Annotated in this window: 48 protein-coding genes and 2 tRNA genes (2 of these 50 running past the window's edge); 31 read left to right on the top strand and 19 right to left on the bottom strand. The window is 59.4% G+C overall.

The window, feature by feature from the left end; translation table 11 throughout:
* Positions 1–618 carry the 5' portion of a DNA repair protein RecN gene (recN, locus tag C4J85_RS23150; RefSeq protein ID WP_124410796.1) on the bottom strand. It extends 1,056 nt beyond the left edge of the window, so 618 of the gene's 1,674 nt are visible here — the first part of the coding sequence; the start codon lies at positions 616–618; the stop codon falls past the left edge of the window.
* 254 nt (positions 619–872) lie between these two features.
* On the opposite strand from recN, the gene grpE reads away from it, so the two are divergent.
* From grpE to C4J85_RS23110, 8 genes are all read left to right on the top strand, one after another.
* Positions 873–1,433 (top strand): nucleotide exchange factor GrpE, encoded by a 561-nt coding sequence (grpE, locus tag C4J85_RS23145; protein ID WP_057725007.1) that lies wholly within the window; start codon positions 873–875, stop codon positions 1,431–1,433.
* A 102-nt stretch (positions 1,434–1,535) separates the two neighbouring features.
* Positions 1,536–3,452: a molecular chaperone DnaK gene (dnaK, locus tag C4J85_RS23140; RefSeq protein WP_124368384.1), complete on the top strand. Its 1,917-nt coding sequence runs from the start codon at positions 1,536–1,538 to the stop codon at positions 3,450–3,452.
* Between the two features lie 318 nt (positions 3,453–3,770).
* Positions 3,771–4,895 carry a molecular chaperone DnaJ gene (dnaJ, locus tag C4J85_RS23135; RefSeq protein ID WP_124371893.1) on the top strand — a complete coding sequence of 375 codons (1,125 nt, stop codon included), beginning with the start codon at positions 3,771–3,773 and terminating at the stop codon, positions 4,893–4,895.
* 10 nt (positions 4,896–4,905) lie between these two features.
* Complete coding sequence (dapB, locus tag C4J85_RS23130; RefSeq protein WP_053137815.1) at positions 4,906–5,712, top strand: 4-hydroxy-tetrahydrodipicolinate reductase; 807 nt, start codon at positions 4,906–4,908, stop codon at positions 5,710–5,712.
* Positions 5,713–5,971: 259 nt separating this feature from the next.
* Positions 5,972–7,108 carry a glutamine-hydrolyzing carbamoyl-phosphate synthase small subunit gene (gene carA / locus C4J85_RS23125; RefSeq protein ID WP_124408192.1) on the top strand — a complete coding sequence of 379 codons (1,137 nt, stop codon included), beginning with the start codon at positions 5,972–5,974 and terminating at the stop codon, positions 7,106–7,108.
* 105 nt (positions 7,109–7,213) lie between these two features.
* Positions 7,214–10,435 carry a carbamoyl-phosphate synthase large subunit gene (carB, locus tag C4J85_RS23120; RefSeq protein ID WP_124371892.1) on the top strand — a complete coding sequence of 1,074 codons (3,222 nt, stop codon included), beginning with the start codon at positions 7,214–7,216 and terminating at the stop codon, positions 10,433–10,435.
* The gene (gene greA, locus C4J85_RS23115; protein WP_124364443.1) at positions 10,432–10,908 is read left to right on the top strand and encodes a transcription elongation factor GreA; all 477 of its coding nucleotides are present in this window, start codon (positions 10,432–10,434) and stop codon (positions 10,906–10,908) included. The genes carB and greA overlap by 4 nt, the downstream gene beginning before the upstream one ends.
* A 28-nt stretch (positions 10,909–10,936) precedes the next feature.
* On the top strand, positions 10,937–11,341 hold the full coding sequence (locus C4J85_RS23110; protein WP_124364442.1) for an MFS transporter: 405 nt from the start codon (positions 10,937–10,939) through the stop codon (positions 11,339–11,341).
* A 9-nt stretch (positions 11,342–11,350) separates the two neighbouring features.
* Here the strand turns inward: C4J85_RS23110 and C4J85_RS23105 are convergent, their stop codons facing one another.
* Entirely contained in the window at positions 11,351–11,659 is a 309-nt protein-coding gene (locus tag C4J85_RS23105; RefSeq protein WP_124364441.1) for a YhbY family RNA-binding protein, read from the bottom strand.
* A gap of 105 nt (positions 11,660–11,764) precedes the next feature.
* Between C4J85_RS23105 and rlmE the strand changes: the two genes are divergently transcribed.
* The 16 genes from rlmE to C4J85_RS23025 all read left to right on the top strand — a co-directional run bounded on the left by rlmE (position 11,765) and on the right by C4J85_RS23025 (position 27,978).
* A complete protein-coding gene (gene rlmE, locus C4J85_RS23100; protein WP_032862906.1) occupies positions 11,765–12,415 on the top strand; it encodes a 23S rRNA (uridine(2552)-2'-O)-methyltransferase RlmE in 651 nt (216 codons plus the stop codon).
* A gap of 200 nt (positions 12,416–12,615) precedes the next feature.
* Positions 12,616–14,526: an ATP-dependent zinc metalloprotease FtsH gene (ftsH, locus tag C4J85_RS23095; RefSeq protein WP_124364440.1), complete on the top strand. Its 1,911-nt coding sequence runs from the start codon at positions 12,616–12,618 to the stop codon at positions 14,524–14,526.
* Between the two features lie 8 nt (positions 14,527–14,534).
* Positions 14,535–15,386: a dihydropteroate synthase gene (gene folP / locus C4J85_RS23090; protein ID WP_124408190.1), complete on the top strand. Its 852-nt coding sequence runs from the start codon at positions 14,535–14,537 to the stop codon at positions 15,384–15,386.
* 16 nt (positions 15,387–15,402) lie between these two features.
* Positions 15,403–16,740: a phosphoglucosamine mutase gene (gene glmM, locus C4J85_RS23085; RefSeq protein ID WP_124368380.1), complete on the top strand. Its 1,338-nt coding sequence runs from the start codon at positions 15,403–15,405 to the stop codon at positions 16,738–16,740.
* A 66-nt stretch (positions 16,741–16,806) separates the two neighbouring features.
* Complete coding sequence (tpiA, locus tag C4J85_RS23080) at positions 16,807–17,562, top strand: triose-phosphate isomerase (protein ID WP_124410795.1); 756 nt, start codon at positions 16,807–16,809, stop codon at positions 17,560–17,562.
* A 4-nt stretch (positions 17,563–17,566) separates the two neighbouring features.
* The gene (secG, locus tag C4J85_RS23075) at positions 17,567–17,950 is read left to right on the top strand and encodes a preprotein translocase subunit SecG (protein ID WP_010206600.1); all 384 of its coding nucleotides are present in this window, start codon (positions 17,567–17,569) and stop codon (positions 17,948–17,950) included.
* Between the two features lie 21 nt (positions 17,951–17,971).
* Positions 17,972–18,057, top strand: a tRNA-Leu gene (locus C4J85_RS23070).
* A 96-nt stretch (positions 18,058–18,153) separates the two neighbouring features.
* Positions 18,154–18,230, top strand: a tRNA-Met gene (locus tag C4J85_RS23065).
* Positions 18,231–18,370: 140 nt separating this feature from the next.
* Positions 18,371–18,829 (top strand): ribosome maturation factor RimP, encoded by a 459-nt coding sequence (gene rimP, locus C4J85_RS23060; RefSeq protein WP_164484568.1) that lies wholly within the window; start codon positions 18,371–18,373, stop codon positions 18,827–18,829.
* A gap of 47 nt (positions 18,830–18,876) precedes the next feature.
* Positions 18,877–20,358, top strand: a complete 1,482-nt coding sequence (nusA, locus tag C4J85_RS23055; RefSeq protein ID WP_057725019.1) for a transcription termination factor NusA — start codon at positions 18,877–18,879, stop codon at positions 20,356–20,358.
* A 27-nt stretch (positions 20,359–20,385) separates the two neighbouring features.
* Positions 20,386–22,902, top strand: a complete 2,517-nt coding sequence (infB, locus tag C4J85_RS23050) for a translation initiation factor IF-2 (RefSeq protein ID WP_124364436.1) — start codon at positions 20,386–20,388, stop codon at positions 22,900–22,902.
* Between the two features lie 159 nt (positions 22,903–23,061).
* Complete coding sequence (rbfA, locus tag C4J85_RS23045; protein ID WP_003176137.1) at positions 23,062–23,457, top strand: 30S ribosome-binding factor RbfA; 396 nt, start codon at positions 23,062–23,064, stop codon at positions 23,455–23,457.
* Between the two features lie 3 nt (positions 23,458–23,460).
* A complete protein-coding gene (truB, locus tag C4J85_RS23040; protein WP_003176136.1) occupies positions 23,461–24,378 on the top strand; it encodes a tRNA pseudouridine(55) synthase TruB in 918 nt (305 codons plus the stop codon).
* Positions 24,379–24,492: 114 nt separating this feature from the next.
* Positions 24,493–24,762: a 30S ribosomal protein S15 gene (rpsO, locus tag C4J85_RS23035; protein ID WP_003176135.1), complete on the top strand. Its 270-nt coding sequence runs from the start codon at positions 24,493–24,495 to the stop codon at positions 24,760–24,762.
* Positions 24,763–24,956: 194 nt separating this feature from the next.
* Positions 24,957–27,062, top strand: a complete 2,106-nt coding sequence (pnp, locus tag C4J85_RS23030) for a polyribonucleotide nucleotidyltransferase (protein ID WP_124368378.1) — start codon at positions 24,957–24,959, stop codon at positions 27,060–27,062.
* A 295-nt stretch (positions 27,063–27,357) separates the two neighbouring features.
* Positions 27,358–27,978, top strand: coding sequence for a BON domain-containing protein (locus C4J85_RS23025; RefSeq protein WP_124368377.1), 621 nt, complete (start codon positions 27,358–27,360; stop codon positions 27,976–27,978).
* Between the two features lie 294 nt (positions 27,979–28,272).
* Here the strand turns inward: C4J85_RS23025 and C4J85_RS23020 are convergent, their stop codons facing one another.
* The 13 genes from C4J85_RS23020 to dksA all read right to left on the bottom strand — a co-directional run bounded on the left by C4J85_RS23020 (position 28,273) and on the right by dksA (position 46,934).
* Complete coding sequence (locus C4J85_RS23020) at positions 28,273–31,206, bottom strand: DUF748 domain-containing protein (protein WP_124410794.1); 2,934 nt, start codon at positions 31,204–31,206, stop codon at positions 28,273–28,275.
* 87 nt (positions 31,207–31,293) lie between these two features.
* Complete coding sequence (locus tag C4J85_RS23015; protein ID WP_124405304.1) at positions 31,294–32,310, bottom strand: class I SAM-dependent rRNA methyltransferase; 1,017 nt, start codon at positions 32,308–32,310, stop codon at positions 31,294–31,296.
* An 89-nt stretch (positions 32,311–32,399) separates the two neighbouring features.
* On the bottom strand, positions 32,400–34,337 hold the full coding sequence (gene acs, locus C4J85_RS23010) for an acetate--CoA ligase (protein ID WP_124410793.1): 1,938 nt from the start codon (positions 34,335–34,337) through the stop codon (positions 32,400–32,402).
* Positions 34,338–34,441: 104 nt separating this feature from the next.
* Positions 34,442–36,106 (bottom strand): glucose-6-phosphate isomerase, encoded by a 1,665-nt coding sequence (pgi, locus tag C4J85_RS23005; RefSeq protein ID WP_124410792.1) that lies wholly within the window; start codon positions 36,104–36,106, stop codon positions 34,442–34,444.
* Between the two features lie 228 nt (positions 36,107–36,334).
* A complete protein-coding gene (gene panC / locus C4J85_RS23000) occupies positions 36,335–37,186 on the bottom strand; it encodes a pantoate--beta-alanine ligase (RefSeq protein WP_124410791.1) in 852 nt (283 codons plus the stop codon).
* Entirely contained in the window at positions 37,183–37,983 is an 801-nt protein-coding gene (panB, locus tag C4J85_RS22995; protein ID WP_124368371.1) for a 3-methyl-2-oxobutanoate hydroxymethyltransferase, read from the bottom strand. The genes panC and panB overlap by 4 nt, the downstream gene beginning before the upstream one ends.
* 322 nt (positions 37,984–38,305) lie before the next feature.
* The gene (folK, locus tag C4J85_RS22990) at positions 38,306–38,788 is read right to left on the bottom strand and encodes a 2-amino-4-hydroxy-6-hydroxymethyldihydropteridine diphosphokinase (RefSeq protein WP_124368370.1); all 483 of its coding nucleotides are present in this window, start codon (positions 38,786–38,788) and stop codon (positions 38,306–38,308) included.
* Positions 38,789–38,790: 2 nt separating this feature from the next.
* Positions 38,791–40,194 carry a polynucleotide adenylyltransferase PcnB gene (locus C4J85_RS22985; protein ID WP_124368369.1) on the bottom strand — a complete coding sequence of 468 codons (1,404 nt, stop codon included), beginning with the start codon at positions 40,192–40,194 and terminating at the stop codon, positions 38,791–38,793.
* Between the two features lie 694 nt (positions 40,195–40,888).
* Positions 40,889–42,319, bottom strand: coding sequence for a sigma-54 dependent transcriptional regulator (locus C4J85_RS22980; protein WP_124364425.1), 1,431 nt, complete (start codon positions 42,317–42,319; stop codon positions 40,889–40,891).
* Between the two features lie 22 nt (positions 42,320–42,341).
* Positions 42,342–45,296, bottom strand: coding sequence for a sensor histidine kinase (locus tag C4J85_RS22975; RefSeq protein ID WP_164484567.1), 2,955 nt, complete (start codon positions 45,294–45,296; stop codon positions 42,342–42,344).
* A complete protein-coding gene (locus C4J85_RS22970; protein WP_003176118.1) occupies positions 45,280–45,456 on the bottom strand; it encodes a hypothetical protein in 177 nt (58 codons plus the stop codon). The genes C4J85_RS22975 and C4J85_RS22970 overlap by 17 nt, the downstream gene beginning before the upstream one ends.
* A gap of 62 nt (positions 45,457–45,518) precedes the next feature.
* Entirely contained in the window at positions 45,519–46,406 is an 888-nt protein-coding gene (gene gluQRS / locus C4J85_RS22965; protein WP_124410790.1) for a tRNA glutamyl-Q(34) synthetase GluQRS, read from the bottom strand.
* Between the two features lie 84 nt (positions 46,407–46,490).
* A complete protein-coding gene (gene dksA, locus C4J85_RS22960; protein ID WP_003194150.1) occupies positions 46,491–46,934 on the bottom strand; it encodes an RNA polymerase-binding protein DksA in 444 nt (147 codons plus the stop codon).
* 309 nt (positions 46,935–47,243) lie between these two features.
* Here dksA and C4J85_RS22955 point away from each other — a divergent pair, with 309 nt between their 5' ends.
* The gene (locus C4J85_RS22955) at positions 47,244–48,416 is read left to right on the top strand and encodes a pyridoxal phosphate-dependent aminotransferase (protein ID WP_124410789.1); all 1,173 of its coding nucleotides are present in this window, start codon (positions 47,244–47,246) and stop codon (positions 48,414–48,416) included.
* Positions 48,416–49,129, top strand: a complete 714-nt coding sequence (gene sfsA / locus C4J85_RS22950; RefSeq protein WP_124410788.1) for a DNA/RNA nuclease SfsA — start codon at positions 48,416–48,418, stop codon at positions 49,127–49,129. Before C4J85_RS22955 ends, sfsA begins: the two co-directional genes overlap by 1 nt.
* Here sfsA and C4J85_RS22945 read toward each other — a convergent pair.
* Positions 49,126–49,443: a Rieske 2Fe-2S domain-containing protein gene (locus tag C4J85_RS22945; RefSeq protein WP_124368364.1), complete on the bottom strand. Its 318-nt coding sequence runs from the start codon at positions 49,441–49,443 to the stop codon at positions 49,126–49,128. The genes sfsA and C4J85_RS22945 overlap by 4 nt on opposite strands.
* A gap of 155 nt (positions 49,444–49,598) precedes the next feature.
* Between C4J85_RS22945 and C4J85_RS22940 the strand changes: the two genes are divergently transcribed.
* Genes C4J85_RS22940 through C4J85_RS22930 form a run of 3 tightly spaced genes read left to right on the top strand, consistent with a single transcriptional unit; the run spans position 49,599 to position 52,278 of the window.
* Entirely contained in the window at positions 49,599–50,477 is an 879-nt protein-coding gene (locus C4J85_RS22940; RefSeq protein ID WP_124408180.1) for a hemin ABC transporter substrate-binding protein, read from the top strand.
* A 50-nt stretch (positions 50,478–50,527) separates the two neighbouring features.
* On the top strand, positions 50,528–51,511 hold the full coding sequence (locus C4J85_RS22935) for an iron ABC transporter permease (RefSeq protein WP_164487887.1): 984 nt from the start codon (positions 50,528–50,530) through the stop codon (positions 51,509–51,511).
* Positions 51,511–52,278, top strand: a complete 768-nt coding sequence (locus tag C4J85_RS22930) for a heme ABC transporter ATP-binding protein (RefSeq protein ID WP_124368361.1) — start codon at positions 51,511–51,513, stop codon at positions 52,276–52,278. The genes C4J85_RS22935 and C4J85_RS22930 overlap by 1 nt, the downstream gene beginning before the upstream one ends.
* Before the next feature lie 222 nt (positions 52,279–52,500).
* On the opposite strand, the gene C4J85_RS22925 is transcribed toward C4J85_RS22930, so the two are convergent.
* The 3 genes from C4J85_RS22925 to C4J85_RS22915 all read right to left on the bottom strand — a co-directional run bounded on the left by C4J85_RS22925 (position 52,501) and on the right by C4J85_RS22915 (position 54,963).
* Positions 52,501–52,773 (bottom strand): TfoX/Sxy family protein, encoded by a 273-nt coding sequence (locus tag C4J85_RS22925; RefSeq protein ID WP_124371879.1) that lies wholly within the window; start codon positions 52,771–52,773, stop codon positions 52,501–52,503.
* Positions 52,774–52,969: 196 nt separating this feature from the next.
* Complete coding sequence (locus tag C4J85_RS22920; protein WP_124364415.1) at positions 52,970–53,314, bottom strand: pentapeptide repeat-containing protein; 345 nt, start codon at positions 53,312–53,314, stop codon at positions 52,970–52,972.
* A gap of 92 nt (positions 53,315–53,406) precedes the next feature.
* Positions 53,407–54,963, bottom strand: a complete 1,557-nt coding sequence (locus tag C4J85_RS22915; protein ID WP_124410786.1) for a bifunctional aminoglycoside phosphotransferase/ATP-binding protein — start codon at positions 54,961–54,963, stop codon at positions 53,407–53,409.
* A gap of 118 nt (positions 54,964–55,081) precedes the next feature.
* On the opposite strand from C4J85_RS22915, the gene mrcB reads away from it, so the two are divergent.
* Complete coding sequence (mrcB, locus tag C4J85_RS22910; RefSeq protein ID WP_124410785.1) at positions 55,082–57,406, top strand: penicillin-binding protein 1B; 2,325 nt, start codon at positions 55,082–55,084, stop codon at positions 57,404–57,406.
* 16 nt (positions 57,407–57,422) lie between these two features.
* On the top strand, positions 57,423–57,671 hold the 5' end (the start) of the coding sequence (locus tag C4J85_RS22905; protein WP_124364412.1) for a M48 family metallopeptidase. 486 nt of this gene lie beyond the right edge of the window; only the first 249 of its 735 coding nucleotides appear in the window; it begins with the start codon at positions 57,423–57,425; its stop codon lies beyond the right edge, outside the window.

Genomic DNA, 57,671 nt, shown 5'->3' with positions numbered 1-57,671 from the left:
TTCGGTCTCGCCCAGGCCCAGGCTTTCCAGCTCTTCGAGTTGATAGCTGAGCAGTTGGTGACGAGCGCGTTGCTCGTCGCCGGAATTGGAAAGGCGCTCCAGTTCCTGGCGCGTCTGCCGCCAGCGTTGAGCGGCCAGGTGAACCTGGCGGGCAAGTTCGGTGGCACCGGCATACTCATCGAGCAAGCGGCGATGGGTGTCGGTTTTAAGCAGGGATTGGTGTTCATGCTGGCTGTGAATATCGATCAGCAATTCGCCCAGGGCTTTGAGGTCGCCAAGGGGGCAGGGCGTACCATTGATGTAGCCGCGTGAGCGTCCTTCGGCGGTGATCACCCGGCGCAGGATGCACGGCCCGTCATTATTGAGGTCGCGCTCGGCCAGCCAGGCCTCGGCTTCGGGAATGTCCACCAGGTCGAAGGTGGCCAGGATATCGGCCTTATCGGCGCCGGGGCGCACCACGCCGCTATCGGCGCGGTCGCCGAGTGTCAGGCCCAGGGCGTCGAGCATGATCGACTTGCCGGCGCCGGTCTCGCCTGTGATTACGCTCATGCCGCGATCCAGTTCGAGATCCAGATGTTCAACGATGGCGTAGTTATGTACGGACAGGTGCACGAGCATGAAGGTCGCTCCCAGGCTTTAGGTCTGGTTATTTATACAGTGTTTTGTTCTGGGCTGACAATCCTGGCGCTTAGCTCGATTTGCTTGATCGATGTGTTTTCTTAGCGCGATTAGGAATGTAGAGGCAGGAAATGATCCAAGACATGCGAAAGACTTTTGGTAACGCCTGCGCCCTTGAACCTGAAAATTGTGGCCCCATATACCGGAACAGAAGCGCGAGTTGAGTTCGCGCATGATTTTGAAAGGAGAAATCTATGGCTGACGAACAGACGCAGGATACGCAAACGCCAGACGCCAATTCGGCTGCCGGTGATGAACTGGGAACTCGTGTGCAAGTGCTCGAAGAGCAGCTGGCCGCAGCGCAGGATCAGTCGTTGCGTGTTGCCGCCGATCTGCAGAACGTCCGCCGTCGTGCCGAGCAGGACGTAGAAAAGGCTCACAAATTCGCGTTGGAAAAATTCGCCAACGACCTGCTGCCGATTATTGACAGCCTGGAGCGTGGCCTCGAATTGTCCAACCCGGACGACGAAAACATCCGCCCTATGCGCGAAGGGATCGAACTGACCCTGAAAATGTTCCAGGACACCCTGAAGCGTTATCAGTTGGAAGCCATCGATCCGCAAGGCGGTGAGCCGTTCAACGCGGAGCACCACCAGGCAATGGCGATGCAGGAAAGTCATGACCTCGAGCCTAACAGCGTATTGAAAGTGTTCCAGAAGGGTTACTTGCTCAATGGCCGCTTGTTGCGCCCGGCGATGGTCGTGGTGAGCAAGGCGCCGGCACCCGTTTCGCCTTCTATTGATGAGCAGGCTTGAAATCCGCCGCAAGGCCCCCATTTATAAGTCAAGCGTTTAAGTGCTACCGCAGTTAGCCACAACTGCTGCGGCATCCAAATTCAAGTTTCGGGAGAGTGAATCATGGGCAAAATTATCGGTATCGACCTGGGGACCACCAACTCGTGCGTCTCGGTCATGGAAAACGGCAAGGCCAAGGTTATCGAAAACGCTGAAGGCGCGCGTACCACGCCGTCGATCATCGCTTACGCCAATGACGGCGAGATTCTGGTCGGTCAGTCTGCCAAGCGTCAGGCTGTTACCAACCCGCACAACACCCTGTACGCGGTAAAACGTCTGATCGGTCGTAAGTTCGACGAAGAAGTCGTACAGAAAGATATCAAGATGGTGCCTTACAAAATCGCCAAGGCTGACAACGGTGACGCCTGGGTTGAAGTAAATGGCAACAAGATGTCTGCGCCGCAGATTTCGGCTGAAGTCTTGAAAAAGATGAAAAAAACTGCAGAAGACTACCTGGGTGAAGCCGTGACCGAAGCGGTGATCACCGTTCCGGCCTACTTCAACGACAGCCAACGCCAGGCGACCAAAGACGCCGGCCGCATCGCGGGCCTGGACGTAAAACGTATCATCAACGAACCTACCGCAGCTGCCCTGGCTTACGGTATGGACAAGGCCAAAGGCGACCACACTGTGATCGTTTATGACCTGGGTGGCGGTACTTTCGACGTTTCGGTCATCGAAATCGCTGAAGTTGACGGCGAGCACCAGTTCGAAGTGTTGGCCACCAACGGCGACACCTTCCTGGGTGGTGAAGACTTCGATATCCGTCTGATCGACTACCTCGTTGACGAATTCAAGAAAGAAAGCGGCATGAACCTCAAGGGTGACCCGCTGGCGATGCAGCGCCTGAAAGAAGCTGCTGAGAAAGCCAAGATCGAATTGTCGTCGAGCATGTCCACCGACGTGAACCTGCCGTACATCACTGCAGACGCAACCGGCCCTAAACACTTGAACGTGAAGATCTCTCGCGCCAAGCTGGAAGCGCTGGTTGAAGACCTGGTTCAGCGCACCATCGAACCTTGCCGCATTGCGCTGAAAGACGCCGGTATCGACGTTGGTTCCATCAACGACGTGATCCTGGTCGGTGGCCAGACGCGTATGCCGCTGGTGCAGCAGAAAGTAACCGAGTTCTTCGGTAAAGAAGCACGTAAAGACGTGAATCCGGACGAAGCGGTTGCCATGGGTGCTGCCATCCAGGGCGCGGTATTGGCCGGTGATGTGAAAGACGTGCTGCTGCTGGACGTCAGCCCGCTGACCCTGGGTATCGAAACCATGGGTGGCGTAATGACTGCGCTGATCGAGAAAAACACCACGATTCCTACCAAGAAATCCCAAGTGTTCTCGACTGCTGATGACAACCAGGGCGCCGTGACCATTCACGTGCTGCAAGGCGAGCGTAAGCAAGCTGCCCAGAACAAGTCCCTGGGTAAATTCGATCTGGCCGAGATTCCACCAGCTCCACGTGGTGTGCCGCAGATCGAAGTGACCTTCGACATCGACGCCAACGGTATCCTGCACGTTGGTGCGAAAGACAAGGCTACCGGCAAAGAGCAGAAGATCACCATCAAGGCCAACTCCGGCCTGTCTGATGAAGAAATTCAACAGATGATTCGTGATGCTGAAGCCAACGCTGATGCGGATGCCAAGTTTGCTGAGCTGGCTGGTGCCCGTAACCAGGGTGACGCGCTGGTTCACTCGACGCGCAAAATGGTCGCTGACGCTGGCGACAAAGTGACTGCCGAAGAGAAAACTGCAATCGAAGCTGCCGTGGTTGCCCTGGAAGCCGCTATCAAAGGCGACGACAAGGCCGCTATCGAAGCCAAGGTTGAAGAGCTGTCGAAGGTGTCCGCGCCAGTGGCTCAGAAAATGTACGCCGAGCAAGGCCAGCCGGCCGAAGGTGCTGCACAACAAGCAGAGCCTGAAGCCAAGCACGACGATGTGGTCGATGCCGAGTTCGAAGAAGTCAAAGACCAGAAGTAACTTGGTCGCCCGGTTGACCGCTCACAAGCGGTGACTGGTAGGATGTCGCCGCGCGGGAGCTTGCTCCCGCGTTGGCGTGTCTGGGGTATGCGAATTTTTACAGTATGCGACAGCGTTCGGATGCTGGCGGTGTGATCGGGAATGCTCCTGCTTTCCGAGCAGTAAATGCCGCGTTTTTAGTCGGGTGGCCGGCTAAAAAGTAGTAATGACCAGGATCGTTGAATTGACGTGAGTTGGGTCCGGGCCTGCATTGGGGCTCAACGAGTTTGGCGAGGCTCAGGAGGGTCTGGCTGAACGTCCTTAAGAGTGCAAAGACTTATGGCAAAGCGTGACTATTACGAAGTATTGGGTGTGGAGCGTGGCTGCGCCGACGCGGACCTGAAAAAGGCTTACCGCCGTCTGGCAATGAAGCACCACCCGGACCGTAATCCGGATAGCAAAGAATCCGAAGAAATGTTCAAAGAGGCCAATGAGGCCTACGAATGTCTGTCTGATCCGAACAAGCGTGCAGCCTACGACCAGTATGGGCATGCCGGTGTCGACCCAAGCATGGGCGGCGGCGGTGCCGGTTTTGGTGGGCAGAACTTCTCCGATATTTTCGGTGATGTGTTCAGTGACTTCTTTGGTGGTGGCCGTGGCGGCCAGCGTGGCGGTGCCCAGCGTGGCAGCGACTTGCGCTACACCTTGGAGCTGAACCTGGAAGAAGCCGTGCGCGGCACCAACGTCAATATCCGTGTACCGACGCTGGTCAACTGCAAGCCGTGCGACGGTTCGGGTGCAAAGAAAGGCTCTTCGCCTATCACATGCCCGACCTGCGGCGGCATCGGTCAGGTTCGTATGCAGCAGGGCTTCTTCTCGGTGCAGCAAACCTGCCCGCGCTGCCATGGCCAGGGCAAGATCATCTCCGATCCGTGCGACTCCTGCCATGGCGAAGGCCGTGTCGAAGAGTACAAGACGCTGTCGGTGAAAGTGCCGGCGGGCGTGGATACCGGCGACCGCATTCGTCTGTCGGGCGAGGGGGAGGCGGGTGCCCAGGGTGGGCCCACGGGCGACCTGTACGTGGTCATCAATGTGCGCGAGCACTCGATCTTCCAGCGCGATGGCAAGCATCTGTTCTGTGAAGTGCCGATCAGCTTTGTCGATGCGGCCCTGGGTGGCGAGCTGGAAATTCCGACCCTTGACGGGCGGGTCAAGCTCAAGATCCCCGAGGGCACGCAGACCGGCAAGCAGTTCCGTATCCGTGGCAAAGGCGTTGCGCCAGTGCGCGGTGGTGGGGCGGGCGACTTGATGTGTCGTGTGGCGGTAGAAACGCCCGTCAATTTGAATCGCCGTCAGCGCGAGCTGCTTGAAGAGTTCCGCAGTTCGTTAGCGGGTGATGACTCCCACTCGCCAAAAACCACGGGCTTTTTCGATGGCGTGAAGCGCTTCTTCGGCGACCTGTAAGGAATTGAGTATGCGACGTATAGCCGTAATGGGCGCTGCCGGGCGCATGGGCAAGACGCTGGTCGAAGCGGTGCAGCAGCGCTCGCCGGCGTCCGGGCTGACCGCGGCGATCGTTCGCCCGGGCAGCACGTTGATCGGTGCGGATGCCGGTGAGTTGGCCTCGCTGGGCCGTATCGGCGTTTCGTTGTCCGGCAACCTGGAGCAGGTGGCTGACGAGTTTGACGTATTGATCGATTTCACGCTGCCCGAGGTGATGCTGAAAAATCTGGCGTTCTGTCGTAAGGCAGGCAAGGCGATGGTGATCGGTACCACCGGTTTGACGGCTGAGCAGAAGCAATTGCTGGTAGAGGCGGGCAAGGATATCCCTGTGGTCTTCGCTGCTAACTTCAGCGTGGGCGTGAACCTTTCTCTCAAGTTGCTGGACATGGCCGCTCGCGTATTGGGTGATGAGGCGGATATCGAGATTATCGAAACCCATCATCGTCACAAGATCGATGCGCCGTCCGGAACTGCTTTGCGCATGGGTGAGGCTATCGCCGATGCATTGGGGCGTGACCTGTCGAAAGTGGCGGTGTATGGCCGCGAGGGGCACACCGGTGCTCGCGCGCGCGACACTATTGGGTTTGCGACAGTGCGCGGTGGTGATGTGGTGGGTGATCACACCGTGCTGTTCGCCACTGAAGGCGAGCGCCTTGAGATCACGCACAAGGCTTCCAGCCGCATGACGTTCGCCAAGGGTGCGGTACGTGCTGCGCTTTGGCTGGAGGGGCGCGAGCCTGGGCTGTACGACATGCGCGACGTGCTCGACCTGCACTAATCAGTAGCTTAAACAGGGCCTCAAGCTTATGCTTGGGCCCCGTTTTTACCCGCTAGGCGACGCCCTGTCGCATTCTCCTGCCTTTAAGGCTCATTAGCGGTGGACCCAAAAAGCCTTTTTCTGTAAGCTACAGCTTTAGTGTGTCCACTAAAAGCGCGCAGAATTATTCGGTGAAGAAGCGGGGTGACGTGTCCATACGTCACTCCGCTTTTTTACAACCTGCGATCGCCCTTTCAGGCTTTATTTACGGGAGGTCTTCTTGACTAAGCCAGCCATACTCGCCCTTGCTGATGGCAGCATTTTTCGCGGCGAAGCCATTGGAGCCGACGGTCAAACCGTTGGAGAGGTGGTGTTTAACACTGCCATGACCGGCTATCAGGAAATCCTTACCGATCCTTCCTACGCCCAACAGATCGTCACCCTGACCTATCCGCACATCGGCAACACCGGTACTACACCGGAAGACGTCGAGTCTGATCGTGTCTGGTCGGCCGGTCTGGTAATTCGTGACCTGCCTCTGGTTGCGAGCAACTGGCGTAACACGATGTCGCTGTCCGATTACCTGAAAGCCAACAACGTGGTGGCGATCGCCGGTATCGATACGCGCCGCCTCACGCGCATCCTGCGTGAAAAAGGCTCGCAGAATGGCTGCATCATGGTCGGTGACAATATCTCCGAAGAGGCGGCGATTGCCGCGGCGCAAGGGTTCCCTGGCCTGAAGGGCATGGACCTGGCGAAAGTCGTCAGCGTCAAAGAAAAGTACGAATGGCGCTCCACTGTCTGGGACCTGAAGACCGACAGTCACGCGACCATCGACGCGGCCGAGCTTCCGTATCATGTGGTTGCCTACGACTACGGCGTCAAATACAACATCCTGCGCATGCTGGTTGCGCGGGGCTGCCGCGTAACCGTGGTGCCTGCACAAACCCCGGCCAGTGAAGTGCTCGCCCTGCAGCCGGACGGTGTGTTCCTGTCCAACGGCCCAGGCGACCCTGAGCCATGCGACTACGCCATCCAGGCGATCAAGGAAGTGCTGGAAACCGAGATCCCGGTATTCGGCATCTGCCTGGGCCACCAGTTGCTGGCCCTGGCTTCCGGCGCCAAGACCCTGAAAATGGGGCACGGCCACCACGGCGCCAACCATCCTGTGCAGGATCTGGATACTGGCGTTGTAATGATCACCAGCCAGAACCACGGTTTTGCGGTGGATGAAGCGACCTTGCCGGCTAACGTGCGCGCCATTCACAAGTCGCTGTTCGACGGCTCCCTGCAAGGCATCGAGCGCACCGACAAGAGCGCGTTCAGCTTCCAGGGCCACCCTGAAGCCAGCCCGGGCCCGAACGACGTAGCGCCGCTGTTCGACCGTTTCATCAATGAGATGGCCAAGCGACGCTGACTGAGCGGCGTGCGGGCGGCCCCTGACTTCGGTGGCCCCCGCGGGCTCTTCAAGGATTGTTCAAGACGGCTTGCCGACTGACCTGCGGATTTGAGTGACAAACCCATGCCAAAACGTACAGACATAAAAAGCATCCTGATTCTCGGCGCTGGCCCGATCGTGATCGGCCAGGCCTGCGAATTCGACTACTCCGGCGCCCAGGCCTGTAAAGCCCTGCGCGAGGAGGGCTACCGCGTCATCCTGGTGAACTCCAACCCGGCCACCATCATGACCGACCCGGCCATGGCCGACGCCACCTACATCGAACCGATCAAATGGCAGACCGTTGCCAAGATCATCGAGAAAGAGCGTCCGGACGCGCTGCTGCCGACCATGGGTGGCCAGACCGCACTGAACTGCGCCCTGGACCTGGAGCGCGAAGGCGTCCTGGAAAAGTTCGGCGTAGAGATGATCGGTGCCAACGCCGACACCATCGACAAGGCTGAAGACCGTTCGCGTTTCGACAAGGCGATGAAGTCCATCGGCCTTGATTGCCCGCGCTCCGGTATCGCCCACAGCATGGAAGAGGCCAACGCCGTTCTCGAAAAGCTCGGCTTCCCGTGCATTATCCGTCCGTCCTTCACCATGGGCGGCACCGGTGGCGGCATTGCCTACAACCGCGAAGAGTTCGAAGAAATCTGCGCCCGTGGCCTGGACCTGTCGCCGACCAAAGAGCTGCTGATCGACGAATCCCTGATCGGCTGGAAGGAATACGAGATGGAGGTTGTCCGCGATAAGAAGGACAACTGCATCATCGTCTGCTCCATCGAAAACTTCGACCCGATGGGCGTGCACACCGGTGATTCGATCACCGTGGCTCCAGCGCAGACCCTGACGGACAAGGAATACCAGATCATGCGTAACGCCTCGTTGGCGGTATTGCGTGAGATCGGCGTTGAAACCGGTGGCTCCAACGTCCAGTTCGGCATCTGCCCGGACACAGGCCGCATGGTCGTGATCGAGATGAACCCGCGTGTATCGCGTTCTTCGGCGCTGGCCTCAAAAGCCACCGGTTTCCCGATTGCGCGTATCGCTGCCAAGCTGGCGATCGGTTACACCCTGGATGAGCTGCAAAACGAAATCACGGGCGGCGCCATGCCGGCCTCCTTCGAGCCGTCCATCGACTACGTTGTGACCAAGCTGCCGCGCTTTGCCTTCGAAAAATTCCCCAAGGCTGATGCGCGCCTGACCACCCAGATGAAGTCTGTCGGTGAAGTCATGGCAATCGGCCGCACGTTCCAGGAATCCCTGCAGAAAGCCCTGCGCGGCCTGGAAGTCGGTGTTTGCGGCCTGGACGAAAAGCTCGACCTGAGCAACCCAGAAAGCATGAGCATCCTCAAGCGCGAGCTGACCGTGCCGGGCGCCGAGCGTATCTGGTACGTGGCTGACGCTTTCCGCGCTGGCCTGAGCGTCGAAGATATCTTCGGCATGAACATGATCGACCCATGGTTCCTGGTGCAGATCGAAGATCTGATCAAGGAAGAAGAGAAGGTCAAGACCCTCGGTCTTTCGTCGATCGACCGCGACCTGATGTTCCGCCTCAAGCGCAAGGGCTTCTCCGACCAACGCCTGGCCAAGCTGCTGGGTGTAACCGAGAAGAACCTGCGTACCCATCGCCACAAGCTGGATATCTTCCCGGTCTACAAGCGCGTTGACACCTGCGCAGCCGAGTTCGCCACCGACACCGCGTACATGTACTCCACCTATGAGGAAGAGTGCGAAGCCGCACCGTCGGACCGCGACAAGATCATCATCCTGGGCGGTGGTCCGAACCGTATCGGCCAGGGCATCGAGTTCGACTATTGCTGCGTACACGCCGCCCTTGCACTGCGCGAAGACGGGTACGAGACCATCATGGTCAACTGCAACCCGGAAACGGTTTCCACTGACTACGACACTTCCGACCGCCTGTACTTCGAGCCGGTAACGCTGGAAGACGTATTGGAAATCTGCCGCGTCGAGAAGCCAAAAGGCGTAATCGTCCAGTACGGCGGGCAAACCCCGTTGAAACTGGCGCGTGCCCTGGAAGCGGCTGGCGTGCCGATCATCGGTACCAGCCCGGACGCCATCGACCGCGCTGAAGACCGCGAGCGCTTCCAGCAAATGGTTGAGCGCCTGAACCTGCGCCAGCCGCCGAACGCCACCGTGCGCAGCGAAGACGAAGCCATCCGCGCAGCCAGCAAGATCGGCTACCCGCTGGTGGTGCGTCCGTCCTACGTACTGGGCGGCCGTGCGATGGAGATCGTCTACGAAGAAGACGAACTCAAGCGCTACCTGCGTGACGCGGTGAAAGTGTCCAACGACAGTCCTGTGTTGCTCGACCACTTCCTCAACTGCGCCATCGAAATGGACGTGGACGCGGTTTGTGACGGCACTGATGTGGTGATCGGCGCGATCATGCAGCACATTGAACAGGCTGGCGTTCACTCCGGTGACTCCGCCTGCTCGCTGCCGCCTTACTCGTTGCCTGCGCATATCCAGGACGAGATGCGCGAACAGGTCAAGAAAATGGCCCTGGAGCTGGGTGTGGTCGGCTTGATGAACGTACAGTTGGCGCTGCAAGGCGAAGACATCTATGTCATCGAAGTCAACCCGCGCGCTTCGCGTACCGTGCCGTTCGTGTCCAAGTGCATCGGTGTGTCCCTGGCCATGATCGCTGCGCGCGTGATGGCCGGTAAGACCCTGAAGGAAATCGGCTTCACCAAGGAAATCATTCCGAACTTCTACAGTGTGAAAGAGGCGGTGTTCCCATTCGCCAAGTTCCCTGGCGTGGACCCGATCCTGGGCCCAGAGATGAAGTCCACCGGTGAAGTGATGGGCGTGGGTGACACCTTCGGCGAAGCATTCGCCAAGGCCCAGATGGGTGCCAGCGAAGTGCTGCCGACCGGCGGTACTGCGTTTATCAGCGTGCGTGATGACGACAAGCCACTGGTTGCGGGTGTGGCCCGTGATCTGATCAACTTGGGCTTTGATGTCGTGGCTACCGCCGGGACCGCCAAGCTGATCGAAGCTGCCGGCCTGAAAGTACGTCGCGTGAACAAGGTGACGGAAGGCCGTCCGCACGTGGTCGACATGATCAAGAACGACGAAGTCACGCTGATCATCAACACCACCGAAGGTCGCCAGTCGATCGCGGACTCCTACTCCATTCGCCGTAATGCCTTGCAGCACAAGATCTACTGCACCACCACCATTGCTGCAGGCGAAGCCATCTGCGAAGCGCTCAAGTTCGGTCCGGAAAAGACCGTGCGTCGCTTGCAGGATCTACACGCAGGATTGAAGGCATGATCAAATACCCAATGACCGTCCAGGGCGCCAAGGCCCTGGAAGAGGAGCACGCCCATCTGACCAAGGTCGTACGTCCAAAGCTGAGCCAGGACATCGGTACGGCCCGCGAGCTGGGTGATTTGAAGGAAAACGCCGAATACCACGCTGCTCGCGAGCAGCAGGGTATGGTCGAGGCGCGGATCCGTGATATCGAAGGCCGTATGCAGAATGCGGTGATCATCGACGTCACGACCATCCCGCACACCGGCAAGGTGATTTTCGGCACCACGGTGGAAATCGCCAACGTGGAGACGGATGAGCGCGTTGTCTACCAAATCGTGGGCGAAGACGAGGCTGACTTCAAACTCGGCAAGATCTCTGTTGGTTCGCCGCTGGCCCGCGCCCTGATTGCCAAGGAAGAAGGCGACGTGGTTGCCGTGAAAACGCCGAGTGGCGTGATCGAGTACGAGATTGTCGAAGTTCGTCACATCTGAAAGACGGCGCCCGCTTCGTGCGGGCGCCATGCTGTGGCAACTTTCCCAGATGCTTTGGGTGGGTGGCCTATGGTTGTTGCATATTGGCGTGTTGCCGGCGCTGGGTTTAATAGGCCTGGCACCCTTGCTGATCGATGAGATCGATGGCTTGCTGACTACGTTGCTGGTGAGTTTTGCCGCAGCATGCGTGACGCTCCAGGCGTTGGTGCTGGTCAAGGCTGAAGGCTTGGGGAGTTTGTGGCGGGATATTCGCGGCCAACTGCTGTTGATGGCACTGTATGCGTGCGCAATGTATTGCATTGTGCATGTATGGCTGCCGCAAGCGTTGCGCTGGCAGTTGTTCAGCTATCTTGTGCTAGGGTTTTCTGGCTTGGTGCTGGCGATACAGCCTGCGCCGGGATGGAGCGGCGGGGCGCGCGAAGCACGCCCTTGACCCTTGTCATCATTTGAAGCGATGAACGTTCGACAGTTGCTTGTTGACGTTGAAGTTCTTGCGATGCAGCAGCGCCATCTTGCCGATAACCTGAACCAGGTCCGCTTTGCCAACCTTGCACAGTTCTGCAATGGCGGCCAGGCGCGCTTCGCGATCAAGGATATTGACCTTGATCTTGATCAGTTCATGATCATTGAGTGCGCGTTCGAACTCGGCTAACACACCTTCAGTCAAACCGTTGTCTGCCACAATCAGAACTGGTTTCAAATGGTGGCCAATGGATTTGTACTGTTTCTTCTGCTCTTGAGTGAGCGGCATAATCTGACCCCTGCGTCTGATCTTGTAAAAAGCGGCGGCCAGTTTACCCGAGCGAGTCCGGGACCGCCCAGTTAATCACGACCCGTTTTATTTTCGAGGTGGCCCGTGGCCCGTTCCAAAACCAGCCTTAAGTGGCTACAAGAACATTTCAACGATCCTTACGTCAAAAAGGCGCAGAAGGACGGCTACCGTTCCCGGGCCAGTTACAAGCTGCTGGAGATCCAGGACAAGGACAAACTGATCCGGCCTGGCATGAGCGTTATCGACCTGGGCGCTGCTCCCGGAGGCTGGTCCCAGGTGACCAGTCGTCTGATTGGTGGGCAGGGCCGGTTGATCGCTTCCGACATCCTGGAAATGGACAGCATCCCCGATGTGACCTTTGTTCACGGGGACTTCACTCAGGACGCCGTGCTCGCGCAGATCCTCGAGGCCGTCGGAAATTCGCAGGTAGACCTTGTGATTTCCGACATGGCCCCCAATATGAGTGGATTACCGGCTGTTGATATGCCGCGCGCCATGTTCCTGTGCGAATTGGCACTGGATCTGGCTGGACGGGTGTTGCGTCCGGGTGGTGATTTTCTGGTCAAGGTCTTCCAGGGCGAAGGGTTTGATGAGTACCACAAGAACATCCGCAAGCTGTTTGATAAGGTTCAAACGCGTAAACCTGACTCTTCCCGGGACAGGTCCCGTGAGCAATACCTGCTCTGCCGCGGCTTTCGCGGTGTGGAAGGCGCGGCGAGCGAAGAGCGTTTTTGAGGAATTGGAGGAGGGCGATAGGTTTTTTTATATCGCTTTCGTCACGAAGCTTTACGAATATTGTGTAGTTAAAGTTTCACAAAGGGTTACAGACGGCGCCTGCCAGTGGTGTAGGTAATGTAGTAAGTTAGGCCGGTGAATATCATGCGAAGCGCGCGCCAGTAGCGGAGCTTGCTTCAGAGGGTAGTTAATTGAACGATATGGCAAAGAATCTGATCCTGTGGTTGATCATCGCGGCTGTCCTGGTGACGGTGATGAACAACTTCTCCAGCCCTAACGAGCCGCAGACCCTCAACTATTCCGACTTCATCCAGCAAGTTAAGGATGGCAAGGTCGAGCGCGTAGCGGTTGATGGCTATGTGATTACCGGCAAACGTGTCGATGGCGACAGCTTCAAGACCATTCGTCCGGCCATTCAGGACAACGGTCTGATCGGCGACCTGGTAGACAACAAGGTCGTCGTGGAAGGCAAGCAGCCTGAGCAGCAGAGCATCTGGACCCAGCTCCTGGTAGCCAGCTTCCCGATCCTGGTAATTATCGCCGTGTTCATGTTCTTCATGCGCCAGATGCAAGGTGGTGCGGGAGGCAAGGGCGGGCCGATGAGCTTCGGCAAGAGCAAGGCACGTCTGCTCTCGGAAGACCAGGTGAAAACGACCCTGGCGGATGTCGCCGGTTGCGACGAAGCCAAGGAAGAAGTGGGTGAACTGGTCGAGTTCCTGCGCGATCCGGGCAAGTTCCAGCGCCTGGGCGGGCGTATTCCTCGCGGCGTGCTGATGGTCGGCCCGCCGGGTACCGGTAAAACCTTGCTGGCCAAGGCGATTGCCGGCGAAGCCAAGGTGCCGTTCTTCACCATTTCCGGTTCTGACTTTGTCGAGATGTTTGTCGGCGTCGGTGCCAGCCGTGTTCGCGATATGTTCGAACAGGCCAAGAAGCACGCGCCATGCATCATCTTCATTGACGAAATCGACGCTGTTGGTCGCCACCGTGGCGCCGGCATGGGCGGCGGTCATGACGAGCGTGAGCAGACCCTCAACCAGTTGCTGGTGGAGATGGATGGTTTCGAGATGAATGACGGCATTATCGTCATTGCCGCAACCAACCGTCCGGACGTATTGGACCCTGCGCTGCTGCGTCCAGGCCGTTTCGACCGCCAGGTGGTCGTGGGCTTGCCGGACATCCGTGGTCGCGAGCAGATCCTTAAAGTCCACATGCGCAAAGTGCCGATGGGCGACGACGTGGCTCCGGGCGTGATTGCCCGTGGTACGCCAGGCTTCTCCGGTGCCGACCTTGCCAACCTGGTGAACGAGGCTTCGTTGTTCGCGGCCCGCACCGGCAAGCGCATCGTTGAAATGAAAGAGTTCGAGTTGGCCAAGGACAAGATCATGATGGGCGCTGAGCGCAAATCCATGGTCATGTCCGAGAAAGAAAAACAGAACACCGCCTATCACGAGGCCGGTCACGCCATTGTTGGCCGCGTTGTGCCTGAGCATGACCCGGTCTACAAGGTGTCGATCATTCCACGCGGTCGTGCGTTGGGTGTGACGATGTTCCTGCCGGAAGAGGATCGCTACAGCCTCTCCAAGCGTGCGCTGATCAGCCAGATCTGCTCGCTGTACGGCGGTCGAATCGCAGAAGAAATGACCCTGGGCTTCGACGGGGTGACTACCGGCGCTTCCAACGACATCATGCGTGCCAGCCAGATCGCACGAAATATGGTGACCAAGTGGGGTTTGTCGGAAAAACTCGGTCCATTGATGTATGCCGAGGAAGAAGGCGAGGTATTCCTGGGCCGTGGCGGTGGCGGTCAAAGCGCCAGTTTCTCGGGTGAGACAGCCAAGCTGATCGACTCCGAGGTGCGCAGCATCATTGACCAGTGCTACGGCACGGCCAGGCAGATCCTCACCGACAATCGCGACAAGCTGGACGCGATGGCAGATGCGCTGATGAAGTACGAGACCATTGATGCCGATCAGATCGACGACATCATGGCCGGTCGTACCCCTCGGGAGCCGCGCGATTGGGAAGGTGGTTCGGGTACCTCGGGCACTCCGCCAGTGGTGCAGAATGAGCGTCCTGAAGCCCCGATCGGCGGCCCTGCAGCTGACCACTAAGGTTTGAAATGATTTTCGCGTCGTCCTCCACCCGGTTGCCTTGCGGCAACCGGGTTCTTGATTTGGCCCATACACATGTCATGGGCATTCTTAATGTCACTCCAGACTCGTTTTCCGATGGTGGCCGCTTCAGCCAGCAGGATGCCGCGTTGCGTCATGCAGAGGCGATGGTGGCTGCCGGTGCAACGCTGATCGATGTCGGCGGCGAGTCGACTCGGCCTGGGGCTCGCGCCGTTTCTCCTGTGGAGGAACTGGAGCGGGTGGCGCCGATTGTCGAGCGCATTGCCCGGGAGCTGGATGTGATCATCTCCGTGGATACATCAACGCCGGCAGTGATGCGTGAGACTGCGCGCCTGGGGGCGGGGCTCATCAATGATGTGCGTGCGTTGCGGCGTGACGGTGCTCTCGACGCTGCTGCGGCGACTGGCCTGCCGGTATGTCTGATGCATATGCTGGGCGAACCCGGCAATATGCAGGATAATCCGCACTACGACGATCTGGTGGGCGAAGTCTGTGGTTTTCTTGCCGACAGGGTCGCTCAGTGCGCCAGCGTGGGCATTGGTCCTGAAAAGATCATCCTTGATCCGGGGTTTGGCTTCGCCAAGACCCTGCAACATAATTTAAGCCTGTTCAAACATATGGAAGCCCTGCATGCCCTCGGTCGGCCCCTGTTGGTCGGCGTTTCGCGCAAGAGCATGATAGGGCAGGCCTTGAATCGCCCGGTGGGTGAGCGCTTGTTTGGCGGCCTCGCGCTGGCTGCGCTTGCCGTGACCAAGGGCGCTCGTATTTTGCGTGTGCATGACGTCGCCGAGACGATGGACGTGGTGCGCATGATTGCCGCTGTAGAATCAGCCGAATAAGAATGATGGAGCACTCATGACTAAAAAATATTTTGGCACCGACGGTATCCGTGGTCGGGTCGGTGAATACCCGATTACGCCGGATTTCATGCTCAAGCTGGGTTGGGCGGCAGGTATGGCGTTCCGCAGCATGGGCGCGTGCCGCATCCTGGTTGGCAAGGACACGCGTATTTCGGGCTACATGTTTGAATCCGCGCTGGAGGCCGGGTTGTCCGCTGCCGGCGCCGATGTAATGCTGCTAGGCCCCATGCCGACGCCGGCGATCGCCTACCTGACGCGTACCTTTCACGCTGAAGCCGGTATCGTGATCAGTGCTTCGCACAATCCCCATGACGACAATGGCATCAAGTTTTTCTCGGGGCAGGGCACCAAACTGCCGGACGAGATCGAGTTGATGATCGAAGAGCTGCTGGATGCGCCGATGACGGTGGTGGAGTCCAGCAAGCTGGGCAAGGTGTCGCGCATCAATGATGCCTCCGGCCGCTACATCGAGTTCTGTAAGAGCAGCGTTCCGAGCAGCACCAGTTTTGCCGGGCTGAAGATCGTCGTCGATTGCGCCCATGGTGCGACCTACAAAGTGGCGCCGAGCGTATTCAAGGAGCTCGGTGCGCAGGTCACCGTGCTGTCGGCCCAGCCTAACGGGTTGAACATCAACGACAACTGCGGCTCCACGCACATGGAGCAGTTGCAGGCGGCCGTTCTGGCTGAGCACGCGGACCTGGGCATCGCATTCGATGGCGATGGCGACCGCGTACTCATGGTGGATCACACCGGCATGATCGTGGATGGCGATGATCTGCTGTTCATCATTGCCCGAGACTTGCATGAGCGTAACAAGCTGCAGGGCGGCGTCGTTGGCACCCTGATGAGTAATCTCGGGCTTGAGTTGGCGTTGGCGGAGCTGGGCATTCCGTTTATTCGGGCCAATGTCGGTGATCGTTATGTGATCGCCGAGCTGCTGGAGCGCAACTGGCTGGTGGGTGGCGAGAATTCGGGTCACGTCGTGTGCTTCCAGCACACCACGACGGGCGACGCTATCATCGCTGCGCTGCAGGTGCTTCTGGCCTTGCGTCGCCGTCAGGAAAGCCTGGCCCAAGCGCGACAGGCGCTGCGCAAGTGTCCGCAGGTACTGCTCAACGTGCGTTTCGCCGGTGGCGCAAACCCGATCGAGCACCCTTCTGTCAAAGAAGCGTGCGAGCGCGTGACCCAGGCGATGGCCGGGCGTGGGCGTGTGTTATTGCGCAAGTCCGGCACAGAGCCTCTGGTGCGGGTGATGGTCGAGGGCGAGGACGAAACACAGGTTCGCGGCCATGCCGAAGACCTGGCAAAACTGGTAACTGAAGTTTGCGCCTGAATTCGGCTTGCCAGTGGTGATGTGGTTGGGTAACATCTGCGCCCACTTTGACCGACGGGGTACAGCATGCGTCGCACTATGGTAGCTGGTAACTGGAAGATGCACGGTACCCGCGCCAGTGTCGCTGAGCTGATCAATGGCCTTCGTCACTTGGCCTTGCCTGGCGGTGTTGATGTCGCGGTGTTCCCGCCTTGCTTGCATATCAACCAAGTGGTTGATGGCTTGAAGGGTAAGTCGATTCAGGTCGGCGCGCAGAACTCTGCGGTGGAGCCCATGCAAGGTGCGTTGACCGGTGAGATTTCGCCGAGTCAGCTGGTTGATGCGGGTTGTTCCTATGTGCTTGTCGGGCACTCCGAGCGTCGTCAGATGATGGGCGAGCGTGATGGAACCCTCAACCGCAAGTTCGCAGCGGCACAGGCTTGTGGCTTGGTTCCAGTGTTGTGCATTGGGGAAACCCTTGAGCAGCGTGAGTCGGGCAAGACACTTGAAGTTGTCTCGCGTCAGCTGGGCAGCATCATCGAAGAGCTGGGTGTCGGTGCATTTGCAAAAGCGGTCATTGCTTACGAGCCGGTCTGGGCCATTGGCACCGGGCTGACTGCTACACCGCAACAGGCGCAGGATGTGCACGCAGCCATCCGCGCGCAGTTGGCGGCAGAGAATTCTGAAGTCGCACAAGGTGTGCGTCTTCTATACGGCGGCAGCGTGAAGGCGGCCAATGCGGTCGAACTGTTCGGCATGCCGGATATCGATGGGGGGCTCATTGGTGGAGCTTCCCTGAATGCAGATGAGTTCGGTGCGATCTGTCGCGCCGCGGGAAACTGAAAAAATGCTGGAAACAGTCGTAGTCGTTTTTCATCTGTTGGCTGCCCTGGGCGTAGTTGCCCTGGTTTTGTTGCAACAGGGCAAAGGTGCGGATGCTGGTGCGTCTTTCGGTGCAGGTGCTTCAAATACTGTATTCGGAAGCCAAGGTTCCTCTACCTTTCTTAGTAAGTTTACTGCTATACTTGCCGCCGGTTTCTTCATAACCAGCTTAGGGTTAGGTTACTTTGCTAAAGAGAAAGCTCATGTGCTGACTCAAGTAGGTTTGCCAAATCCAGCAGTGTTGGAAGTACCAAAAGCAAAACCGGCTTCTGATGATGTCCCGGTGCTTCAAGAGCAAAAGTCGGCTACTCCAGCGACTGACGTGCCTCCAGCTCAAGAGCAGAAGTAAGAAGGTTGTAAACGCTGTATTGCCGAGGTGGTGGAATTGGTAGACACGCAACCTTGAGGTGGTTGTGCCCATAGGGTGTAGGGGTTCGAGTCCCCTTCTCGGTACCAATTATCAGGAGAGCCCGCTGTTGCGGGCTTTCTTGTAGGTGGAAGGTTACATTGACCCTGTAAGGGATCGGTCGTATACTTCCGCCCCAGCTTTGTCGCGGGGTGGAGCAGTCTGGTAGCTCGTCGGGCTCATAACCCGAAGGTCGTCGGTTCAAATCCGGCCCCCGCAACCAGTTTTAGCGGAGCCCCTTTTAAGGGGCTTTTTGTTAGCTGGACACTTTCAACGCCGCTGTTCGACGGCGTTTCAAGGATGGGCGTTTCGCCCATTTTTTTATTTTGCACAGCATGCACATACATGCACGAGGGGGTTCAGGTGTCGAGCAAGCTAGAAGAGTTGCAGGCCTTGCTGGCCCCGGTGGTCGTGGCCCTAGGCTATGAATGCTGGGGTATTGAGTTTTCGGCTCAAGGTCGCCACTCAATGTTGCGCGTTTATATCGATAAAGAGGGCGGCGTGCTGGTGGACGATTGTGCCATTGTCAGCCGTCAGATCAGCGGTGTCCTGGATGTTGAAGATCCAATCGCCGTTGAATACACCCTTGAAGTTTCCTCGCCAGGCATGGAACGCCCACTGTTCACTATTGAGCAGTTTGCAAAATTTGCCGGTGAACAAGTGAAGATCAAGCTGCGCTCCCCCTTCGAGGGGCGACGCAACTTTCAGGGCCTTCTGCGCGGTGTAGAAGAGCAGGATGTCGTGGTGCAGGTAGAAGACCATGAGTTCCTGTTGCCGATCGATATGATCGACAAGGCCAACATTATTCCCAGTTTTGGCTGAGACGCGGATCCCGCGGATCCAATGGCTTGCGAAAGGCGAGGCGTACGATGAGCAAAGAAGTACTGCTGGTTGTTGAGTCGGTATCCAATGAAAAGGGCGTACCGGCAAACGTGATTTTTGAAGCGCTGGAGCTGGCCCTGGCCACTGCGACCAAAAAGCGTTTCGAAGATGAAGTTGATCTGCGTGTGGAAATCAACCGCCACACCGGTGCCTATGAGACTTTCCGTCGCTGGACGGTCGTCGAAGAAGCCGATCTTGATGATCCGGCGATTGAAACCTGGCCGAGCAAGGTTGCGCAAACGCACCCTGGCGCCAACGTCGGTGATGTCGTCGAAGAGAAGATCGAATCGATCGAGTTCGGCCGTATCGCTGCACAGACCGCCAAGCAGGTCATCGTGCAGAAGGTTCGCGAAGCCGAGCGTGCTCAAGTCGTCGATGCCTATCGCGAGCGCCTGGGTGAAATCATCTCCGGCACCGTGAAGAAAGTCACCCGCGACAACGTGATCGTCGACCTGGGCAACAACGCTGAAGCGTTGCTGGCCCGTGAAGACATCATTTCTCGCGAAACCTTCCGTGTCGGCGTGCGCTTGCGTGCGCTGCTCAAGGAAATCCGCACCGAGAACCGCGGCCCTCAGTTGATCCTGTCGCGTACCGCGCCGGAAATGCTGATCGAGCTGTTCCGTATCGAAGTGCCGGAAATTGCCGAAGGCCTGATCGAAGTCATGGCTGCGTCCCGCGACCCGGGTTCGCGCGCCAAGATCGCGGTCCGCTCCAAGGACAAACGCATCGACCCGCAGGGCGCTTGCATTGGTATGCGCGGTTCGCGCGTCCAGGCAGTGTCGGGTGAGTTGGGCGGTGAGCGTGTGGACATCGTCCTGTGGGACGATAACCCGGCGCAGTTCGTGATCAACGCCATGTCGCCAGCTGAAGTGGCGGCAATTATCGTTGACGAAGATGCCCATGCAATGGACATCGCCGTTGGCGCAGACAATCTGGCTCAGGCCATTGGTCGTGGTGGTCAGAACGTGCGTCTGGCCAGCCAACTGACCGGTTGGACCCTGAACGTGATGACCGAATCGGACATCCAGGCTAAGCAGCAAGCTGAAACCGGCGACATCCTGCGCAACTTTATCGAAGAGTTGGAAGTCGATGAAGACCTGGCTCAGGTGCTGGTAGATGAGGGCTTCACCAGCCTGGAAGAGATTGCCTACGTACCGTTGGAAGAAATGCTCAACATCGACGGCTTTGACGAAGACACCGTCAACGAGCTTCGCGCTCGGGCCAAGGATCGTTTGTTGACTAAAGCCATCGCTACTGAGGAAAAGCTGGCAGACGCCCATCCGGCCGAAGACCTGCTCTCGCTTGAGGGTATGGACAAGGATTTGGCGATGGAACTGGCGGTGCGCGGCGTAATTACCCGCGAAGACCTGGCCGAGCAGTCTATTGACGATCTGCTCGACATCGACGGCATTGACGAAGATCGTGCCGGCAAGTTGATCATGGCCGCCCGAGCCCATTGGTTCGAGTAATTAGGCGCGGCCTGAGGAGAGAAGTGCATGACGCAAGTCACGGTGAAACAACTGGCCGATGAGGTCAAAACACCGGTAGAGCGCCTGTTGCAGCAGATGCGTGAGGCAGGTCTGCCGCACACCGCCGCCGATGAAGGTGTGAGCGATAGTGAGAAGCAGTCTTTGCTGACTCACTTGAAGAGCAGCCACAAGGCGAAAGTGGAAGAACCGCGCAAGATTACATTGCAGCGCAAAACCACCAGCACCCTGCGTGTAGCGGGTAGCAAGAGCATCAGCGTTGAAGTACGCAAGAAGAAAGTCTTCGTACAGCGCAGCCCGGAAGAAATCGAAGCCGAGCGCAAACGCGAACTTGAAGAGCGTCGCGCAGTAGAAAATGCTGCTCGTCAGAAGGCTGAAGAAGAAGCCAAGCGTCGCGCCGAAGAAGAAGCGCGTCGCCAGCCTACTGCTGCGCAACCTGCTAACACTGACGCGGTTGCCGCTCCTGTTGAAGCTGTGCGTGAGGCCGCTCCGGTGGCTGCCGCACCTGCTCCTGCAGCAGATGCCCGCAAGCGCGACGAACCTCGTCGTCCGGACAAACCGCGTGCCGACGATAACAATCGTCGCGGTGGTGGTGGCGATGGCGAGCGTAAAAACGCTCCACATCGTGCCTCGGTCAAAGAGAAAGCGCCTGCTCCACGCGTTGCCCCACGTACTACTGACGAAGAGAGCGATAGCTTCCGTCGCGGTGGTCGCGGCAAGGCCAAGCTGAAAAAACGCAACGCCCACGGTTTCCAGAGCCCAACCGGCCCTGTCGTGCGTGATGTGCAGATCGGCGAGACCATCACCGTTGGCGATCTCGCCAATCAGATGTCGGTCAAGGCTGCTGAAATCATCAAGTTCATGTTCAAACTGGGTACTCCAGCGACCATCAACCAGGTGCTTGATCAGGAAACTGCTCAGCTGGTAGCCGAAGAACTGGGCCATAAAGTGACCCTGGTCAGCGACACCGCCCTGGAAGATTCCCTGGCCGAGTCCCTGAAGTTTGAAGGTGAGACGTTCTCCCGTGCGCCAGTTGTGACCGTAATGGGCCACGTTGACCACGGTAAGACATCCCTGCTCGACTACATCCGTCGTGCCAAGGTAGCTGCTGGCGAAGCCGGTGGTATCACCCAGCACATCGGTGCGTACCACGTTGAAACCGAGCGCGGCATGGTCACCTTCCTCGACACCCCAGGTCACGCCGCGTTTACCGCAATGCGTGCCCGTGGTGCCAAGGCGACTGACATCGTGATCCTGGTCGTTGCAGCGGACGACGGCGTGATGCCGCAGACCATTGAAGCTGTCCAGCATGCCAAGGCCGCTGGCGTTCCACTGGTTGTTGCAGTGAACAAAATCGACAAGCCGGGCGCCGATCTCGATCGCATCCGTAGCGAACTGTCGGTTCACGGCGTGACATCCGAAGAGTGGGGCGGTGATACGCCGTTCGTTTCGGTCTCGGCCAAGGTCGGTACTGGCGTGGACGAACTGCTCGAAGCAGTCCTGCTGCAGGCTGAAGTACTCGAACTGAAAGCAACTCCATCGGCTCCAGGTCGTGGTGTTGTGGTTGAATCGCGTCTCGACAAAGGTCGCGGCCCGGTTGCAACCGTCTTGGTTCAAGACGGTACCCTGCGCCAAGGCGACATGGTGCTGGTCGGTTCGAACTATGGCCGCGTGCGTGCCATGCTCGACGAGAACGGCAAGCCAATCAAGGAAGCCGGTCCTTCCATCCCTGTCGAGATCCTCGGCCTGGACGGTACCCCGGACGCTGGCGACGAGATGAGCGTGGTTGCCGACGAGAAGAAAGCCCGTGAAGTGGCTCTGTTCCGTCAAGGCAAGTTCCGCGAAGTCAAACTGGCTCGTGCTCACGCCGGCAAGCTGGAAAACATCTTCGAGAACATGGGCCAGGCAGAGAAGAAGACGCTTAACATCGTCCTCAAATCTGACGTACGCGGTTCCCTTGAAGCGTTGAACGGCGCCTTGAACGGCCTGGGTAACGACGAAGTGCAAGTGCGCGTTGTCGGTGGCGGTGTCGGTGGTATCACCGAATCCGACGCCAACCTGGCACTGGCTTCCAACGCTGTACTGTTCGGCTTCAACGTGCGTGCCGATGCTGGCGCTCGCAAGATCGTCGAGCAGGAAGGCCTGGACATGCGTTACTACAACGTCATCTACGACATCATCGAAGACGTCAAGAAAGCCCTTACCGGCATGCTTGGCAGCGACGTTCGGGAGAATATCCTGGGTGTTGCCGAGGTGCGTGACGTGTTCCGCTCGCCGAAATTCGGCGCGATCGCCGGTTGCATGGTTATTGAAGGTGTTGTGCACCGTAACCGTCCAATCCGTGTACTGCGTGAAGACATCGTTATCTTCGAAGGCGAGCTGGAATCCCTGCGCCGCTTCAAGGATGACGCTTCCGAAGTACGTGCCGGCATGGAATGCGGTATCGGCGTCAAGAGCTACAACGACGTCAAGCCTGGCGACAAGATCGAAGTCTACGAGAAGGTCCAGGTTGCTCGCAGCCTCTAACTCGCGCACTTCCGGAGCCACGCCGCGTGTGGGCATGCAAATGCCCCGCGCAGCGTACGGACTCTAAACGCAACGCCCGGTCTGGCTTTTGTCAGGCCGGGCGTTTGCCGCTTTCAGACCCCACGGGTTTCACCGTGTGGCAGCAACAGGTAACAAGACATGGCAAAAGAATACAGCCGTACCCAACGTATCGGCGATCAGATGCAGCGTGAGCTGGCTCAACTGATCCGTCGCGAAGTCAAAGACCCGCGCGTTGGCCTGGTCACCATCACCGCCGTTGAAGTGAGCCGTGACGTGGGTCACGCCAAAATCTTCATCACCGTGATGGGCCAGGACAACAGCGAAGAAATCGCGCAAAGCATCAAGGTGCTCAACTCGGCCGCAGGTTTCCTGCGCATGCAGTTGGCCCGTGAAATGAAATTGCGCAGCGTTCCGCAGTTGCACTTCCACTACGACGAAAGCGTCGTACGTGGCGCACATTTGTCGGCACTGATCGAGCGCGCCGTGGCTGAAGACAGCCAGCATCCGTCCACACCTGAAGACGCCAAGGAGTAAGCGGTGGCTCAGGTCAAACGTATCCGCCGTAACGTCAGTGGCATCATTCTGCTCGACAAGCCCATTGGCTTTACCTCCAATGCCGCGTTGCAGAAGGTTCGCTGGCTGCTCAACGCCGAAAAGGCCGGGCACACCGGTAGCCTCGACCCGCTGGCTACCGGCGTGCTGCCGTTGTGCTTTGGCGAGGCGACCAAGTTCTCGCAATACCTGCTCGATTCCGACAAGGGTTATGAAACCCTGATGCAACTGGGCAAGACCACCACCACGGCCGACGCCGAAGGTGATGTTCTGCAAGTTCGCGACGTGACCGTTGGTCGTGCCGATATCGAGGCTGCCTTACCCGCTTTCCGTGGGCAAATCAGCCAGATACCGCCGATGTACTCGGCTCTCAAGCGTGACGGGCAACCTCTTTACAAGCTGGCACGTGCGGGTGAAGTGGTGGAGCGTGAACCGCGTTCTGTTACTATTGCCCGGCTGGAATTGCTCGCCTGTGAAGGTGACACCGCCCGATTGGCCGTGGACTGCAGCAAAGGCACCTATATCCGTACCCTGGTGGAAGATATTGGTGAGCAACTGGGCTGTGGCGCATACGTTGCCGAACTGCGACGTACACAGGCCGGCCCTTTCACCCTGGCCCAGACGGTCACGCTGGAAGAGCTCGAAGCGGTACACGCCGAAGGCGGCAACGAAGCGGTAGATCGCTTCCTGATGCCATCGGACAGCGGTTTGCTGGATTGGCCATTGCTGCACTTCTCGGAACACAGCGCGTTCTACTGGCTCAACGGCCAGCCGGTACGCGCCCCGGATGCCCCGAAGTTCGGCATGGTGCGAGTACAGGATCATAACGGTCGTTTCATCGGTATCGGTGAAGTGAGCGAAGACGGGCGCATCGCGCCGCGTCGACTGATTCGGTCAGAATGACCGAACGAGTGTGGCTGTTAACAGGCATGGTCAACACTCATTTTTAGATACAGGGATTTGTCCCTGGCCTGTTGAAACTACCCCTGGGTGGTTTCCTGAAAAAAGGATTGCCTCATGGCTCTCGACGTTCAAGAAAAAGCACAAATCGTAGCTGACTATCAGCAAGCTGTTGGTGACACTGGTTCGCCAGAAGTGCAAGTTGCACTGCTGACCCACAACATCAACAAACTGCAAGGTCACTTCAAGGCCAACGGTAAAGATCACCACTCCCGTCGTGGTCTGATCCGCATGGTAAACCAGCGCCGTAAGCTGCTGGACTACCTGAAAGGCAAGGATCTGGGTCGTTATCAGGCTCTGATCGGTCGCCTGGGTCTGCGTCGCTAATCAGCGATTGCGCTAGAGGTTGGTTGTCTGCCGTGTGTCAGTGGGATTCCCGCTGGCCCATGGCAGGCTCCCAGCCTCAAGTTTTATCTGGATACACGTTTTACCCTGGACAAAGGTTGGGCCGATTCCCGACGTTGCCCAAGAATTTCGCAAGAAAACAAGTTCCCCAAGAGCCACAAAGAAGGTAGGACACCGTGAACCCGGTTATCAAAAAATTCCAGTTCGGTCAGTCGACCGTTACCCTCGAGACAGGCCGTATCGCCCGTCAAGCCTCCGGCGCAGTGCTGGTTACCGTTGACGACGACGTTACCGTACTGGTGACCGTTGTTGGCGCCAAGACCGCTGACCCGAGCAAAGGCTTTTTCCCTCTGTCCGTTCACTACCAGGAAAAGACTTACGCTGCCGGTAAGATCCCTGGCGGTTTCTTCAAACGCGAAGGCCGTCCTTCCGAGAAAGAAACCCTGACTTCCCGACTGATCGACCGTCCGATCCGTCCGCTGTTCCCAGAAGGCTTCATGAACGAAGTGCAGGTTGTCTGCACCGTCGTTTCCACCAGCAAGAAAACCGATCCGGACATCGCTGCGATGATCGGTACTTCGGCTGCACTGGCCATCTCCGGCATTCCTTTCGATGGCCCGATCGGCGCTGCCCGCGTTGCGTTCCACGAAAGCACCGGCTACCTGCTGAACCCGACTTACGAGCAGCAGAAGGCTTCGAGCCTGGACATGGTCGTTGCCGGTACTTCGGAAGCGGTATTGATGGTTGAATCGGAAGCCAAAGAGCTGACCGAAGACCAGATGCTGGGCGCCGTACTGTTTGCTCACGACGAGTTCCAGGTTGTGATCAACGCCGTTAAAGAACTGGCTGCCGAAGCTGCCAAGCCAACTTGGGCCTGGGCTCCACAGCCTGAAGCCACCGAATTGCTGGGCGCTATCCGCGCAGAATTCGGCGCTGCCATCTCCGATGCCTACACCATTACCGTCAAGGCCGACCGTTACGCTCGCCTGGGCGAGTTGAAGGAACAGGTCGTGGCCAAGCTGTCCGGTGAAGAAGGCCAGCCTTCCGCCAGCGAAGTCAAAGCAGCCTTCGGCGAAATCGAATACCGCACCGTTCGCGAAAACATCGTGAACGGCAAGCCGCGTATCGACGGTCGCGACACCCGCACCGTACGCCCGCTGAACATTGAAGTCGGCGTTTTGCCGAAGACTCACGGTTCGGCGCTGTTCACCCGTGGTGAAACCCAGGCCCTGGTAGTCGCGACGCTGGGCACCGCCCGTGACGCACAGCTGCTGGACACCCTGGAAGGCGAGAAGAAAGACCCGTTCATGCTGCACTACAACTTCCCTCCGTTCTCGGTGGGCGAGTGTGGTCGCATGGGTGGCGCTGGTCGTCGCGAAATCGGTCACGGCCGTCTGGCCCGTCGTTCGGTCCAGGCCATGCTGCCGGCCGCTGACGTGTTCCCGTACACCATTCGTGTTGTATCGGAAATCACCGAGTCCAACGGTTCCAGCTCCATGGCTTCCGTTTGCGGTGCTTCGCTGGCATTGATGGACGCTGGTGTGCCGATGAAGGCGCCAGTTGCCGGTATCGCCATGGGCCTGGTTAAGGAAGGCGAGAAGTTCGCCATCCTGACCGACATCCTGGGCGACGAAGACCACCTGGGCGACATGGACTTCAAGGTAGCCGGTACCGCCAAAGGCGTGACCGCGCTGCAGATGGACATCAAGATCAAGGGCATCACCGAAGAGATCATGGAAATCGCTCTGGGCCAAGCCCTGGAAGCGCGCCTGAACATCCTCGGCCAGATGAACCAGATCATTGGTCAGTCGCGTACCGAGCTGTCGGAAAATGCTCCGACCATGATCGCGATGAAAATCGACACCGACAAAATCCGTGATGTCATCGGTAAAGGCGGCGCGACGATCCGTGCAATCTGTGAAGAAACCAAGGCCTCGATCGATATCGAAGACGACGGTTCGATCAAGATCTTCGGCGAAACCAAGGAAGCGGCTGAAGCTGCACGTCAGCGCGTCCTGGGCATCACCGCTGAAGCCGAAATCGGCAAGATCTACGTCGGTAAGGTTGAGCGCATCGTCGACTTCGGTGCCTTCGTCAACATCCTGCCGGGCAAAGACGGTCTGGTGCACATCTCCATGCTGAGCGACGCTCGCGTTGAGAAAGTGACCGACATTCTGAAAGAAGGCCAGGAAGTGGAAGTGTTGGTACTGGACGTGGACAACCGCGGCCGTATCAAACTGTCCATCAAGGACGTAGCAGCAGCCAAGGCTTCGGGCGTTTAATCACCCGCAAGCTTTACGCTGAAAGAAAGGACTCTGCGGAGTCCTTTTTTATGCGTGCGAGAAAGTGAAGCAGAATCAGCTGTTTAGCCCATCACAAAAGCCGCAACTTGCATGCAGTCACGATGACCTTCATGCAAGTTGCACGATTTCGAAAATGGCGATGTTTTTTAACTTATTGTTTTATAAGGGTTTTTATCTGACTGGCGACTTGGCACACTGCCTGCAATATCCCTGGTAGCGCTGCAGCACCAAGATTTACGTACTGCAGTCTTTTAATAAAACAGGAGTTACTCGTATGAAGAAGTTCGCTCTCGCTACTGCTACCGCTCTGACTCTGGCCATGGGTGCTAACGTAGCCTTTGCTCAGACTTCCCAAGCCCCTATGACCCTGGCGGCTGGTGAAGCGACCCAGGCTAAGGAAAGCGTTTCGGATACTTGGATCACCACCAAAGTCAAAGCTGACCTGCTGACTGAAAAAGGCATCCCAGGTTCGGACATCAAGGTTGAAACCAACAAAGGCGTGGTTTCCCTGTCTTCCGACGTAGCTATCTCGGACTCGCAGAAAGCGACCGCTGTAGCGATCACCAAGAAAATCAAAGGCGTGACTGCTGTTTCTGCAGACGGCCTGCTGGCTGGCGGCGCTACCAAGGCTGACGGTATCGACAAAACCAAAGGCGCAGCCCATAACGCTGGAGAGGCGACTAGCGACACTTGGATCACCACCAAAGTGAAGGCTGACCTGGTTACCGAGAAAGGTATTCCTGGCACCGACATCAAGGTTGAAACCAACAAAGGCGTTGTGTCCCTGTCGTCCCCTACCGCCGTAACCGCAGCGCAGAAAGAAACGGCTGTTGCGATCACCAAGAAAATCAAAGGCGTTAAAGCTGTTTCGGCCGATGGCCTGAAAGCAGAGTAACGCTGCAGGTTTCGTCTGAACTGAATGGCGGCGGCGTGGGGTGAGTTAGTTATCCATCCCATGCACCTCTGGAGTTCATGCGACCGACCACACGGATGTGGTCATTACAGGCCCCGGCACTTGTGTCGGGGCCTGTTCTATTTGGTGCGCAATAATTTGCCGGCCAGACGAGGATTGAAAAATGTGGGAGGGGGCTTGCTCCCGATAGCGGTAGGTCAGTCAATGATATGTCGACTGTTACACCGCAATCGGGAGCAAGCCCCCTCCCACATCTTGTTTTAGGTGAGCTTAGGGTTACTCGGCATCCAAGTGCATCGGCGTCACGACCCGACCATCCTTCTCAGCCTGCCCCAACTGCGCATCAATGAAGTACACGCGGTCGTCTTCCAGCTGCGCCTTATCCACCAGATAGTCCTTGATGGTACTGGCGCGGTCCTGGCCCAGCTGGCGCAGCAGCACGTCACTGCCACTCCAGAACTTGATCACGCCGTCCTTGAGCCTCGCTGTGCGCTCATCGTTACTCAGGTCTTTCCATTCGGCCGGTGGTTGCTGTTTCAAACGGGTACGGTAGATGCCCTCCAGCAAAGGCGGCTTTTCCTTCTCCGGCACGACAAGCAATGACGCCTGGGCCGGGACTTTATCGCCACGACGCTGCAGGATTTTGTAGTAGTTGTACTGGTACTCACGCTCCAGCCGTTGTGCGGCCAGCAACGGGCCGTCACTGCTGGCCGCTGCGGTCCCTTCGATTTCCAGGCGCAGGGCAGGGCGTTCCTTGAGTGCCTTGGCCAGCGTGTTGAGGGCGCCTTCGGCGTCTTTATTCAATTCACTTGAGCCTGCGGCGAACGACACATTACCCAGGTCTTCCGAGCCCCCGCCGGTAACCAGCCCGCCAATGAACTTGAAGGGTGCCGTCGCTGCGCGCACCACGAGGTTACGCAGGGTTTGCCACACAATCGGCATCACGCTGAATTGTGGGTTGTTCAGGTCACCGGTGACTGGCAATTCGATGGAGATCTTGCCGTCGCTGTCCTTGAGCAGGGCAATTGCCAGGCGAATCGGCAAGTCTACGGCATCGGCGCTGTCGACCTTCTCACCCAGTTGCAGCTGCTCGACCACCACCTTGTTCTCGGCCTTCAACTGGCCCTTGGTGATCATGTAATGCAAGTCCAAGTTGAGGCGACCCTTGCGGATTCGAAAACCCGCGAATTTGCCCGAGTACGGGGTCAGGGTGGTCAACTCGACGCGTTTGAAGCTGGTCGCGATGTCCAGCGCTGCCATGGGGTCAAACGGGTTTACGCTGCCCTTGATGGTCACTGGCGCATAACGGTCTACCTTGCCCTTGATGTCGACGCTGGCCGGCTTGGCCTGGCGACTGTCAATGGTGCCGATCTGGCCGTTGAGTTGTTGAATCGCGGTGGCGAAGTTGGGTGTGAGGCTGAAGTCGGCGAAATTGGCCGAGCCGTCGTTGATCGCAATCTGGCCGATGCGGATGCCCAGCGGCTTGTCTTTGCTTGATGCCGACTTGGCCGCTGGCTTGGTACCGCTGTCGGCCGGCTGTGGAATCAGCAGGTCGTCAATGTTGGTGGTGCGGTCATCGTTGATCATGAAGCGCGCATAGGGCTGCAGCAGGTTGACCTTGTCGATCGTCAGGCTGTCGCCATGCTGGTAATTGACGCCTTCCAGCACCAGCCGCTGCCATTTGAGGAAGTCGCGGGACTTGAGGGTGTCGAGGGTGTGCAGCTGATCTATCTGCGCCCGGCCGGTGACCTGGAGGGCCAGCGGCTCGGTGCTTTTCAGGTTCACGTCCAGGTTGCTGCCGAGCATGCCGCTGCGCAGCTCCAGGCGGATGAACGGGCTGATGTAGGCTTGGGCGACGCGCAGGTCGATGTCCTGGGTGTTCACCTTCAGCTTGGCGCTGACCGGGTTCAGGTTGACCTCGCCGGTTGCCTGGATCTTGCCTTGCTTGCCCAGGCCAGTGTCGACCTTCAAGCTAAAAGGGCTCTGGTTGAGGCTGTCGAAGTTCTGCACGTCGACGTTCAACGGGCCCAGCTCCAGTGCTACCGCAGGGTTGGACTGACGGTCAGCCAAGTGCGCTTGGTAATTGCGCAGTTGCACATCCTTGAGCAGCACTTGCCAGGGTTTGTTCGGCGCAGCCGGTTGCGCTTCAGGCGAATCGGCCGTGGCTGGCGCGGAGGCGGGCTCAGCGGGCTTGGCCGGTTTGCCGGGTTGGCTGGCGAACAGCTTTTGCCAATCGAGTTGCCCATCGGCTTCGCGGGCAGCCCAGGTTTCCAGCTTGTTACTGCGGATCTTGCCGATCACCACCTTCTGTTTGGCCAGGTCCACCGTGGTCTCGCTGACGTCCAGGCGTTCCAGGCGTGCCAAGGGCCGGCCATCCGGCGCCTTGATCGCAAAGGGCGCGATGCTGGCGGCGGTGTTGGTCAGGTTCAGTTCGGTCTCTTTGGCCAGGCTGAATTTATAGTCGGTGCTGAAATTGAGCACACCGTCCTCGAGCACCAGCGGCAAGGTATCGCGCACGTACGGCCACCAGGCTTTCATCTTGCCGTCGGTGACTTTCAGCGAGCCTTCGGAAGTGATCGGTACCAGGCTGAAGTTGCCTTTCCAGTCGATCTGCCCACCCTCGGGGCCGGCGGCCACCAGGGTCATGTCGGCGTTATCTTCCGGCAAGGTGCTGAGGTTTTTCAGCTCGAAGTCGAGTGTGTCGTAGAGAAATTCGATGGGTTCGCTGGGGCGCAGATCCTGGAAGTGCACATAACCGCGCGCCAGCTTGATGCTGTCGATACGCAGCGGGAAAGGCTTGGCATCGGGGTCGGCGGGGGTTGGTTCGCTCGGCGGCAACTTGAACAACTGCGCCAGGTTCAGTTGACCGGACTTGTCGAAGAGCAGTTCGGTCTTGGGCTGATCGAGTTGCACATCGGCCAGGTGCAGGGCGCGGGTCCAGAGACTGTCGATCTGCAGGTTGGCGTAGAGGCGCTCGAAACCCAACTGTTCCTTGCCCGGTTCACCAACTTTCAGGCCCCATAGCGTCAGCTCCAGGCTGAACGGGTTGAGCTCGATACGCTCGATACGCGCCGGTACCGTCGCGTAATCGGCCAACTGTTGGTTGGCAATGCGAAGGGCAATGCCGGGCAGAATCAGGAAGCCCAGCAAGCTGTACAACGCAAGGGCGGTCAACAAGGCGCCTAGGGCGCGGATCAATCCTTTGGGCATGGGTGACGCCATCTATGTCGAACGAGAGTGCCTTGGAGTATGGCACGGGATTTCGGTTCCGAAGAACCGCGGGGCTTGGGAAACTTCCTACAATTGCAGGATCAGGGTCTTCAGCGGAGGTTGCTGATCTTTCGACGGAAAGTCGGCTCCCGGCGCCATGGCCTGCCAATCGCGTACAGGGCGGCCGGCTTTTTCCGCGCAACGCAGCACCTGTTCACGCCAGTCCTCCATGCTCACTTTCGCCAGGTTATTGCAGCAAATGAGCACACCATTATCGGCGGTGGCTAACAATGCCGGCTTGAGCAGGCTTTGGTAGTCGCGCAACAGGTCGACGGTGCCGAACGCGCTTTTGGCCCAGGCGGGGGGATCGAGCAGCACCAAGTCATATTGACGCTGTTCCAGGCGCGGATAGCTCGGCAGTTTCTGGCCACGGCGCTGGGTGATCGCAAGGCCGGCCAGCTGGCGAATGGCAGGGAAATAATCGGACTGCACGAATTCCATCGTCGGCACGTGCGGATTAAGCAGGCCGTTCTCGCGCCCTACGGCCAGGTTGCCCTCGGCAAAGTCCAGGTTGCAGACCTCGCGTGCGCCACCGGCAGCGGCGCTCAAGCCGACGCCGCAGGTGTAGGCGAACAGGTTGAGCACGCTTTTACCGGCGCTGTGGTCCTTGACCCAGCCACGGGTGTTGCGCAGGTCGAGAAACAGCAGCGGGTCCTGCCCGGCATGCCGTCCACGCACACGGTAGTTAAGGCCCCATTCGTGACCGACCAGGTCTTCCAGTGCGGCAGGTTCGGCGCGGTATACCGCGTCTTCACGGTCGATGCGCGAATTGCCACGGGAGCGGTCGTTGTATACCAGCAGTAACTCCAGGCCCATGTAGTGGTTGATCAGTTGGTGCAGGTCCAACAGCTCAGCGCTTTGCAGGGATTGGTGAAAGCTCTGCACCAACAATTGCGGACCGTAGCGGTCGATTGTCAGGCCGCCGGCGCCTTCCTGGCTGCCGTGGAACAAACGGTAGCAATCGGTGCCTTGGGCATGCAGTTCACTGATCAGGTCTTGGCGATGATCGAGAGCGGCGCGCAGCGCCTGGTTCAAGGGAGTCATGGAGCGCGCCTTGCTTGCGGGTAAATGAGTACAAAGGGGGCACGCAGTTTAACAGCCCCGGCCTGAACAGGCCGGGGGTTATTTCGAGGCTATCGGTTCAGGCGTTTGTCGATCAGGCCATCCACAACGCTCGGGTCGGCCAGCGTCGAGGTATCGCCCAGGCTGTCCAGCTCGTTGCAGGCAATCTTGCGCAAAATCCTGCGCATGATCTTGCCGGAGCGAGTTTTCGGCAGGGCGGGCGCCCATTGGATCAATTCCGGCTTGGCGAAGCTGCCGATTTCCTTGCTGACCAACTCCAGCAGGTGCTTTTTCAGCGCATCGCTGGGTTCGACGCCATTCATTGGGGTGACGAACGCATAAATGCCCTGGCCTTTGACGTCGTGGGGGTAGCCGACCACCGCGGCCTCGGCGACCAGGTCATGCAGCACCAGGGCGCTTTCGACTTCGGCGGTCCCGATGCGATGGCCTGATACGTTGATAACATCGTCGATTCTCCCGGTGATCCAGTAATCGCCCTGCTCATCGCGCCGCGCGCCGTCGCCGGTGAAGTAGTAACCGGGGTAGGGTTTGAAGTAGGTGTCGAGCATGCGCTGCGGATCGCCATAGACGCTGCGAATCTGCCCCGGCCAGCTGGCTTTGATTGCGAGTACGCCGCTGCCGGCACCGCTGATTTCCTTGCCTTGCTCATCCAGCAACACCGGCTGTACGCCGAACATCGGCTGGGTGGCACAACCTGGCTTGATAAGCTGGGCGCTGGCCAGCGGGCTGAGCATGATGCCGCCGGTTTCGGTCTGCCACCAGGTATCGACAATCGGGCAGCGCTGCTCGCCGACGGCGTTGAAGTACCAGTCCCAGGCTTCCGGGTTGATCGGCTCACCGACGCTGCCCAGCAGGCGTAAGCTGGCGCGGGAAGTGCTTTGCAGCGGGCCGTGGCCTTCACGCATCAGGGCGCGCAATGCGGTCGGCGCGGTGTAGAAGATGTTCACCTGGTGTTTGTCGATGACCTGCCAGAAGCGCGAGCTGTCCGGGTAGCTTGGCACACCTTCGAACATCAACGACGTAGCGCCATTGGCCAGGGGGCCATAGACGATGTAGCTGTGGCCGGTAACCCAGCCCACGTCGGCGGTGCACCAGAACACTTCGCCCTCGCGGTAGTCCAGTACGTACTTGAAGGTCATCGCCACTTGCAGCAGATAGCCGCCGGTGCTGTGCAAGACGCCCTTGGGTTTGCCTGTGCTACCGGAGGTATAGAGGATAAACAGCGGGGCCTCGGCGTCCATCGGCTCGGGCGGGCAATCGTCGCTCGCGGCCTCCACGGCCTGTTGGTACTTGAGGTCGCGGCCTTCGTTCCAGTCCACGTTTGCGCCGGTGCGCTGGACCACCAGGACGGTGCTGACGTTCGGGCAACTGGCCAGTGCTTTATCCACGTTGTGTTTCAGCGCGACCGGTTTGCCGCCGCGTACGCCTTCATCGGCGGTGATGACCGTGCGACAGTCGGCATCCAGTATGCGGTCGCGCAGGGCGTCCGGTGAGAACCCGCCAAATACAACCGAATGCACCGCGCCAATGCGTGTGCAGGCCAACATGGCGTAGGCCGCTTCCGGGATCATTGGCATATAAATGCACACCCGGTCGCCTTTGCTTACGCCACGGCTCTTCAGCACGTTGGCCAGGCGGCTGACGTGTTGATGAAGTTCGCGGTAAGTGATGGTGGACGATTGTGTCGGATCATCGCCTTCCCAGATGAAGGCCGGCTGATCGGCACGCTGTGGCAAATGACGGTCGATGCAGTTGTAGCTGACGTTCAGTTGACCACCGGCAAACCATTGCGCAGCACCGGTGCTGATGTCGGCGCTATGAACGGTGTGCCATGGCGCCATCCAATCGAGAAAGCTCTTGGCCTGGTCGGCCCAGAAGGTGTCCGGCTGTTCGATGGATTGGCGATAGAGGCGCTGATAGTCCTCTTGACTGAGTTGCGCAGCCCGACGGACGGCATCGGCGCGGGGGAATTGGCTGATATCGAACATGAGCGCTCCTTATTCTTGTTTTGCGACAAGTCATAAAGATGCACCCTGAGGAGAGAGGGTTCAAGGCCAACGTCCAAACGGACATTGGCCTTGAAGTCGCCGGATCAGCCGCGGTGACGGCCGCGGAAGTAGTTGATCAGGCCCTGGGTCGAAGCATCCTCGGCCGAGGTTTCTTCGGCGCCGGTCAGGCGGTTGTAGACGCCTTTGCCCAGTTCCTTGCCCAGCTCGACACCCCATTGGTCGAAAGCGTTGATGCCCCAGATCACGCTCTGGACGAACACTTTGTGCTCGTACATGGCAACCAGCGCGCCGAGGCGACGTGGGCTGATGCGTTCAACCACGATGGTGTTGCTCGGGCGGTTGCCCGGGATCACCTTGTGCGGCGCCAGTTTCTGCACTTCAGCTTCGGGGATGCCTTTTTCGCGCAACTCGGCTTCGGCTTCGGCGCGGGTCTTGCCAAGCATCAATGCCTGGCTTTGGGACAGGCAGTTGGCGTACAGCCACTGATGGTGGTCGGAGACCGGGTTGAAACTCACGATCGGTACGATGAAGTCGGCCGGGATCAGTTGGGTGCCTTGGTGCAGCAACTGGTGATAAGCATGTTGCCCGTTGCAGCCCACGCCGCCCCAGATGACCGGGCCGGTATCGGTGGCGACCGGTGTGCCGTCCTGGCGCACGCTCTTGCCGTTGGATTCCATGTCCAACTGCTGCAAATGCTTGGTGATGTTACGCAGGTAATGGTCGTACGGCAGGATCGCATGGCTCTGCGAACCCCAGAAATTGCCGTACCACACGCCCAGCAAGCCCAGCAGCACCGGCATGTTGTCTTCGAACGGCGCGTTCTGGAAATGCTGGTCCATGGTGTAGGCACCGGACAGCAGTTCCTTGAAGTTGGACATGCCGATCGCCAGGGCAATGGGCAAGCCGATCGCGGACCACAGCGAGTAACGACCGCCGACCCAGTCCCACATCGGGAAGATGTTTTCCTCGCGGATACCGAACGCCACGGCCGCTGCGTTGTTGCTCGACACGGCGATGAAGTGGCGGTACAGCTCCGCTTCCGAGCCGCCCTGCGCCAAGTACCAGGCGCGGGCGGCCTGGGCATTCTTCAGGGTTTCGAGGGTATTGAAGGATTTGGACGAGACGATAAACAGCGTGGTCTCGGCGCGCAGCTTCATGGTCAGCTCGTGAAACTCGCTGCCGTCGATGTTCGCCAGGTAATGACAGCGCACGCCTTTGTGGGCGTAGGACAGCAGCGCTTCGGAGACCAGCTCCGGGCCGAGGAACGAACCACCGATGCCGATATTCACCACGTCCGTGATCGGCTTCTCGGTGTAGCCACGCCACAGGCCATCGTGGATGCGGCCGACCAGGTCAGTGATCTGGTTCAGCACTTTGTGCACGTCCGGCATGATGTTCACGCCGTTGACCGACAACTTGTCGCCTACCGGGCGGCGCAGGGCGGTATGCAACGCTGGGCGGCCTTCGGAGGAGTTGACCGGCTCGCCGGCATACAGCGAGTCGATCGCGTCTTTGAGGCCGACTTCGTTGGCCAGGCCCACCAGCAGGTCGCGGGTTTCGCGGGTGATCAGGTTTTTCGAGTAATCGAGGAAAAGCCCGCAGCTGCTCAGGGTAAATTCTGAAAAACGCTGGGGGTCGGCATTGAAGGCCTCGCGCATGCTGAAATCCTGCATGGCTTGGCGATGTTGATTGAGCGCCTGCCAGGCGGGCAGCGCGGTAACGTCATGAGGGGTGCGGTAGTACGCCATCGCTGCGGGTTTCCTTTTTATTACAGGGACTGCCTTTTAGGACACTTCAAAATCCGGAACGTCCAGTCTTTTAACTGGCCACGGTTTTTTCCGGACAGCGCTAACCATACGCGCAGGGCGATTACATTAAACCTAGCGTGTCGATATGTCTTGGCTTTGTCTGCGCTGTAGCCGGTACTTTTTTATACCGGCGCAGCGTTTAGGGCAATCGCGGGGTGTTGACAGGGGTCAGTCGAGGGTCAGATGCAGGTTGTCGATCAGGCGAGTCGCGCCCAGATAGGCCGCCACCAGAATCACAATGTCCCGATCCTCAGGCTTGGCTGGCCTCAAGTGTATGCCTTGGCGCACTTCCAGGTAGTCCATGCGCAAACCAGCGGCTTCGATCTGCTGGGTGTGCTCGGCGCGCAGCCTGGCGAAATCACGCTCACCGCTTTTGATGGCGGCGGCAATCTGGCTGAGGCTGCGGTACAGCACCGGTGCAATCGCGCGTTGCTCTTCGGTGAGGTAGCCATTGCGCGATGACAGCGCCAGGCCATCGGCTGCGCGGACGGTCGGCTCGCCGATGATCTGGATCGGCATGTTCAGGTCGTGCACCATGGCGCGGATCACCGCCAGTTGCTGATAGTCCTTCTGACCAAATACGGCCATATCCGGCTGCACCATGTTGAATAGCTTGCTGACCACCGTGGCGACGCCTTCGAAATGCCCTGGACGGCTGGCCCCACACAGGCCTTCGGACAGTTGGGGCACGCTGACGCGGGTCTGGCCGGTCATGCCGCTGGGGTACATTTCCTCCACCGTTGGCGCGAACAGCAGGTTGCAACCGGCTTGCAGCAGCCGTTCCTGATCGGCGGCGAGGGTGCGCGGATATTTGTCCAGGTCTTCGCCGGCGCCGAATTGCAGCGGGTTGACGAAAATGCTCGTCACCACGAAATCCGATTGCTGCGCAGCCTTGCTCACCAGGGTCGCGTGGCCACTGTGCAGGTTGCCCATGGTCGGCACGAAGCCGATGCGCTTGCCGGCGTTGCGCGCGTGGGTCACGGCGGCGCGCAGTTCGCGCAGGGTTTTAACGGTGTTCATGCAGAGAATCCGTGTTCGGCGCCAGGGAAGGTCACGGCCTTGACTTCGCTGACATAAGCGCTCAGTGCGGCGTGAATGCTGGGCTGGCCGGCCATGAAGTTTTTCACGAACTTGGGCACGTGGCCGCTGATCGACAGGCCGAGCATGTCGTGCAGCACCAGCACTTGGCCGTCGGTGGCGGAGCCAGCCCCGATGCCGATCACCGGTACTTTGACCGCCTGGGTGATTTCGGCGGCCAGTTCACTGGGTACGCACTCCAGCAGAATCATCGCGACGCCGGCTTGTTCCAGGGCGATGGCATCGGCGCGCATCTGGCGTGCCTGGGCTTCATTGCGGCCCTGGACCTTATAGCCACCCAGGAGGTTGACCGACTGCGGCGTCAGGCCCATGTGCGCGCACACCGGCACGCCGCGCTCAGCCAGCAGCCGGATCGACTCGGCGAGCCATACGGCACCTTCGACCTTGATCATGTGCGCACCCGCCTGCATCAGTTTGCCGGCGTTCTGGAAGGTCTGTTCGAGCGTGGCATACCCCATGAATGGCAGGTCGGCGATGATGAACGCACCGTCATTGCCACGCTTGACGCTGGCGGTGTGGTACGCGAGTTCATCGGTGGTGACGGGGAGCGTGCTGTCATTCCCTTGCAGAACCATGCCCAGGGAGTCGCCTACCAGCAACACCTCGACCCCGGCCTGGCAACAGGCGTGGGCGAAGGTCGCGTCGTAGCAGGTCAGCATGGTGATTTTTTCACCCTTGAGCTTGAGGCTCTGCAAGGTGGTCAGGGTAATGTCTGGCATGAAAAGGGTCCTCGTTCAGGCGCTTGGAAACAGCGAGTAACGCGCGTGAGTCTTCGTTTATACAGGCGCACCGTCTTGATAGCAGTGCTTATATGGCCTGGATTGCGCCCTTCAGCGCCGGGTTGGCGGCGGCGGGACGCCTATAGTCGTGAGGAGGACACGGGAAGTCAATTGGATGTGTTACCGCCTTGTTACGATGGCGGTGTTACCGCTGTTACTGACGCGATCGTAGGAGCGAGCTTGCTCGCGAAGAATCCAAGGGCACCGCGCTCAATCAGGCTGAGCGCGTGATCGTTGACGATTTTCGCGAGCAAGCTCGCTCCTACAGAGGCAAGCGTTCCAGGCCGACGAATGGGCAAGCTGTCAGCAGTTCACCCAGCGTTTGGCCCTCGGGCAACTGAAAGTCGGCAGGCACCAGCTCAGCCAATGGATAAAGCACGAACGCCCGCAGGTGCATCTGGTAATGCGGCACTTTGAGGCGCGGCTCATCAATCAGGCGATCACCGAATAGCAGGATATCCAGGTCCAGGGTGCGTGGGCCCCAACGCTCAGTGCGCTCGCGGCCCTGGTGGTTTTCGATGGTTTGCAGTGCGTCGAGCAGGCCCAGCGGCGTGAGGTTGCTGTCCACGGCCGCCACCGCGTTGGTGTAGCGCGGTTGGCCTGGCAGCAGGGAGTCGCTTTGATAAAAGGCGGATACATCGACGAGGGCCGTGCCGGGCAAGTGCGCCAGGGCTTCGATAGCGTCGCGCAGTTGCTGCTGCGGGGCCGCCAGGTTGCTGCCCATGCCGATGTAGATACGTTCCACGATTATTCGCCGGTTGCGCCCGAGGCATCGGCGGCGCTGCGTTTGCGCTTGCTGGAGCTGCGGCGGCGCTTTTTCGGCCCTTCGCCGACGCTATCGCCTTTGCTGCCGAGCTCACGAATCATCTCGCGGCGTTGGCTGTCATTGGCATCCTGATAGTCGGTCCACCATTCACCCAGGCCGTCGGTCTGCTCGCCGGCGCTTTCGCGCAGCAACAGGAAGTCGTAGCCTGCGCGAAAGCGCGGGTTGTCCAGCAACAGGTCGGCGCGTTTGCCACTGCGGCGCGGCAGGCGCTCCTGCATGTCCCAGATTTCGCGGATCGGCAGGGTGAAGCGTTTCGGAATGGCGATGCGCTGGCACTGTTCGGTGATCAGTTCGTGGGCGGCTTCCTGCATGGCAGGGATCGGCGGCATGCCACGGTCCTGCAAGCGCAGTACGCGTTTGGGCAGGGCCGGCCACAACAGGGCGGCAAACAGGAACGCCGGGGTCACCGGCTTGTTCTGCTTGATGCGCAGGTCAGTGTTGATCAACGCTTCGCTGATCAGTGTGTGGGTGTACGTCGGGTTGTGCTCCAACGCCTCGGCGCTGGCCGGGAACAGTGGATCGAACAACTGCAGGTCGACGAGCATTTCAAAGGTGTCGGCGGCATAGCCCGAAAGGAACAGCTTGAGCACTTCTTCAAACAGGCGTGCCGACGGGATTTCCCGCAGCATCGGTGCCAGTTCGCGAATCGGTGCGGCCGTGTGTTTCTCGATACCGAAGTTGAGCTTGGCGGCGAACCGCACGGCGCGCAGCATGCGCACCGGGTCTTCCTGGTAGCGCTGTGTCGGGTCGCCGATCAGTCGGATCAAGTTGTTGCGGATATCGTGTACGCCATTGGCGTAATCGAGGATCCGCTCGCTGACAGGATCGTAATACAGGGCATTGATGGTGAAGTCGCGGCGTTGCGCGTCTTCTTCCAGGGTGCCGTAGACGTTGTCGCGCAGGATGCGCCCGCTCTCGTTGCGGGAAGACTGATTGGTGTCTTCCTCTTCATCGTTTTGCGGGTGGCCGGCGCGGAACGTCGCGACCTCGATGATTTCGCGACCGAAGTGGATATGCACCAGCTTGAAGCGGCGCCCGATGATCCGCGCATTGCGAAATTCGGCACGCACCTGTTCAGGCGTGGCGCTGGTGGCAACGTCGAAATCTTTCGGCGTGATATTGAGCAGCATGTCACGTACGCAGCCGCCCACCAGGTAGGCCTGGTAACCGGCGTTCTGCAAACGTTCGACGATGTTCACCGCATAGCGGCTGAATTGAGCGCGCTGCAATGAATGCTGATTGCTGTTAAGCACTTCAGGCGTGCTGCGAATGTGTTGCGTACGACGCAAGGGAGAACGGAATGACTGGAACAACTTCTTCAGCATGGGATGCACTGTTTGAAGGAATGTTCGGCCATAACGAAGAATGACCGCATGATGGGCCGGGATTCTAGCATTTAGTCAGGGGATGGTGTAGGAACAAGCTGCAGGCGTTGCGCCATAAGCGTTTAAAAGGCAAATCCAGGGGCTAACTGTCGGAAACTACAAGGGGAGCCGAAGCTCCCCCAGAAGTAGTTGCGTGCTCTATTTTTATTATGGTGTCGGGCTTCTTGTTTTTGTTGATCGCCCTCGCCATGAAGCTTCACCTTCATGGCACTCCCAATCGGGAGCCAAGAGCAAACGGATTGCTTTGGTCGCTGTGTTGCTGATCTACGATCCAACCAGTTCAGGCTCTGCCTTAGGGCAGTTTTTGTTGTTCTCGGCCTGGTTGCGGGGCAAGCCCCAAATGCAACGCCTCTCCAAAAGAATCAGTTAGCTGCGCCTCCGCCGTGTTGTTTTTGTTATGCGTGAGTCGATTCGTCTTATTTTTATTGTCTGGTACAAAGCTTGTTATTGTTTTTGTACTAAGCATATAGCAGGGTGCGTGCCAACTTTTGCGCCGCCCAGCAAAAGCAGGGGGTTGAGGCGGTTTCAGGGTTTTAACGGGCGAAAAAAAGCCGGGGCTCCGTTACCGTAAGCCCCGGCTTTTGTTACGCGACATATCTGCGGTAACAGTTTTTTCACATTAGCAGGTGTTACCTCAGCTCTCGCTGGGAACACCGGTCTTGCGCCGTGGAATGCCCAGGCGTTGGCGACGTTCCCACAGGCACTTGCGGCTTACGCCGAGCTTGCGGGCCAGTTCGGTTTCGGTCATGTGGTCCTGGTGCTCGAGGACGAAATGCTGGAAGTAGTCTTCCAGGGACAAATCTTCCGTCGGCTCATGGCTGGTCGCGCTACCTGCGCCCTGTTGTGGCGCCAAGCCGATGAAGTCGTCGTCGTCCAGATCGCTGAGCTCGATATCAATGCCCAACAGCTCGGCGGATATTTCCGGGCTTTCCGACAGGATGACCGCGCGCTCGACGGCGTTCTCCAGTTCGCGCACGTTGCCCGGCCATGCGTAATGCCGGATCGCCTGCTCTGCGTCCGGCGCAAACTTCAGATCGGTACGGTTGATGCGCGCGCTCTGGCGCAGCAGGAACGCGCTGGCGATCTCGTTGACATCGGCGCCACGCTCGCGCAGTGGCGGCAGCTTGAGCGCAATCACATGCAGGCGGTAATACAGGTCTTCACGGAACTGGCCGATCTTGGCCAGGCTCTTGAGGTCACGGTGCGTCGCTGCGATCAGGCGTACATCGACCTTTTGCGATTGCACCGAACCGACCCGGCGAATTTCGCCTTCCTGCAGCACCCGCAACAAGCGCGCCTGGGCCTCCAGGGGCAGCTCGCCGATTTCGTCGAGGAACAGCGTGCCGCCGTCGGCGGCTTCGACCAAGCCCGCACGCCCGGCGCTGGCACCGGTGAACGCGCCTTTTTCGTGGCCAAACAATTCCGACTCGATCAGGGATTCGGGGATCGCCGCGCAGTTCACCGAGATCATCGGGGCCTTGGCGCGCCTGGACAGGTTATGCAGCGCGCGGGCCACCAGTTCCTTGCCGGTGCCCGACTCACCCTGGATCAATACATTGGAGTCGGTCGGCGCCACTTTGCGGATCTTGCTGTACAGGTCCTGCATCGGCGGGCAGGAGCCAATGATGCCGATTTCGCCGTTACTGTTATCGACGCCCGGTTTGTCGGCTGCTTTTCCTGCCGGACGCGGTTCGGCTGGCGCACTGCTGGCCGACTGGCGGTCACGCAGGATGCGCGCCACAGCCTGCAGCATCTCGTCATGGTCGAAAGGCTTGGCGATGTAGTCCACCGCGCCCATCTTCATCGAGTCCACCGCCGAGCGCAGGCTGGCGTAGCTGGTCATGATCAGCACCGGAGTGCCCTGGCCCAGCTTGATCAATTCGGTGCCCGGAGCGCCCGGCAAGCGCAGGTCGCTGACGATCAGGTCGAACGTGGGAATGCTGAACCGCTCCTGGGCTTCCTGCACCGAGCCGGCTTCGCTGACCTGGTACTGATTACGTTCAAGCAGGCGACGCAAGGCAGAGCGGATAATGGTTTCGTCTTCGACGATCAAAATGTGCGGCATTGATTCAATTCTCTCGACGGTCTCAGTTCACAGCGGACGTCGCTTCGACATGACGCGGCAAGGTCACCCGGATACGGGTGCCGCGTTGGCTTTCGGTGTCAGCCGGGCTGTCGATGGTGATTTGTCCATAATGCTCTTCAACGATGGAATAGACCAGTGCAAGGCCCAGACCGGTACCTTCACCTGGGTCCTTGGTGGTGAAGAAGGGTTCGAACAATCGGTCCATGATGTTCTGTGGAATGCCGCTGCCTTCATCTTCCACGATCAGGTCGACCGTGTGCTCGAAAGCCTCGCTCTTGACGCGTACCGCGCTGTGCGGCGGGGACGCATCGCGGGCGTTGGACAGCAAGTTGATCAGGACCTGGGCCAGGCGTTGTGAGTCGCCATCGACCCAGTGGTCCGGATCGCACAGGTTAAAGAACTGTACTTCGAAATTGCGCCGGTTCAAGGCCAGCAGCCCAATGGCGTCCTGCGCCACTTTGGCCAGGCACACCGCTTCGTCCTGATTCTGATGGGCGCCGGAGTGGGCGAAGCTCATCAGCGACTGCACGATGCGCGACACGCGCTTGGTCTGCTCGAGGATCTGCCCGCTGATCTCGGTGATTTCACCGTCTTCCTCGCGCTCTTCCCGCAGGTTCTGCGCCAGGCAGGCGATACCTGTGATCGGGTTGCCGATCTCATGCGCCACACCGGCGGCCAGGCGACCAATACTGGCCAGGCGCTCGGAGTGCACCAGCTTGTCTTCGAGCATCTGGGTGTCGGTAAGGTCTTCCACCAGCAACACCAGGCCGCTGTTGCCTGGGGCCAGGGGCTCGTCAATGGCGGCCTTGTGCAGGTTGAGCCAACGAGTCTGGCCGTCGAGGGCCAGGTGCTGCTTGTGCAAATGCTCGTCGGGCAGGTTGATAAAACCTTGCAACAATTCTTTCCAGGGGTCGCCGAGGGTATTGAGGCGAGAGCCGACCACGCGTTGCGCGGCGATGCCGGTAAGCTCTTCCATAGCCTTGTTCCACATCAGGATTTCCTGGTCCTTGGCCAGGGAACACACGCCCATCGGCAGTTCCTGCAGGGTCTGGCGGTGGTAACGGCGCAGGGCATCAAGCTCGGCGGCGAGGCCGGTGAGGCGTGAGTGATAGTCCTCCAGCCGGCTTTCGATGAAATGGATGTCTTCGGTCACGTAGTTTTCGCCACCGGCCTTGTAGGGCAGAAAAGTTTCCACCATGTCCTGGGACACGCTGGGGCCCATCAGCCCGGACAAGTTGGCTTCGATACGGTCGCGCAAGCGCCGCAGCGCATAGGGACGGCGCTCATCGAATGGCAGGTACAGATCGCGCAAGGCCTGTTCGACTTCCTTTTGCGCGGCCTTGGCGCCGAGCGGCTTGGCCAGTTGCGTGGCGAATTCCTGAGGCGAGGCCGCATGCAGCTCGCGGCGTTGCGGGCGACGCACGTTGTCTACTGCGCAGGCTTCGGCGGCGCTGGTTTCTTCGGGGCTGGCGTTGGTGAACAGCGAGATCAGGGTGAACATCAGGACGTTGGCGGCCAGCGAAGCGATTGCGGCCATGTGCCAGCTGGTATCATCCAGCACGTAAATCATGTTCAGCAACGGTATATAGAAACCCTGCAGGTTGCCGACCAGCGGTAGCAGCATGGTCACCAGCCACACCAGGATGCCCGCCAGCAACCCGGCGATAAAGCCACGGCGATTGGCGGTCGGCCAGTACAGCACCGAGAGTACGCCCGGCAGGAACTGCAAGGTGGCGACAAAGGCCACGATGCCGAGGTTGGCCAGGTCCTGCCCGGCGCCCAGCAGCAGGTAAAAGGCATAGCCGGCCATGATGATCGCGACGATCAGCGCGCGGCGCGTCCATTTCAACCAGCGGTAGATGTTGCCTTCGGCCGGTGGTTGGTACAGCGGCAGCACCAGGTGGTTGAGCGCCATCCCGGAGAGTGCCAGCGTGGTGACAATGATCAAGCCACTGGCCGCCGACAAACCGCCCACATACGCCAACAGCGCCAGGGCCGGGCTGTTGGCGGCGATGCCGATGCCGAGGGTGAAATACTCAGGGTTGGTGGTGGCCCCCAGTTTCAGGCCGGCCCACAGAATCAGCGGCACCGCCAGGCTCATCAACAGCAGGAACAGTGGTAAACCCCAGCTGGCGCTGACCAATGAGCGCGGGTTGAGGTTTTCGGTGAAGGTCATGTGGTACATGTGCGGCATCACGATGGCCGAGGCGAAGAACACCAGCAGCAGCGTGCGCCAGGGGCCTTCCTGCAGGGGCGTGTGCAAGGCGGCGAGGGCGGTCTGGTTTTGCAGCAGCCACAATTCCAGCTGTTGCGGGCCGTCGAACACGCCGTAGAGCGCATAAAGGCCGACACCGCCGATGGCGACCAGCTTGATGACCGACTCAAAGGCAATCGCAAACACCAGGCCCTGGTGTTTTTCGCGGGTGGCGATATGGCGTGAGCCAAAGAAAATGGTGAACAGGCTGATCAATGCGCAGAAGGCCAGGGCAACGCGATGTTGCACCGGCTCGCGGGTGAGGATGCTGATCGAGTCGGCCACTGCCTGGATCTGCAGGGCGAGCAACGGCAGCACGCCGATCAACATGAAAATCGTGGTGAGTGCGCCGGCCCAGGTGCTGCGAAAACGAAAGGCAAACAGGTCCGCCAGGGAGGACAACTGATAGGTGCGGGTGATTTTCAAAATCGGGTACAGCAGCACCGGCGCCAGCAGGAACGCACCGGACACCCCCAGGTAGCTGGAGAGGAAACCGTAGCCGTATTGATAGGCCAGGCCCACCGTACCGTAGAACGCCCAAGCGCTGGCGTATACGCCCAGGGACAAGGTGTAGGTCAAGGGATGGCGAATGATCGCCCGCGGAATCATTCCACGCTCACTGATCCAGGCGACGCCGAACAACGCCGCCAGGTAGGCGGCGCTGATCAGCAGCATCTGGGTGAGGCTAAAGCTCATCGGCATCTTTTTGGCTCTGCAGGATGAAGGTCACGACGATCAGGATCAGCCAGAGCAGATAAGGACGGTACCAGGCGCCCGTGGCATCGATCCACCAGTCCATGATGGCGGGGGAAAACAGGTAGATCCCGACGACCAGCAGCAGGACCAATCGATAGATGTACATGTTGGCCTCTGATTGAAGAATTGCGGCGATGGTAACGGATGGCTGGCAAGCTGCAAGCGCCTTCAGTTCAATTGCGCTTCGGCCAGGGTGAGTGTGCGCGGGATCCGTGTGGCATCCCACTGCCGAATGCCCCAATCCAGCAGTTCCCTGGGGCTTGCGTCAAGCAGCTCGTCACCGGCCGGCTGGCCAAGGGCGCGCAGCGCTCTGAGTAACAATGGCGTGGCCTGGTCTGCGGTCAGCGGTGGCGAACGGTACGACTTGCCCAGTTTGTAACCGTCCGGCTGGACGATCAGCGGCACATGCAGATAACGCGGCTGCCTCAGTCCGAGTAACTCCTGGAGGTAAAGCTGGCGTGGGGTGGAATCGAGCAGGTCGGCGCCGCGCACGATGTCGGTAACGCCTTGCCAGGCGTCATCCAGGACCACGGCCAATTGATAGGCGTACAGGCCGTCGCGGCGGCGGATGATGAAGTCGCCTGCATCGCGCCCCAGGTGCTGTCGGAATTCGCCCTGTACGCGGTCGGTAAAATGGTATTCAAGCTCGGGCACGCGCAGACGGATAGCCGCATCTTGCTGGTCGTGGCCGGCATTGCGGCAAAGCCCGGGGTAAATCCCGTTGTAGGATTCCAGCTGTTTGCGCGAGCAGGTGCAGGCGTACGCCAGGCCGTGGTTGAACAAGTCGTTCAATACCTTGGCGTAGGCGTCGTGTCGCTCGCTTTGCCGAACCAGTTCGCCATCCCATTCAAAACCGTAGCTTTCCAGGGCATGCAGGATTGCCGCCTGGGCGCCGGGTTCTTCACGGGGTGGGTCGAGGTCTTCCATGCGCATCAGCCAGCGGCCTTGATTGGCGCGGGCATCGAGGTAGGAGGCGAGGGCGGCGACCAGGGAGCCGAAGTGCAGATGGCCGCTGGGCGTGGGGGCGAAGCGCCCGATATAGGTAGAGGCAGTCATGAGCCGGATACTACTGGAAAATCGGTAAACGCCAGCAACAAAAATGGGGCGTTCGCACGCCCCATTCGTTCAGCCCGACAAGCATTACTTGCCGACCTGTTTTTCCTTGATTTCGGCCAAGGTCTTGCAGTCTACACAGAGGTCCGCGGTCGGGCGGGCTTCCAGGCGACGAATACCGATCTCGACGCCGCAGGATTCGCACCAGCCGTATTCTTCGTCTTTGATCAGTTGCAGGGTCTTGTCGATCTTCTTGATCAACTTGCGCTCGCGGTCGCGGGCGCGCAGTTCGAGGGCGAACTCCTCTTCCTGGCTGGCACGGTCGGCCGGGTCAGGGAAGTTGGCTGCTTCGTCCTTCATATGGTCAACCGTGCGGTCGACTTCCTGCATCAAATCCTGTTTCCACTTGTTCAGGATTTTGGTGAAGTGCTCGCGCATGGGCTCGCCCATGTACTCCTCGCCCTTTTTTTCCACATAGGGTTCGAAGCCGCCGAGGCCTTGAGTCTGCTGTTGCTTTGCTTGGGTGGACATGAATAGACCGCCTCTCACTCTTCTAATCCATTGCGCAGGATTGCAACGTCACCGACACCTGCCGGCCCTGCGGCTGCAAGCGGGCGAACTTACCAGATAGATTCGGGGTGCGCCACTCCCGGTTGTCGCGTCGGGGGATGCAAACTGCAGCGGCCCGTCGTGGCTGGGTATGTCTCGTCTCGAATGTTGATTTTAGTCGTTTTGCCGGCGCTTGCCTGGCCGTGAAGTCGGCCGGGCAGGCAATAGAACATGTTTTATCGCGAGGGTTCGGTAGAATCCTGATTTTGTCCTCACCGTCTAGGAAGGCTAATGGCTCAGCCCTACAGTGCGCGTAGTCGCGCCATCGAACCTTTTCATGTCATGGCATTGCTGGCGCGCGCCAATGAGCTGCAGTCAGCCGGCCACGACGTGATCCATCTGGAAATCGGCGAGCCGGATTTCACCACCGCCGAACCGATCATCCAGGCTGGCCAGGCCGCGCTGGCCAACGGCAAGACCCGCTACACCGCCGCCCGTGGGCTGCCCGAATTGCGCGAGGCGATCAGCGGTTTCTACCAGCAGCGCTACGGGTTGAGCATAGATCCGCAGCGCATTCTGATCACGCCCGGTGGCTCCGGCGCGTTGTTACTGGCCACCAGCCTGCTGGTGGATCCGGGCAAGCACTGGCTGCTGGCGGATCCGGGCTACCCCTGCAACCGGCATTTCCTGCGCTTGATCGAGGGCGCGGCGCAGTTGGTGCCGGTCGGCCCGCAAGTGCGCTACCAATTGACCGCCGACCTGGTGGCGCAACACTGGAACCAGGACAGCGTCGGCGCACTGGTTGCCTCCCCGGCCAACCCGACCGGGACGCTTCTGACGCGGGACGAATTGGCCGACCTGTCCAACGCCATCAAGGCGCGCGACGGCCATCTGGTGGTGGATGAGATCTATCACGGGCTCACCTACGGCACCGACGCCGCGAGCGTGCTGGAAGTCGACGACGATGCCTTCGTCCTGAATAGTTTTTCCAAGTATTTCGGCATGACCGGCTGGCGCCTGGGCTGGCTGGTGGCGCCACCGGCGGCGGTGGGCGAATTAGAGAAGTTGGCGCAAAACCTCTACATCAGCGCGCCGAGCATGGCCCAGCATGCGGCCCTGGCCTGTTTCACCCCGCAAACCCTGGGCATTCTGGAGGAGCGCCGTGCCGAGTTTGGCCGGCGCCGTGACTTCCTGCTGCCGGCCCTGCGCGAGTTGGGATTCGGTATCGCCGTAGAGCCCGAAGGCGCGTTCTATCTCTATGCCGATATCAGCGCGTTTGGTGGAGATGCCTTCGCGTTCTGCCGCCATTTCCTGGAAACCGAATATGTGGCCTTTACCCCCGGGCTGGATTTCGGCCGTTATCAGGCGGGTCATCACGTGCGTTTTGCCTACACGCAAAACCTTGATCGGCTACAAGAGGCGGTGGAGCGGATTACCCGTGGCTTGCGGAGTTGGCAAGGCTGATGCGTTTTCATCCTCCCCTCGAAGAAGGGCGGCTGATCCGCCGCTACAAGCGTTTTCTCACCGATATCGAAACCGTTACCGGCGAGTTGCTCACCATTCACTGCCCGAACACCGGTTCGATGCTCAACTGCATGGTCGAAGGCGGCCAGGTCTGGTTCAGCCGTTCCGCCGACCCCAGGCGCAAATTGCCCGGTACCTGGGAAATCGCCGAAACGCCCCAGGGCCGGCTGGCTTGCGTCAATACGGCACGCGCCAATCAGTTGGTGGAGGAGGCATTGCGGGCCGGGCTGATCACTGAGCTCAACGGCTTTACCGCGTTGAAACGCGAAGTGCCTTACGGTCAGGAGCGAAGCCGGATCGATTTTCGCCTGGACTACCCGCACGGGGCGGCGTTTGTCGAAGTCAAAAGTGTCACCTTGGGCTTTGATGGCACCTCCGTGGCGGCTTTCCCTGATGCGGTGACCCAGCGCGGTGCCAAGCACTTGCGGGAGCTGGCCCACCTGGCGCGTGAAGGTGTGCGGGCGGTGCAGTTGTACTGCGTTAATTTGTCGGGGATCGATGCGGTGCGCCCAGCGGTGGAAATTGACGCGGGTTATGCCGCCGCGTTGCGTGAGGCCAAGGCAGCGGGTGTGGAGGTGCTGGCGTACGGCGTGCGGGTCACGCCTGAAGAAATCTGTATCGAACGGCCGTTGAAGGTGCTGCTGGGCAACTAGAGTTGCACCCACAGGCCTTGTGCGTCTTCGCGGCCGGGCAGGGCGGTGAGGCTTTGGCCTGCGCACGGGCCGGCAATGCATTCGCCGCTTTCGATCAGGAACAGCGCGCCATGGGTGGCGCATTGAATCAGGCTGGCGCTGGAGTCGAGGAAGCTGTCCGGTTGCCATTCCAGTGGGACGCCGCGATGGGGGCAGCGGTTGACATAGAAGTAGGCAACGCCAGCGCGCCGCACGGCCAACAGTTTGCAACCGTCGATATCAAAACCGAGGCTGCTGTCGGGCGCCAAGGCCTCGGAGGGGCAGAGAAACTTCATTTCAATCCTTAAGTGCCTTGACGTTCAAATGCAAACAATTATCAAATGCCCGCTTCGCCCGTCAGCTGATCGGGTGCTCACTACGATGCCGGGCAGGGTTTATCTGTCACATCAATGAGTGCTTGAGCGGCCCCGCCTTGGAAGGAAACCCTGTTATGCGCCTGAGTGCCAGCGTTATTGCGCTAGTTGCCGGACTGCTGGTCAGCCACGCGGCCCAAGCCTTGGACCTGCCGCAACGCTGGGTCAGCGCCGGTGGCGCGTTATCGGAATGGGTGACGGCACTGGGAGGTGAGCCGAAGCTGGTCGGCGTGGACACCACCAGCCAGCATCCAGCGTCCCTCAAGGCATTGCCCAGTATTGGTTATCAGCGCCAATTGTCGGCCGAGGGTATTCTCAGCCTGCGCCCGCAGGTGCTGGTGGGGACCGAAGAGATGGGGCCACCACCGGTGCTGGCGCAGATCCGCAATGCGGGCGTGCAGGTAGAGATGTTCTCGGCACAGCCGGACTTACCCAGCCTGAAAGCCAACCTGGCGCACCTGGGCACACTGTTGGGCAGCGAGGCTAAGGCCAACGAATTGTTTGCCGGATATGAGCAGGCGCTGGATCAACAGAAAGCCTGGGTGACCAAGGCCCGCTTAACGCAAAAAGCGCCAGGCGTATTGCTGTTGCTCGGGCACGCCGGCGGCAAGCCGTTGATCGCCGGTAAAGACACCGCCGCTGACTGGCTGCTGCAGCAGGCCGGCGGCCATAATCTGGCGACTCACAGTGGTTACAAGCCGTTCTCGGCGGAGTCGCTGGCCGGGTTGAGCCCGGAAGTGCTGGTAGTTGCTGATCGGGCGCTCAGTGGTGAAGCGGCCCGGGTCGCGTTGTTCAAGGAAAACCCCATCCTCGCTTCCACGCCAGCGGCCAGGAACGGCCGGGTACTGGAGTTGGACCCGACGCTGCTGGTGGGCGGGCTTGGGCCACGCCTGCCGCAGAGCCTGGCGCAGTTGTCCGCAGGCTTTTACCCGTCCCAGGCTGAACCCGCCCCATGACCCGGTTGGTCAAACCGAAAACGCTGTTTATCGGGCTGGCGCTGTTATGTCTGCTGGCGATCTGGCTTTCACTGGCCCTGGGACCGGTTAGCCTGCCGTTGTTCGACACGCTCAGGGCTGCGCTGCGAATGATCGGAGTGCCGATTGAGGCCCAGGGGCTCGAACAGGCAGAGTTGATCCTGGGGCAGATTCGCTTGCCGCGCACGTTACTGGGCCTGGCCGTGGGCGGTGTGCTCGCCTTGTCGGGGGTGGCGATGCAGGGCTTGTTTCGCAACCCGCTGGCCGATCCTGGCTTGGTGGGTGTGTCCAGTGGCGCGGCATTGGGGGCTGCGGTGGCCATTGTCGGCGGCTCGTTGTTTGGCGGGCTACCGGATGCGCTCGCGCCGTATCTTTTGTCGATTTGCGCGTTTCTGGGCGGCCTGGGCGTCACGGCGCTGGTGTATCGACTGGGGCGACGCAATGGCCAGACCAACGTCGCAACAATGTTGCTCGCCGGCATCGCGCTGACAGCCCTGGCCGGTTCTGCGGTGGGGCTGTTTACCTACCTGGCGGACGACGCCACCTTGCGCACCCTGACATTCTGGAACCTGGGCAGCCTCAATGGTGCCAGCTATTCACGTTTATGGCCGTTGCTGCTGGTGAGCGCGGGCGTGGCGCTGTGGTTGCCGCGCCGGGCGAAAGCCTTGAATGCGCTGTTGCTGGGTGAGTCCGAGGCCAGCCACCTGGGCATCGATGTGGAAAAGCTCAAGCGTGAGCTGGTGTTCTGTACGGCGTTGGGCGTGGGTGCGGCGGTGGCAGCGGCGGGCATGATCGGTTTTGTCGGGTTGGTGGTGCCGCATCTGGTGCGGTTGCTGGCCGGGCCGGACCACCGGGTGTTATTGCCGGCTTCCGTGCTGGCAGGCGCGAGTTTGTTGCTGTTGGCGGATCTGGTGGCGCGCTTGGCATTGGCGCCGGCGGAACTGCCGATCGGTATTGTCACCGCGTTTATTGGCGCGCCACTTTTCCTCTATTTATTACTGCGAGGGCGCGCCTGATGCTGCGAGTGGAAGCGTTGCAGATCCGCCGCGGGCGTAAAACCGTACTGGCAGATGTCACCCTGGAGCTGCTGCCGGGCGAAGTTCTCGGTGTATTAGGGCCCAATGGTGCAGGCAAAAGTACCTTGCTCAGCGCGCTGTGCGGCGAGTTGACGCCTGATCAGGGCAAGGTCTGGCTGGATCAGCAAGAGTTGAAGCATTGGAGCGGCGCGCAACGAGCACAGCGCCTGGCGGTACTGCCCCAGAGCTCGACCCTGGACTTCGCGTTCCGTGTCGAAGAGGTTGTAGGGCTGGGACGTTTGCCGCATCAGACCGGGCGAGTACGCGATGAGGAAATCATCAGCGCGGCACTGCAGGCGGCAGATGTAGGGCACTTGAGTGGTCGCAGTTACCTGGCCTTGTCGGGCGGGGAGCGTCAACGGGTACACCTGGCCCGTGTGTTGGCGCAATTATGGCCGGGCGAGGCGGGGCAGACACTGCTGTTGGATGAGCCGACATCGATGCTCGATCCGTTGCATCAGCACACGACCTTGCAGGCGATCCGGCGCTTTGCCGATCGTGGCGCAGCGGTATTGGTGATCCTGCATGACCTGAACCTGGCCGCCCGTTACTGTGATCGAATTCTGTTACTGGAGAACGGATGCCCGCGCGCCCTGGACACGCCCGCACAGGTGCTGCGCCCCGAGCCGCTCAAGGCGGTATTTGGTCTGGATGTGTTGGTGCAGTTGCATCCGGAGCGTGGTCATCCGTTGATCATCGCGCGTTGAACCGGCGTTTTGCAGGCAAAAAAAGACCCGGCAAGAGCCGGGTCAAATAACCGTGATTAGCCTGATGAGGAGATAATCTGAGAGTCCGAACCAATGGTCTTTCAGTTATCGGCTGATCTCGCGACCAGCTGTGATAATCATAACGATTCTCATTTGAGAGTCAACAACATTCCCCTACTTTTCTCAAAAATCCTGAAAATACTACTGGATTGATCGGCGAATCTACGTCTTCTGGCGCGTTGAGAGCGCCTCCAACTGTAGGTTCAACGCCTCTTTGCGCTCCGTGGGAATGTCATTCCAATGCACGTCCATCAATGCGCCTTCAATCGCATACAGCAACACTTTTGATGCCCGGAACCCGCGAGTTCGCACGGCTCGGTAAGCATCGACCGCGCCCAGGCGGCGCAGGTCGGACGCGCTGTGGATGCCCGCCGCATGCAGCCACTGCGCCGACGTCTTGCCAAGATTCTTCAGGTGTTGCAGCTCATCGTTCATCGAGCCTCCTTGCGACGGCCGAATGGTGCGGTGGGTATCGTGACCAGGCAAGCCTGAAAATGAGTGTAGCGCTCAGTAGGAAAAGCGTGATTCTTTGCTCGAGAACGGCTGAAAAGCTTATAAGAATGACGCTGCATGCCAGGCACGGGAAAACGCCCGGCGAGCTTGAAAGCAGCCGGGAGCCGGAGTCTTGAGGTTATTTGGTGCGGTAACGCAGGCGGGTACCGAAATTCACCGACATCAGAATCTCGTCAGCCGTCAGGTCGGGTGAGAAGTAAGTACCGGAAATCTGCGCATGGGCCAGGCTGGCGCCTTCCAGTGAACACTCGCGCAAATCCAGCCCGCGCAGGTCGGCGGAGCGGAAATAGGCGTCGGTAAAGTCGATCCCCGCAGCGTTCAGCTCGCGCAGGTCCAACCCTCGGAAGTCGCCGCCGCGCATGTCGATAACGCCGCCTTCGGGGCGCTCTTGGTTGAAGCCCCGAATGTCGTCCTTGTGCAGGAGCGCATAGAGCGGTGTATCAAGAAGCTTGGGCTGACTCATGACGGCGACTCCTGTTGGAATTATGGCGCCATTATAGTGCCACTATTGCAGGGTCGTGCGCCAAAGTAGACGACACGACCAAGAAATATTTCTTACAGGCCGGGCAAGCGTTGACGAATATGCCCGACCAATGCATCGAGCGTCCCGCTTTCATTGGTCTCGACGCGTTTACTCAACAGCAGCTCTTGAGCGGTCAGCGGGTCACGACTGGCGTTTTGTTCTTCAATAACCACCAACGTTGCGTCGGACGGATCGTTTTTATCTGCCTGACGTTGTGCCAGCCAACTGGCGATGACGGCCTGGGGGGCGTTGCAATCCAGAATCAGGAACGGGGCCCCGGTGGCTTCGGCAACCCGGGCCGCCGCGTCACGTTGCTCGCGTTTCAGGAAGGTAGCATCCAGCACCACCGGGAAACCGGCGCGCAGCACGGTGTCGGCTATTTCATTCAGGCGTGTGTACGTCGCAGCGCTGGCATCATCGCTATAAATGCCGGCTTGCGGAGTGTTTTCGACCTGCTGCTCGCCAAACAGGCGCTTTCGCTCCACGTCCGAACGCAGGCGAACAGCGCCTAAGGCCTCGACCAGGCGCATGGCCACATGGCTTTTGCCCACAGCCGAAACCCCGTGGGTGATGGCCAGGAAGCGCGACGGAATCGTGCTGTAGCTTTCCGCCAGATTGGCATAATTACGGTACTGGCGCAGGGTGGTGGCGCGTTGCACCGGGTCGGCTTCGCTCGGCATGCTGAACAGGGCAACTTTCGCCCGCACCAGTGCGCGATAAGCCTTGTAGAAATTCAGCAGCTCCAGGCCCTGATAATCGCCGGTCAGTTCCAGATACTGGCTGATAAACCGGCGTGCCAGGCATTTGAGGCCACGGTCTTCCAGGTCCATCGCCAGGAACGCGGTGTCGGCGTACACGTCGGTGAAGCGGAACGGCTCGTTGAATTCGATGCAGTCGAAGATCACTACATGGCCATCGATCAGCGTGGCATTACCCAGGTGGATATCACCATGGCATTCACGGGTAAAACCGTTGAGCTTGCGCTGCTCCAGCAATGGCTTGAGGCGTTCGAAGCTGCTTTGCGCCCAGGCTTGCAGGGCTTCCAGTTGAATGAGGTCGGCCTTGTCACTCAGGAAAGGGCGGATCTGTTCGAAGTTCTGGCGGACCGGTGCCATCACTTCTTCCGGAGTGCCGGCCGGGTGCTCTTGCGCGACTTTGGGCGCGTTGAGGTGGAAGTGCGCAATCTGCCTGGCCATTTCGTCAATGTGCGCGCTGCTGAGTTCACCGTTGGCTTGCAAGGTGCTCAGCATCTGGCTTTGCGGGAACTGACGCATTTTCAGCGCGTACTCGATCACCGGGCCGTCGCCCGCCAATTGCGGTGCGTCGGCAGTGCCGGTAATTGGCAACACTTCAAGATACAAATCTTCGGTCAGGCGCTGGTTGAGGCGCAGCTCTTCGTTGCAGAAGTGACCGCGTTTTTCCAGGTCGGTGAAATCGAGGAAGCCGAAGTTCATCGGTTTCTTCAGTTTATAAGCATAGGGACCGGTCAGGATCACCCAGGAAATGTGGGTTTCAATGACTTGAAACGCTTCCACCGGATGCGGGTACAACGCCGGGTTTTGCAGGGCGGCAATCAGGGACTGGCTCACGGGCGATCCTTCAAAGTCTGGGAGAAATCATGGCGAGCATTATGGCCGCTACGGGCGGTCGTGCAAACCGCTGTCCGGCTCATGTTGATCATCAATAAAGTGCGTATAATCCGCCGCCATGACTCGAACCCGATCTCCCCGTTCCCGTAAAAAACCTCCTTCGCGCAGCCTGCGCCCGTGGCTGGGCTGGGCGCTCAAGCTCGGCCTGGTTGGCCTTGTGGCGCTCGCCGGCGTGGCGGTGTATCTCGACGCCGTGGTCCAGGAGAAGTTCTCCGGCAAGCGCTGGACCATCCCGGCCAAGGTTTACGCACGCCCGCTGGAATTGTTCGCCGGCCAGAAGTTGAGCAAGGAGGACTTCCTCACCGAACTCGATGCGCTGGGCTATCGCCGCGAACCCGTGAGCAACGGCCCGGGCGCGGCGGCCGTCAGCGGCAATACCGTCGACCTGAACACCCGCGGCTTCCAGTTCTACGAAGGCCTGGAAAAAGCCCAGCCGGTACGCGTGCGTTTTTCCGGCGATTACGTGGCTGAGTTATCGTCGCTCAACGGCGCCAAGCTGCCAGTGGTACGCCTCGAGCCGCTGATGATCGGCGGTATCTACCCGAAGAATCTTGAAGACCGGATCCTGATCAAGCTCGATCAGGCGCCGCCGTACCTGTTGGAAACCCTGGTAGCAGTAGAAGACCGCGACTTCTACAGCCACTGGGGCGTTTCGCCGAAGTCGATTGCCCGCGCGGTGTGGGTCAATACTTCCGGCGGCAAGATGACCCAGGGCGGCAGCACGCTCACCCAGCAATTGGTGAAGAACTTCTACCTGACCAACGAGCGCAGCCTCACCCGCAAGCTCACCGAAGCCATGATGGCAATGCTGCTGGAGTTGCATTACAGCAAGCAGGAAATTCTCGAGGCGTACCTCAACGAGGTCTTCGTCGGCCAGGATGGTCAGCGCGCAGTGCACGGTTTCGGCCTGGCCAGCCAGTTCTTCTTCGGGCAGCCGTTGTCCGAATTGAAGTTGCACCAGGTTGCGCTGCTGGTAGGGATGGTCAAGGGGCCGTCCTATTACAACCCGCGTCGCAACCCTGAGCGTGCGCTTGAACGCCGCAACCTGGTACTCGATGTATTGGAACAGCAGGGCGTCGCCACGGCCGAGCAGGTCGCGGCCGCGAAGAAAATGCCGCTGGGTGTTACCACTCGCGGCAAGCTGGCAGATAGCTCATTCCCCGGCTTTATCGACCTGGTCAAACGCCAACTGCGCGAGGACTATCGCGACGAAGACTTGACCGAGGAAGGCCTGCGAATCTTCACCAGCTTCGACCCCATCCTGCAGATGAAAGCCGAAGCGTCGGTCAATGACACCTTCAAGCGCCTGACAGGCCGCAAAGGCTCCGATGAAGTAGAAGCCGCGATGGTGGTGACCAACCCGGAAACCGGCGAGGTCCAGGCCATGATCGGTAGCCGTCAGGCCAGCTTCGCCGGGTTCAACCGCGCGCTGGATGCCGTGCGCCCGATTGGCTCGCTGGTCAAGCCAGCGGTCTACCTGACCGCCCTGGAAAAACCGAGCAAGTACACACTGACCAGTTGGCTGTCGGATGACCCGCTGTCGATCAAAGGCGCCGATGGCCAGGTGTGGACGCCAAAGAACTTCGACCGCCGCTCCCACGGCACCGTGTTCCTGTATCAGGGGCTGGCGCATTCCTACAACATCTCGACATCGCGCCTGGGGCTGGAAGTCGGTGTGCCGAATGTGCTGAAAACCCTGGCGCGACTGGGTATCGAGCGCGAGTTCCCGGCGTTCCCCTCGATGCTCCTGGGCGCGGCGGCCATGAGCCCGATGGAAGTGGCCACCATGTACCAGACCTTGGCCAACGGTGGCTTCAATACGCCGATGCGCGGTATTCGCAGCGTGCTGACCGCCGAGGGCGAACCGCTCAAGCGCTACCCGTTCCAGATCCAGCAACGCTTCGACGCGGGCTCCATATACCTGATCCAGAACGCCATGCAGCGCGTGATGCGTGAAGGTACCGGGCGCTCGGTCTACAGCGTGCTGCCGTCGAACCTGACGCTGGCGGGCAAGACCGGCACCAGTAACGATTCGCGCGACAGTTGGTTCGCAGGTTTTGGCCAGGACGTATTGGCCGTGGTGTGGCTGGGCCGTGACGACAATGGCAAGACGCCATTCACCGGAGCGACCGGTGCGCTGCAGGTCTGGACCAGCTTCATGCGCAAGGCAGACCCGTTGCCACTCAACATGCCGCAGCCGGACAATATCGTGCAGGCCTGGATTGATCCGCACACGGGCCAGGGTTCGGATGCCAACTGCCCGGGTGCGGTGCAGATGCCGTATATTCGCGGCAGCGAGCCACCAGCCGGTGCCGCATGCGGGGGCAGTGCCCCTGCTGACGCGGAGTCGGTGATGGATTGGGTCAAGGGCTGGATGAATTAAGCAAAGAGGGTTTCAAGTGAACAAGTTGTGGATTCCAGCGATTACCGTTCTGGCTTTGCTCGGCGGTTGCTCCAGCGTGCAACGCGGCTCGATTCCGGTGGTGGATTCGAGTACTAACGTCTCCAATAACGACCGGATTTCGGCCAATGGCGGGTTTCGTCAAACCGTGACCAACCGTCCGGCACAGGCCAAGCCTCAGGCAATGCCACAGGATTCGGGCGTGGTGGTGATGGTGCCTGGCAGTGGCGCTGCAACCGCGGCCCCG

Source organism: Pseudomonas sp. R4-34-07 (assembly GCF_003852375.1).
Classification (GTDB): Bacteria; Pseudomonadota; Gammaproteobacteria; order Pseudomonadales; family Pseudomonadaceae; genus Aquipseudomonas.
Note: the sequence above shows the minus strand (reverse complement) of the source record. Positions and strands in the feature narration are given on the sequence as shown.

Excerpts from the sequence above, each read along its gene's own strand:
- dapB (WP_053137815.1), top strand. The coding sequence starts at position 4,906 with ATGCGACGTATAGCCGTAATGGGCGCTGCCGGGCGCATGGGCAAGACG.
- C4J85_RS23105 (WP_124364441.1), bottom strand. The coding sequence starts at position 11,659 with ATGCCGCTCACTCAAGAGCAGAAGAAACAGTACAAATCCATTGGCCAC.
- greA (WP_124364443.1), top strand. The coding sequence starts at position 10,432 with ATGATCAAATACCCAATGACCGTCCAGGGCGCCAAGGCCCTGGAAGAG.
- pgi (WP_124410792.1), bottom strand. The coding sequence starts at position 36,106 with ATGGCGTACTACCGCACCCCTCATGACGTTACCGCGCTGCCCGCCTGG.
- acs (WP_124410793.1), bottom strand. The coding sequence starts at position 34,337 with ATGTTCGATATCAGCCAATTCCCCCGCGCCGATGCCGTCCGTCGGGCT.
- nusA (WP_057725019.1), top strand. The coding sequence starts at position 18,877 with ATGAGCAAAGAAGTACTGCTGGTTGTTGAGTCGGTATCCAATGAAAAG.
- folP (WP_124408190.1), top strand. The coding sequence starts at position 14,535 with ATGATTTTCGCGTCGTCCTCCACCCGGTTGCCTTGCGGCAACCGGGTT.
- mrcB (WP_124410785.1), top strand. The coding sequence starts at position 55,082 with ATGACTCGAACCCGATCTCCCCGTTCCCGTAAAAAACCTCCTTCGCGC.
- C4J85_RS22985 (WP_124368369.1), bottom strand. The coding sequence starts at position 40,194 with ATGCTGAAGAAGTTGTTCCAGTCATTCCGTTCTCCCTTGCGTCGTACG.
- C4J85_RS22920 (WP_124364415.1), bottom strand. The coding sequence starts at position 53,314 with ATGAGTCAGCCCAAGCTTCTTGATACACCGCTCTATGCGCTCCTGCAC.
- C4J85_RS22955 (WP_124410789.1), top strand. The coding sequence starts at position 47,244 with ATGGCTCAGCCCTACAGTGCGCGTAGTCGCGCCATCGAACCTTTTCAT.
- secG (WP_010206600.1), top strand. The coding sequence starts at position 17,567 with ATGCTGGAAACAGTCGTAGTCGTTTTTCATCTGTTGGCTGCCCTGGGC.
- rbfA (WP_003176137.1), top strand. The coding sequence starts at position 23,062 with ATGGCAAAAGAATACAGCCGTACCCAACGTATCGGCGATCAGATGCAG.
- C4J85_RS23020 (WP_124410794.1), bottom strand. The coding sequence starts at position 31,206 with ATGCCCAAAGGATTGATCCGCGCCCTAGGCGCCTTGTTGACCGCCCTT.
- C4J85_RS22980 (WP_124364425.1), bottom strand. The coding sequence starts at position 42,319 with ATGCCGCACATTTTGATCGTCGAAGACGAAACCATTATCCGCTCTGCC.
- C4J85_RS23025 (WP_124368377.1), top strand. The coding sequence starts at position 27,358 with ATGAAGAAGTTCGCTCTCGCTACTGCTACCGCTCTGACTCTGGCCATG.
- grpE (WP_057725007.1), top strand. The coding sequence starts at position 873 with ATGGCTGACGAACAGACGCAGGATACGCAAACGCCAGACGCCAATTCG.
- C4J85_RS22975 (WP_164484567.1), bottom strand. The coding sequence starts at position 45,296 with ATGCCGATGAGCTTTAGCCTCACCCAGATGCTGCTGATCAGCGCCGCC.
- dnaJ (WP_124371893.1), top strand. The coding sequence starts at position 3,771 with ATGGCAAAGCGTGACTATTACGAAGTATTGGGTGTGGAGCGTGGCTGC.
- dksA (WP_003194150.1), bottom strand. The coding sequence starts at position 46,934 with ATGTCCACCCAAGCAAAGCAACAGCAGACTCAAGGCCTCGGCGGCTTC.
- C4J85_RS22925 (WP_124371879.1), bottom strand. The coding sequence starts at position 52,773 with ATGAACGATGAGCTGCAACACCTGAAGAATCTTGGCAAGACGTCGGCG.
- C4J85_RS22970 (WP_003176118.1), bottom strand. The coding sequence starts at position 45,456 with ATGTACATCTATCGATTGGTCCTGCTGCTGGTCGTCGGGATCTACCTG.
- glmM (WP_124368380.1), top strand. The coding sequence starts at position 15,403 with ATGACTAAAAAATATTTTGGCACCGACGGTATCCGTGGTCGGGTCGGT.
- rpsO (WP_003176135.1), top strand. The coding sequence starts at position 24,493 with ATGGCTCTCGACGTTCAAGAAAAAGCACAAATCGTAGCTGACTATCAG.
- C4J85_RS22930 (WP_124368361.1), top strand. The coding sequence starts at position 51,511 with ATGCTGCGAGTGGAAGCGTTGCAGATCCGCCGCGGGCGTAAAACCGTA.
- sfsA (WP_124410788.1), top strand. The coding sequence starts at position 48,416 with ATGCGTTTTCATCCTCCCCTCGAAGAAGGGCGGCTGATCCGCCGCTAC.
- carB (WP_124371892.1), top strand. The coding sequence starts at position 7,214 with ATGCCAAAACGTACAGACATAAAAAGCATCCTGATTCTCGGCGCTGGC.
- panC (WP_124410791.1), bottom strand. The coding sequence starts at position 37,186 with ATGAACACCGTTAAAACCCTGCGCGAACTGCGCGCCGCCGTGACCCAC.
- infB (WP_124364436.1), top strand. The coding sequence starts at position 20,386 with ATGACGCAAGTCACGGTGAAACAACTGGCCGATGAGGTCAAAACACCG.
- tpiA (WP_124410795.1), top strand. The coding sequence starts at position 16,807 with ATGCGTCGCACTATGGTAGCTGGTAACTGGAAGATGCACGGTACCCGC.
- C4J85_RS22940 (WP_124408180.1), top strand. The coding sequence starts at position 49,599 with ATGCGCCTGAGTGCCAGCGTTATTGCGCTAGTTGCCGGACTGCTGGTC.
- C4J85_RS22945 (WP_124368364.1), bottom strand. The coding sequence starts at position 49,443 with ATGAAGTTTCTCTGCCCCTCCGAGGCCTTGGCGCCCGACAGCAGCCTC.
- gluQRS (WP_124410790.1), bottom strand. The coding sequence starts at position 46,406 with ATGACTGCCTCTACCTATATCGGGCGCTTCGCCCCCACGCCCAGCGGC.
- ftsH (WP_124364440.1), top strand. The coding sequence starts at position 12,616 with ATGGCAAAGAATCTGATCCTGTGGTTGATCATCGCGGCTGTCCTGGTG.
- panB (WP_124368371.1), bottom strand. The coding sequence starts at position 37,983 with ATGCCAGACATTACCCTGACCACCTTGCAGAGCCTCAAGCTCAAGGGT.
- dnaK (WP_124368384.1), top strand. The coding sequence starts at position 1,536 with ATGGGCAAAATTATCGGTATCGACCTGGGGACCACCAACTCGTGCGTC.
- C4J85_RS23015 (WP_124405304.1), bottom strand. The coding sequence starts at position 32,310 with ATGACTCCCTTGAACCAGGCGCTGCGCGCCGCTCTCGATCATCGCCAA.
- C4J85_RS23110 (WP_124364442.1), top strand. The coding sequence starts at position 10,937 with ATGCTGTGGCAACTTTCCCAGATGCTTTGGGTGGGTGGCCTATGGTTG.